60 protein-coding genes (1 of these 60 running past the window's edge) are annotated in these 57,671 nt (G+C 41.0%); 20 read left to right on the top strand and 40 right to left on the bottom strand.

What is annotated here, in order from left to right:
* The 11 genes in view from flgL to flgB are tightly spaced (at most 18 nt apart) and all read right to left on the bottom strand, a layout consistent with a single transcriptional unit that may run on beyond the window.
* On the bottom strand, positions 1–610 hold the 5' portion of the coding sequence (gene flgL / locus A9479_RS10755; protein ID WP_064663408.1) for a flagellar hook-associated protein FlgL. Its footprint begins 287 nt before the window's first position; only the first 610 of its 897 coding nucleotides appear in the window; the start codon lies at positions 608–610; the stop codon falls past the left edge of the window.
* An 11-nt stretch (positions 611–621) separates the two neighbouring features.
* Complete coding sequence (gene flgK, locus A9479_RS10750) at positions 622–1,929, bottom strand: flagellar hook-associated protein FlgK (RefSeq protein ID WP_064663407.1); 1,308 nt, start codon at positions 1,927–1,929, stop codon at positions 622–624.
* A gap of 6 nt (positions 1,930–1,935) precedes the next feature.
* On the bottom strand, positions 1,936–2,397 hold the full coding sequence (locus A9479_RS10745) for a rod-binding protein (protein WP_064663406.1): 462 nt from the start codon (positions 2,395–2,397) through the stop codon (positions 1,936–1,938).
* A gap of 11 nt (positions 2,398–2,408) precedes the next feature.
* Entirely contained in the window at positions 2,409–3,518 is a 1,110-nt protein-coding gene (locus A9479_RS10740; protein ID WP_064663405.1) for a flagellar basal body P-ring protein FlgI, read from the bottom strand.
* 18 nt (positions 3,519–3,536) lie between these two features.
* The gene (locus A9479_RS10735) at positions 3,537–4,259 is read right to left on the bottom strand and encodes a flagellar basal body L-ring protein FlgH (RefSeq protein WP_013464383.1); all 723 of its coding nucleotides are present in this window, start codon (positions 4,257–4,259) and stop codon (positions 3,537–3,539) included.
* A 2-nt stretch (positions 4,260–4,261) separates the two neighbouring features.
* Positions 4,262–5,047, bottom strand: coding sequence for a flagellar basal-body rod protein FlgG (gene flgG, locus A9479_RS10730; RefSeq protein ID WP_010391154.1), 786 nt, complete (start codon positions 5,045–5,047; stop codon positions 4,262–4,264).
* A gap of 14 nt (positions 5,048–5,061) precedes the next feature.
* Positions 5,062–5,793: a flagellar basal body rod protein FlgF gene (locus tag A9479_RS10725; RefSeq protein WP_064663404.1), complete on the bottom strand. Its 732-nt coding sequence runs from the start codon at positions 5,791–5,793 to the stop codon at positions 5,062–5,064.
* Positions 5,794–5,804: 11 nt separating this feature from the next.
* Positions 5,805–7,133 carry a flagellar hook protein FlgE gene (locus A9479_RS10720; RefSeq protein WP_064663403.1) on the bottom strand — a complete coding sequence of 443 codons (1,329 nt, stop codon included), beginning with the start codon at positions 7,131–7,133 and terminating at the stop codon, positions 5,805–5,807.
* Between the two features lie 18 nt (positions 7,134–7,151).
* Positions 7,152–7,805: a flagellar hook assembly protein FlgD gene (locus A9479_RS10715; RefSeq protein ID WP_064663402.1), complete on the bottom strand. Its 654-nt coding sequence runs from the start codon at positions 7,803–7,805 to the stop codon at positions 7,152–7,154.
* Positions 7,806–7,809: 4 nt separating this feature from the next.
* Positions 7,810–8,226: a flagellar basal body rod protein FlgC gene (gene flgC / locus A9479_RS10710; protein ID WP_010391144.1), complete on the bottom strand. Its 417-nt coding sequence runs from the start codon at positions 8,224–8,226 to the stop codon at positions 7,810–7,812.
* Complete coding sequence (gene flgB / locus A9479_RS10705) at positions 8,226–8,645, bottom strand: flagellar basal body rod protein FlgB (protein WP_016899396.1); 420 nt, start codon at positions 8,643–8,645, stop codon at positions 8,226–8,228. The genes flgC and flgB overlap by 1 nt, the downstream gene beginning before the upstream one ends.
* A gap of 59 nt (positions 8,646–8,704) precedes the next feature.
* Here flgB and flgA point away from each other — a divergent pair, with 59 nt between their 5' ends.
* The 5 genes from flgA to A9479_RS10680 all read left to right on the top strand — a co-directional run bounded on the left by flgA (position 8,705) and on the right by A9479_RS10680 (position 12,829).
* Positions 8,705–9,466, top strand: coding sequence for a flagellar basal body P-ring formation chaperone FlgA (gene flgA, locus A9479_RS10700; protein WP_064663401.1), 762 nt, complete (start codon positions 8,705–8,707; stop codon positions 9,464–9,466).
* Positions 9,467–9,559: 93 nt separating this feature from the next.
* Positions 9,560–9,850 (top strand): flagellar biosynthesis anti-sigma factor FlgM, encoded by a 291-nt coding sequence (gene flgM, locus A9479_RS10695; protein WP_064663400.1) that lies wholly within the window; start codon positions 9,560–9,562, stop codon positions 9,848–9,850.
* Positions 9,847–10,269: a flagellar export chaperone FlgN gene (gene flgN, locus A9479_RS10690; protein WP_016899393.1), complete on the top strand. Its 423-nt coding sequence runs from the start codon at positions 9,847–9,849 to the stop codon at positions 10,267–10,269. Before flgM ends, flgN begins: the two co-directional genes overlap by 4 nt.
* Before the next feature lie 507 nt (positions 10,270–10,776).
* A complete protein-coding gene (locus tag A9479_RS10685; protein WP_013464375.1) occupies positions 10,777–12,294 on the top strand; it encodes a DUF3360 family protein in 1,518 nt (505 codons plus the stop codon).
* A gap of 337 nt (positions 12,295–12,631) precedes the next feature.
* A complete protein-coding gene (locus A9479_RS10680; protein ID WP_010391132.1) occupies positions 12,632–12,829 on the top strand; it encodes a CsbD family protein in 198 nt (65 codons plus the stop codon).
* 71 nt (positions 12,830–12,900) lie between these two features.
* Here A9479_RS10680 and A9479_RS10675 read toward each other — a convergent pair whose 3' ends face one another.
* From A9479_RS10675 to metA, 6 genes are all read right to left on the bottom strand, one after another.
* The gene (locus tag A9479_RS10675; protein ID WP_016899391.1) at positions 12,901–14,049 is read right to left on the bottom strand and encodes a lipase family protein; all 1,149 of its coding nucleotides are present in this window, start codon (positions 14,047–14,049) and stop codon (positions 12,901–12,903) included.
* 32 nt (positions 14,050–14,081) lie between these two features.
* Complete coding sequence (locus A9479_RS10670) at positions 14,082–14,612, bottom strand: DUF6795 domain-containing protein (protein ID WP_016899390.1); 531 nt, start codon at positions 14,610–14,612, stop codon at positions 14,082–14,084.
* A 283-nt stretch (positions 14,613–14,895) separates the two neighbouring features.
* Positions 14,896–15,591 carry an aspartate/glutamate racemase family protein gene (locus A9479_RS10665; protein WP_064663399.1) on the bottom strand — a complete coding sequence of 232 codons (696 nt, stop codon included), beginning with the start codon at positions 15,589–15,591 and terminating at the stop codon, positions 14,896–14,898.
* Positions 15,592–16,154: 563 nt separating this feature from the next.
* Positions 16,155–18,785, bottom strand: coding sequence for a methionine synthase (metH, locus tag A9479_RS10660; RefSeq protein WP_064663398.1), 2,631 nt, complete (start codon positions 18,783–18,785; stop codon positions 16,155–16,157).
* Between the two features lie 10 nt (positions 18,786–18,795).
* Entirely contained in the window at positions 18,796–19,866 is a 1,071-nt protein-coding gene (locus A9479_RS10655; RefSeq protein WP_064663397.1) for a homocysteine S-methyltransferase family protein, read from the bottom strand.
* On the bottom strand, positions 19,856–20,803 hold the full coding sequence (gene metA, locus A9479_RS10650) for a homoserine O-succinyltransferase (protein ID WP_013464367.1): 948 nt from the start codon (positions 20,801–20,803) through the stop codon (positions 19,856–19,858). Before metA ends, A9479_RS10655 begins: the two co-directional genes overlap by 11 nt.
* A 224-nt stretch (positions 20,804–21,027) precedes the next feature.
* Between metA and ettA the strand changes: the two genes are divergently transcribed.
* From ettA to A9479_RS10630, 4 genes are all read left to right on the top strand, one after another.
* The gene (gene ettA / locus A9479_RS10645; protein ID WP_064663396.1) at positions 21,028–22,701 is read left to right on the top strand and encodes an energy-dependent translational throttle protein EttA; all 1,674 of its coding nucleotides are present in this window, start codon (positions 21,028–21,030) and stop codon (positions 22,699–22,701) included.
* A 137-nt stretch (positions 22,702–22,838) separates the two neighbouring features.
* Positions 22,839–23,201 carry a PilZ domain-containing protein gene (locus tag A9479_RS10640; RefSeq protein ID WP_013464365.1) on the top strand — a complete coding sequence of 121 codons (363 nt, stop codon included), beginning with the start codon at positions 22,839–22,841 and terminating at the stop codon, positions 23,199–23,201.
* A gap of 57 nt (positions 23,202–23,258) precedes the next feature.
* Positions 23,259–24,167: a histone deacetylase gene (locus A9479_RS10635; RefSeq protein WP_064663395.1), complete on the top strand. Its 909-nt coding sequence runs from the start codon at positions 23,259–23,261 to the stop codon at positions 24,165–24,167.
* A gap of 56 nt (positions 24,168–24,223) precedes the next feature.
* Complete coding sequence (locus A9479_RS10630) at positions 24,224–24,901, top strand: hypothetical protein (protein WP_064663394.1); 678 nt, start codon at positions 24,224–24,226, stop codon at positions 24,899–24,901.
* Positions 24,902–24,904: 3 nt separating this feature from the next.
* Here A9479_RS10630 and A9479_RS10625 read toward each other — a convergent pair whose 3' ends face one another.
* Positions 24,905–26,368, bottom strand: a complete 1,464-nt coding sequence (locus A9479_RS10625) for a PLP-dependent aminotransferase family protein (RefSeq protein WP_064663411.1) — start codon at positions 26,366–26,368, stop codon at positions 24,905–24,907.
* A 105-nt stretch (positions 26,369–26,473) separates the two neighbouring features.
* Here A9479_RS10625 and A9479_RS10620 point away from each other — a divergent pair, with 105 nt between their 5' ends.
* Together A9479_RS10620 and A9479_RS10615 are read left to right on the top strand one after the other, a co-directional pair.
* Positions 26,474–27,049, top strand: a complete 576-nt coding sequence (locus A9479_RS10620) for a GNAT family N-acetyltransferase (protein ID WP_028835477.1) — start codon at positions 26,474–26,476, stop codon at positions 27,047–27,049.
* Complete coding sequence (locus A9479_RS10615) at positions 27,049–27,636, top strand: FMN-binding negative transcriptional regulator (protein WP_064663393.1); 588 nt, start codon at positions 27,049–27,051, stop codon at positions 27,634–27,636. Before A9479_RS10620 ends, A9479_RS10615 begins: the two co-directional genes overlap by 1 nt.
* A gap of 79 nt (positions 27,637–27,715) precedes the next feature.
* On the opposite strand, the gene cyoE is transcribed toward A9479_RS10615, so the two are convergent.
* The 17 genes from cyoE to A9479_RS10530 form a co-directional block, all read right to left on the bottom strand.
* The gene (cyoE, locus tag A9479_RS10610) at positions 27,716–28,600 is read right to left on the bottom strand and encodes a heme o synthase (RefSeq protein ID WP_008111919.1); all 885 of its coding nucleotides are present in this window, start codon (positions 28,598–28,600) and stop codon (positions 27,716–27,718) included.
* Positions 28,601–28,609: 9 nt separating this feature from the next.
* Positions 28,610–28,966 carry a cytochrome o ubiquinol oxidase subunit IV gene (cyoD, locus tag A9479_RS10605; RefSeq protein ID WP_013464355.1) on the bottom strand — a complete coding sequence of 119 codons (357 nt, stop codon included), beginning with the start codon at positions 28,964–28,966 and terminating at the stop codon, positions 28,610–28,612.
* Complete coding sequence (gene cyoC / locus A9479_RS10600) at positions 28,966–29,598, bottom strand: cytochrome o ubiquinol oxidase subunit III (RefSeq protein ID WP_008111916.1); 633 nt, start codon at positions 29,596–29,598, stop codon at positions 28,966–28,968. The genes cyoD and cyoC overlap by 1 nt, the downstream gene beginning before the upstream one ends.
* On the bottom strand, positions 29,595–31,583 hold the full coding sequence (cyoB, locus tag A9479_RS10595) for a cytochrome o ubiquinol oxidase subunit I (RefSeq protein ID WP_024601893.1): 1,989 nt from the start codon (positions 31,581–31,583) through the stop codon (positions 29,595–29,597). Before cyoB ends, cyoC begins: the two co-directional genes overlap by 4 nt.
* A 2-nt stretch (positions 31,584–31,585) precedes the next feature.
* Positions 31,586–32,539 carry a ubiquinol oxidase subunit II gene (gene cyoA / locus A9479_RS10590; protein WP_058154301.1) on the bottom strand — a complete coding sequence of 318 codons (954 nt, stop codon included), beginning with the start codon at positions 32,537–32,539 and terminating at the stop codon, positions 31,586–31,588.
* Positions 32,540–32,866: 327 nt separating this feature from the next.
* Complete coding sequence (locus A9479_RS10585) at positions 32,867–33,295, bottom strand: hypothetical protein (protein ID WP_064663410.1); 429 nt, start codon at positions 33,293–33,295, stop codon at positions 32,867–32,869.
* Between the two features lie 324 nt (positions 33,296–33,619).
* The gene (gene nqrM / locus A9479_RS10580) at positions 33,620–33,832 is read right to left on the bottom strand and encodes a (Na+)-NQR maturation NqrM (protein WP_010391098.1); all 213 of its coding nucleotides are present in this window, start codon (positions 33,830–33,832) and stop codon (positions 33,620–33,622) included.
* A gap of 97 nt (positions 33,833–33,929) precedes the next feature.
* Positions 33,930–34,955: an FAD:protein FMN transferase gene (locus A9479_RS10575; protein WP_064663392.1), complete on the bottom strand. Its 1,026-nt coding sequence runs from the start codon at positions 34,953–34,955 to the stop codon at positions 33,930–33,932.
* A gap of 140 nt (positions 34,956–35,095) precedes the next feature.
* The gene (nqrF, locus tag A9479_RS10570; protein ID WP_013464349.1) at positions 35,096–36,319 is read right to left on the bottom strand and encodes an NADH:ubiquinone reductase (Na(+)-transporting) subunit F; all 1,224 of its coding nucleotides are present in this window, start codon (positions 36,317–36,319) and stop codon (positions 35,096–35,098) included.
* A 17-nt stretch (positions 36,320–36,336) separates the two neighbouring features.
* Complete coding sequence (gene nqrE, locus A9479_RS10565) at positions 36,337–36,945, bottom strand: NADH:ubiquinone reductase (Na(+)-transporting) subunit E (RefSeq protein WP_006791490.1); 609 nt, start codon at positions 36,943–36,945, stop codon at positions 36,337–36,339.
* A gap of 10 nt (positions 36,946–36,955) precedes the next feature.
* The gene (locus tag A9479_RS10560) at positions 36,956–37,588 is read right to left on the bottom strand and encodes an NADH:ubiquinone reductase (Na(+)-transporting) subunit D (RefSeq protein WP_006791491.1); all 633 of its coding nucleotides are present in this window, start codon (positions 37,586–37,588) and stop codon (positions 36,956–36,958) included.
* Positions 37,588–38,337, bottom strand: coding sequence for a Na(+)-translocating NADH-quinone reductase subunit C (locus A9479_RS10555; protein ID WP_024601889.1), 750 nt, complete (start codon positions 38,335–38,337; stop codon positions 37,588–37,590). The genes A9479_RS10560 and A9479_RS10555 overlap by 1 nt, the downstream gene beginning before the upstream one ends.
* Entirely contained in the window at positions 38,330–39,535 is a 1,206-nt protein-coding gene (locus A9479_RS10550) for an NADH:ubiquinone reductase (Na(+)-transporting) subunit B (RefSeq protein WP_008111893.1), read from the bottom strand. The genes A9479_RS10555 and A9479_RS10550 overlap by 8 nt, the downstream gene beginning before the upstream one ends.
* A gap of 1 nt (position 39,536) precedes the next feature.
* On the bottom strand, positions 39,537–40,880 hold the full coding sequence (locus tag A9479_RS10545) for a Na(+)-translocating NADH-quinone reductase subunit A (RefSeq protein ID WP_013464348.1): 1,344 nt from the start codon (positions 40,878–40,880) through the stop codon (positions 39,537–39,539).
* A gap of 354 nt (positions 40,881–41,234) precedes the next feature.
* A complete protein-coding gene (gene fabV, locus A9479_RS10540; RefSeq protein ID WP_064663391.1) occupies positions 41,235–42,428 on the bottom strand; it encodes an enoyl-ACP reductase FabV in 1,194 nt (397 codons plus the stop codon).
* A 109-nt stretch (positions 42,429–42,537) separates the two neighbouring features.
* Positions 42,538–42,849: a BolA family transcriptional regulator gene (locus A9479_RS10535; RefSeq protein ID WP_013464345.1), complete on the bottom strand. Its 312-nt coding sequence runs from the start codon at positions 42,847–42,849 to the stop codon at positions 42,538–42,540.
* A 69-nt stretch (positions 42,850–42,918) separates the two neighbouring features.
* Positions 42,919–43,518: an alpha-ketoglutarate-dependent dioxygenase AlkB gene (locus A9479_RS10530; protein WP_064663390.1), complete on the bottom strand. Its 600-nt coding sequence runs from the start codon at positions 43,516–43,518 to the stop codon at positions 42,919–42,921.
* A 43-nt stretch (positions 43,519–43,561) separates the two neighbouring features.
* On the opposite strand from A9479_RS10530, the gene A9479_RS10525 reads away from it, so the two are divergent.
* From A9479_RS10525 to A9479_RS10510, 4 genes are read left to right on the top strand one after another with little or no spacing between them, the layout of a single operon-like run.
* Positions 43,562–44,710, top strand: a complete 1,149-nt coding sequence (locus A9479_RS10525; RefSeq protein ID WP_013464343.1) for a methyltransferase — start codon at positions 43,562–43,564, stop codon at positions 44,708–44,710.
* Positions 44,711–45,271, top strand: a complete 561-nt coding sequence (locus A9479_RS10520) for a YajG family lipoprotein (protein WP_064663389.1) — start codon at positions 44,711–44,713, stop codon at positions 45,269–45,271.
* A 2-nt stretch (positions 45,272–45,273) separates the two neighbouring features.
* The gene (locus A9479_RS10515; protein WP_013464341.1) at positions 45,274–45,894 is read left to right on the top strand and encodes a peptidylprolyl isomerase; all 621 of its coding nucleotides are present in this window, start codon (positions 45,274–45,276) and stop codon (positions 45,892–45,894) included.
* A 52-nt stretch (positions 45,895–45,946) separates the two neighbouring features.
* Positions 45,947–47,326 carry an MFS transporter gene (locus tag A9479_RS10510; protein WP_016899368.1) on the top strand — a complete coding sequence of 460 codons (1,380 nt, stop codon included), beginning with the start codon at positions 45,947–45,949 and terminating at the stop codon, positions 47,324–47,326.
* 68 nt (positions 47,327–47,394) lie between these two features.
* Here the strand turns inward: A9479_RS10510 and A9479_RS10505 are convergent, their stop codons facing one another.
* On the bottom strand, positions 47,395–47,634 hold the full coding sequence (locus A9479_RS10505; RefSeq protein ID WP_008111877.1) for a helix-turn-helix domain-containing protein: 240 nt from the start codon (positions 47,632–47,634) through the stop codon (positions 47,395–47,397).
* 361 nt (positions 47,635–47,995) lie between these two features.
* Between A9479_RS10505 and A9479_RS20090 the strand changes: the two genes are divergently transcribed.
* Positions 47,996–48,184: a hypothetical protein gene (locus tag A9479_RS20090; protein WP_013464338.1), complete on the top strand. Its 189-nt coding sequence runs from the start codon at positions 47,996–47,998 to the stop codon at positions 48,182–48,184.
* A gap of 57 nt (positions 48,185–48,241) precedes the next feature.
* Here A9479_RS20090 and erpA read toward each other — a convergent pair whose 3' ends face one another.
* On the bottom strand, positions 48,242–48,580 hold the full coding sequence (gene erpA, locus A9479_RS10495; protein ID WP_002958911.1) for an iron-sulfur cluster insertion protein ErpA: 339 nt from the start codon (positions 48,578–48,580) through the stop codon (positions 48,242–48,244).
* A 238-nt stretch (positions 48,581–48,818) separates the two neighbouring features.
* Here erpA and A9479_RS10490 point away from each other — a divergent pair, with 238 nt between their 5' ends.
* From A9479_RS10490 to hemL, 4 genes are all read left to right on the top strand, one after another.
* Positions 48,819–50,501 (top strand): chloride channel protein, encoded by a 1,683-nt coding sequence (locus tag A9479_RS10490; protein WP_016899367.1) that lies wholly within the window; start codon positions 48,819–48,821, stop codon positions 50,499–50,501.
* 16 nt (positions 50,502–50,517) lie between these two features.
* Positions 50,518–50,952 (top strand): CopD family protein, encoded by a 435-nt coding sequence (locus tag A9479_RS10485; protein WP_010391077.1) that lies wholly within the window; start codon positions 50,518–50,520, stop codon positions 50,950–50,952.
* A 111-nt stretch (positions 50,953–51,063) separates the two neighbouring features.
* The gene (locus A9479_RS10480; protein WP_064663388.1) at positions 51,064–52,080 is read left to right on the top strand and encodes an aspartate carbamoyltransferase; all 1,017 of its coding nucleotides are present in this window, start codon (positions 51,064–51,066) and stop codon (positions 52,078–52,080) included.
* Between the two features lie 37 nt (positions 52,081–52,117).
* Positions 52,118–53,398 carry a glutamate-1-semialdehyde 2,1-aminomutase gene (hemL, locus tag A9479_RS10475; protein WP_024601882.1) on the top strand — a complete coding sequence of 427 codons (1,281 nt, stop codon included), beginning with the start codon at positions 52,118–52,120 and terminating at the stop codon, positions 53,396–53,398.
* A 65-nt stretch (positions 53,399–53,463) separates the two neighbouring features.
* On the opposite strand, the gene mrcB is transcribed toward hemL, so the two are convergent.
* From mrcB to A9479_RS10460, 3 genes are all read right to left on the bottom strand, one after another.
* The gene (gene mrcB, locus A9479_RS10470) at positions 53,464–55,788 is read right to left on the bottom strand and encodes a penicillin-binding protein 1B (RefSeq protein WP_064663387.1); all 2,325 of its coding nucleotides are present in this window, start codon (positions 55,786–55,788) and stop codon (positions 53,464–53,466) included.
* A gap of 138 nt (positions 55,789–55,926) precedes the next feature.
* On the bottom strand, positions 55,927–57,156 hold the full coding sequence (locus A9479_RS10465; protein ID WP_028835487.1) for an ammonium transporter: 1,230 nt from the start codon (positions 57,154–57,156) through the stop codon (positions 55,927–55,929).
* A 9-nt stretch (positions 57,157–57,165) separates the two neighbouring features.
* Positions 57,166–57,504 carry a P-II family nitrogen regulator gene (locus A9479_RS10460; protein WP_010391070.1) on the bottom strand — a complete coding sequence of 113 codons (339 nt, stop codon included), beginning with the start codon at positions 57,502–57,504 and terminating at the stop codon, positions 57,166–57,168.
* Positions 57,505–57,671: the final 167 nt, after the last annotated feature.

The raw sequence follows: 57,671 nt of genomic DNA, 5'->3' as shown, positions 1-57,671 counted from the left end.
CTGGCGGATTATTCACTTCAACAAGGTAGTCTTGCATGGCATTTAAAAAGCCCGCACCTGGGTCCAAATCATCGCCCACAATATTATTTTTTACACTTGAGTCGTCAGATACGGCGACCTCTCTGACAATATCGTCACCGGCATAAACGTAATTCCCCGTGGCATCAATTTGAAACGGTTTTTCATCGGTTTTACTACCCGAAAAATAATATTGCCCATCGCTATCGGTTGCATTCAGTAAGTCAACAATTGCCGGAAAAGCCACACTCATTTCTTGGCCTAACGCTTTAATTTCTGACTCACCCATAGAGCCATCAGCCGCGGTGGTAATTAAGCTTTGCAATGAATATATTTGATTAACTATGGCCGAAAGCTGCACTTCTTGTTGACCTAATGAAAAGTTAACCGCATCCATATTGGTTTTGTATTGCTCTAGCGATTTGATTTCTGAACCTAGATTCATGATCATCACGGTGCCAAGCGGATCATCTGAGGGCTTAAGAATGCGCTTGTTGGTCGCTAACTGAATTGACTTTTCGTTAAAGTTTTCAGTATTACTTTGAATGTTTTTAATTGAATTTAAATGAAACTGGTGACTACTAACTCTCATAACATTGCCCTTTAAAACATTTGCAGTAAAGATTTAAACATTTGATCTGCCGTGCTAATTACCTTTGCATTGGCACTATACATTTGCTGAAAATGCATTAAGTTTGCCGCCTCTTCATCAAGGTTTACCCCGCTGTAGCTATCGCGCGCTGCAATGGCGTTTTCACTCAAATTAGTGGCCGTGGTAATACTGTTTAGGTTTTGTTTACTGGTAATGGCAAGCTCACCCACTAATAACGTAAACTTATCGCCTTTTCCTGCCATTGAGGCAACAATATTTGCAATATTAGAGTTATCGCCTGGTCCTGAGGTACTACTGTTTTTAAAACCAAGTTTATCGGGGGTGATCGCAGGGTTAACCTCAATCGTCCCTAATGGGTTTAATGGATTGTAAGTAAACAGTGCTTCACCGGGGTTGTTATTTAAATCAAAGCCACTTTGCAGTGCACCGTTCATATCATCAGCAAGGTCGGCAACTAGGTCGTTTAAGGTTGCAAGGGTTGGTTTAATTACATCGTTATCAACACTGATCAAGCCACCAAATTGACCGCCGACGTTTTTATCAAGAGTAAATTCTTGTCCAATAAACTCACTTGTAACTGTAGTGCCATTTACCGAGATTGATGCGGCTTTACTACCTACCACCAGCGGAGCACCACTTAAGGTACTGATATCAATAAAGCCATTATCTCGCTCAACAATAGATACGCCAATATGCCCTGACAACTGATTTACTAGGCGTTCTCGGTTGTCTTTTAGCTCTGCGGTTGATTGGTTATTTGCTGTTGCTAACCCAATGCTACTGTTAATTTCGGCTATTTGCTTAGTTATAGAGGACACGTTAAGCGCCACGTTACTCATTTGAGCATTTAACTTTGTTGCTTGGCCTGCCAGTGCGCCATTAATTTGCGCAATATCTTGCATAAAGCCTTCGGCTGAAGATAAAAATTGCTGCCTAAAGGCGTGCGAGTCAGGCTTAGTTGCCGCAGCATTGAGAGCATCCGTTAGGCTTGCAAGGGAGTTATTTAAGTTGAGTGAGTCGGTACCAATTATTTGCTCAATAAAGCCTAGGTAAGACTGCTTGTTTTCATAATAAGTGGTATCAGAATTAGTGCGCCAAATATCATCATTTAAAAAAGCGTCAACAACACGGTCAACCGATGCAACCTCAACACCACCTAAGTACACATTTGAGGTTTTAAATTGGGCTTGCTGACGTGAATAACCCTCAACAGCTGCATTCGCCACATTTTGCCCTGACACAGTCAGCGCAATATTTGCTGCATTGAGGCCGCTTAACGCGTTATTTAACATAGACATAATTAATTACCTAATCGTAATAGCATTCAATGGCTGAGCAAAAGCTGACCCTGCATAAATATCATAGCTTTGAGTCGACTCAACTTTTTCAGCACCTTCATAATGATCATTAGCGACCAAGGTCTGGCTATTCTTAAATGTATTTTCTATCGGGGTAATTTTCTCATCAAACTGCTTAATAATCGCTTCGGCTAAACCCAGTTGATGAGTTGAGGCTAAGTGCTGCGCAGTTTGAGCATTGTGCATGTCTCTAAATTGGGCTTGCTCGTTACTATTAAAAAAACCATTGTCACCGGCCATGGTTTTGGTGGTGCTGTCCATGCTTTTTAATACCAGTTGTAAAAAAATCGCTTCAAACTGCTCTGCTGCTTGCTTTACGCCTGCTTCACTGTTGCCGGTGATGTTTTCAAGATGAGTGGGGTCTATCGCTAATGACTGAGATAATATGGGTGACGCTTCTATTTTCATGGTTATTTCCTTTAAATAACTAATAGCTCGGCTTCTAAAGCCCCAGCATTATCAAGTGCAATTAATATCGACATAAGCTCGGCTGGCGTTGCGCCAAGTGCATTAACGGCTTTAACTATTTCATCTAATGAGGTGCCTTCAGGCCACAGCAGCATATTTCTTTGTTGTTGATCTACCGTGATATCACTTGATTGTGTAGCTGTGGTTTGGCCATTTGAAAACGGCCCAGGTTGCGACACTTGCTCTTGTTCGCTAATGGTAATGGTTAAATTGCCATGATTAACCGCCGCCTGATTCACCCGTACAGTATCGTTCATTACGACAGTACCGGTGCGACTATTAAATACGATTTTAGGACGCTCAGAGCCTTGCTCTACACTAATGTCTTGTAGCATCGACATAAACGTGTTGCGACTATTGGCATCGCTTGGCGCACTGACCACTAAACGCGCCCAATTTTCAGCAGTGGCCACATCGGGTCCAAATACTTTGTTTATTGCGCGCACGACATTGCGAGCAGTTTGATAATTTGGATCTTTTAAATTAAGAATTACATCGCTTTGGCTTTCAGACATAGCCGTAACACTGCGCTCAATGATGGCGCCATTGGGAATAAGCCCCGATGTAGGCACATTGACAGTCACCGAGGAGCCACTTTTACCACTGGCATTAATACCCCCTACCACTAAGTTACCTTGTGCTAGCGCATACACTTTGCCATCAACCCCTTTTAACGGGGTCAACATTAAGCTACCACCATGTAAGCTTTTTGCATCGCCTAATGAGTTCACAGTTACATCAATGGCTTGGCCTGGGCTTCCCATTGGCGGCAACGTAGCATGTACCGCAACAGCCGCTATATTTTTTGATTTTGGTAATCGTTCTTCATCTACAGAGACACCAAATTGCTTTAGCATATTACTTAACGATTGACCGGCAAATTTCACTTGGGCTTTATCACCCGACCCCGGTAAACCTACCACTAGTCCGTAACCTACCAGTTGGTTTTCTCGCACACCTAGCACATCAACAATATCGAGTAATGGACGAGCTTTGGCGGCTACAGTTGCAGGCGCTAATAGGCTAAAAAAGCACACTAGCATTAATAGTAAATATTTCATTAAAACCTCAGTAATCCCTTAAAACGGATTTAAGAATCGGGTAAATAAAGTGGTAAACCAACCTGGGCGATTCGCATCTGCCAAAGTGCCTTTGCCGGTATAACTTATTTGTGCCTCTGCAATACGAAGCGACGAAACACGGTTACTTACATCAATATCGCCTGGGCGAACCAACCCTTCAATTTCAATGTATTCATCACCTTGGTTGAGCTTAATTTGCTTACGCCCTTTAATAACCAGCGACCCATTAGATAAAACATGATTAACCCGTACAGTAATAGCGCCACTGAGGAAGTTTTGCTGGCTGGCACTGCTTTCACCGTCAAACTTAGCACTCGAGCCTATACCCAAATTAAAATCAGCTACATTGAGTGCACCAGCTACTGGCACCGAAACATCCAAGTCGGTACTTTTATCTAAACTCGAATCGGCACTTTTACTCGATTGCGTACGCTCGTTCAGCACCACAGTTAAAATATCGCCAACCCGGTAAGCACGTTTATCTGCATACAAAGAAAACATATAGTTATCTTGAAATAAGCTACCATCTTGCTGATTCAAACCCTGTGCATAGGCATCTTGGCTTATTTCATAGTCTTGAACTGATTTTTGAGTGGTATTTTGTGGGCATTTCACTTCCCCATACACCACTTCACATTCCACCATTTGGGTTTTTGATGGAGTGTTGCTGCAACCAGCAACACCTAAAAGCAGCAAAAATAATGTTAACTTATTCATCATAATCATACGTTTTGGTTTATAAAGCGCAGCATTTCATCTGCCGCAGAGACTACTTTAGCGTTCATCTCGTAAGCGCGCTGTACGGCAATCATGCTCACCATTTCATCAACGACGCTCACGTTTGAGCCTTCAATAGTAAATTGTTGTAAGCCCCCAAAAGCATCTTCGCCAGGGATACCCTCAACAGGTTCACCGGATGCCGCTGTTTCGCGGTACAAATTGCCACCTAAGCTCTGTAAGCCTGCAGGGTTTGCAAAGTTAACCGTTAACATTTGGCCTAACTCAACCGCTTGCGCATCCTTACCTACTACCGCAGTAACGGTGCCGTCGGTGCCAATACTTACTTTAGTGGTGCCCTCTGGTAGCGCAATATTTTGTGCCAATGGTAAGCCGTTGCTGTTTACCAGTAATGACTCAGAGTTAAGCTGAAACTGACCGTTACGGGTAAATAATAACTCGCCGTCAGGGCTTTCAATTTGAAAGAAACCTTGCCCAGCAATGGCCACATCTAACTGGTTACTGGTTGTTTCAAAACTGCCTTCAGTAAATTGCTTTTGCGTGCCGTTAATACGCACACCGGTTCCCACCTGAATCCCAGATGGCAGCTGATTAAGCTCATCTACCTGCGCGCCAGGTTGTTTTTGTACTTGGTAAAATAAGTCTTCAAATACCGCTCTGTCTTTTTTAAACCCGGCAGTGCTCACGTTCGCGAGGTTATTAGATATTGTTGTCATTCTTAAATCTTGCGCTGCAAGACCGGTTTTACTCACCCATAATGCTGAATTCATGTTTGGCTTCCTGTTTATCCACGTCCACTGATGAGTTTATTACCGCTGGTTGCTAATTCGTCAGCAGACTTCATCATTTTTACATTCATCTCAAATTGGCGACTGATATTCATGGTTTTGATCATTTCAGCCACGGCATTCACATTAGAGCCTTCTAAAGCACCAGTTCTTACTGTGATTGTTTCGTCGGCTTCAAGCGGCTGTAAATCGTTAGCTCTGAGTAAGCCATCAGCACCTTTGATTAAGTTTGCATCGGTGCTGGCTAATTTAATTTGCGCATCTTCTGCAATTACACCGCCACCAATGGGGGTTAGGTTAATCATGCCGTTTGAGCCAATTTCAATATCACCAAACTCAGGAAGTTGAATATCGCCACCGTCACCTTGCACGCGTCGGCCATTAACAGTAACAAAGCCATCGGCATCAACCACTAAGTTACCCGCACGGGTATAAGCAGGCTCACCGTTGTCATCCATCACCTGTAAATAACCGCCGTTGCTCAGTGCTATATCAAGATTACGGCCAGTATCCATGATTGGCCCTGACGATAAATCAGTGGTTACTGGCGTTAGTTGCGCGTGGTAACGAGTACGAAAGCCTTCGCCTTGTACCATCATTGATTGCGCTTGCTCTAAGTCGGCTTTAAAGCCCACCGTACTAACATTTGCTAGGTTATTTGCAGCAACACGTAAGGCGGTATTATTAAGTTCAGCACCCGAGACGGCGGTATAAATTAACTTTTCCACGCTCAGCTTCCTTAGGTGTTACTAAATAAAATTTGCATCATTTCATCAGCGCTGCTGATGGTTTTTGCGTTGGCTTGGTAGTTTTGTTGAAATGACATTAAGCCAACCAGCTGTTCACTAATATCAACATTTGAGCCCATAAATGAACCCGATAGCAATTTACCCAAAGAGCCACTTTCTGGCTCGCCGTAGAGTGCAGAGCCAGACTCTTCAGTTTGATACCACACGGTATTGCTGCCTTGCTCTAAACCATCAACATTCGCAAACGAAGCAAGTACAACTTGGCCTTGTAATTTAGATTCACCGTTAGTAAATGTTGCAAATACACGGCCGTCGTCTTCAACTTTCACACCAGAGAACGCCCCTGAGGTATAGCCGTTGGCATCATTTTCGTTAACACCGAAACTTGAACCAAACTGCGTAGTGCCATCGAATTTAAGTGCGATATTTAATGCTGCAGCACCACTGGTTATTTCTGCATTACCTGGTGTTGAAGTAATAGGCACTTCTAAATCAACCGCCGTTAAATCGCCTGAAAACGGCACCATTTGGCCATCGGTATCAAAGTTAAGTGTAATGGTTCCGGCGTTAATTGAACCACCCGCACCATCATCAATAGCTTGAGAACCTGTCGTCGCACCAAGCGCTGAGAGCTGACCTTGAGTAAGGGGTTTACCATCTAAGAAAAACATCGCTTGCCATTCGTTACTACCCGTATGGTTAAAGTACTGGGTCATCACATGGCTATTACCTAATGAGTCAAACACTTCGGTAGATTGAGAAAAGTTATATTGGCTGCCATCTTTAGGATCAAATACCGCAGGAGCTGTTGGATAAGCAATCACATCGCTAGAAGAACTTAAGTTACCGTTAAAGTTAATGTTTGTACTAGCTTGCGCTTCTATGTTTGAGGCTTCAATTTTTAAATCGGTTAATACACCCGGTACAATTGTCGGATCACCACCATCAACTTGAGACACGCCAAAGCCTTGCAGTTTGCCGCCGTTGGCATTAACAATATTTAAGTCGTTATCTAACTGAAACTGGCCTGCTTGGGTGTAAGCCGTACGGCCGTTTTCTGATATGGCAAAAAAACCTTGGCCATCAATAGCAATATCCAGCGCGTTACCGGTACGCACAATTTCACCACCGGTGACAAAGTCTTCTTTAACATTGGCAACTTTTACGCCGCCGCGTTGGCTACCGTTATAAACCGCGGCAAATTCTGCAGTGTTATTTTTATAACCAGCAGTACCCGAGTTAGCAATATTATTACTGGTTACTTCTAATCCTGTTTGGGTACTTTTAAGACCACTTAATCCTATATTGAACATAGACATATTATTTATTCCTCTTATTTATGCCACTTGATTAATTTCAGTGATGCCAAAATTACCCAAACCATCGACTTGCAATAAAATATCTTCTAACGATTTACCTACAGAAACACGCTCAACCTCACCGCTTAACCAAGTATCAAGCTGCTTTGGCACCTCTGCGGTAGTGGCATACGCTCTCACTGCATACGCACCGGCTTCTTGGTTTTCAAATTCAAAACGCAGCGAACCGACTCCAGAATAAGGCAGTTGTTTTTCTTCAACTAATTCACCCTGTTGGTTATAAAGTTGCACAGTGACTGAATCTGCGCCTTCCCCTAAATTAACCATGCCTGAGACACTGCCATCTTGCTCAAGGGCAATACTGCTTGCTTGTACATCAACCGTTTTACCAACCATATTAGTGGCTTCAAGCACCGCTAAGCTGCTGACATAATCCAAGCCGTCGGCGGTGTTTTGGCGAATGCTTTGTAACGACTCAACATTAGAAAACTCCGCAAGCTGGCTCACATACTGGGTGCCATCCATAGGCTGTAATGGATTTTGATTACTAATTTGCGCAACGAGTAACTCTAAAAACATGGTCGACATTTCATCTGCAGAACTATTACCGGCAATATTCGTGGTATTTTTTGTGGCGTCTGCAGCGCTTGGAACGGCTGAATTAACTTGCATAAAATTATTGTCCTAACTTAAGAATGCTTTGCTGCATGCTATTTACACGCCCCATAACTTCAACAGATGTTTGGTAGCTACGACTTGCAGACATCATGTCTGCCATTTCTTCAAGTGCATTTACGTTGGAGTAAAATACATAACCATCGTTGTTAGCTATTGGGTTATTTGGCTCGTAGCGCTGCTCTACCGCACGGTTTGACTCAGTGATCCCCAGTACATCAACCGAGGCTGAAATTGATTGGCTGTCTTGAGTTTGTTTGTACAAAGCAGAAAATACCGGTTTAAGTGCCTTGTAAGCGTCCGCTTCTGAACCGGCTGCGGTATCGGCATTAGCTAAGTTAGATGCAATGGTATCGAGGCGAATAACTTGAGCGCGCATGGCGCTGCCGCTAGCGTCATAAATTGAATTAAAAGACATTATGATTTCCCTGAAATAACTTTATGTAAGCCATTTATTTTCATATTTAAAAAGGTCAAACTGGTTTGAAAATCCATACTGTTGCTAGCAAATTTTGCTTGCTCAATATTTAACTCAACAGTATTACCATCACTTGATGGTTGATAAGGAACGCGATATTTAAGTTCATCTGTTTGTACGCCAGCAAAATCAACCTCTCTGTTTTGCGAAAAACTGGATGAAACACTTTGCATAATTTGACGGTAATCTACATCTCGAGATTTAAACCCTGGCGTGTCAACATTAGCCAAGTTACTGGCAATGATTTCTGCTCTGTCTAACCTTAATTTCATTGAAAAAGGGTGAACACCTAACGCTTTATCAAATAGTTCCATTGTTGCCTCTAATTTTTGTTTCTTGTATGCTTTCGCGCTTCGCATACACTTTCTACCTTGTGTATAACAACCTTTATGCCAACTTTTAAAAGTATATTTTTTCAATGACTTATATAAAAAAAGAGCAAAAAACAGCCCAACATACGGAAGCTGAACTTCCCCAAGGGAAGCGTTGGTTTTTCCGCTTACTTTTAACTATTGGACTACTGCCAGCTCATGCTATGGCCACCCCCATTAATCTTGATAAAGAAATTCGGCAGTTTTTACACAGTGAAATAAATAGCTATTTGCACTCGATTAATTCGCAGAGTCAGCAGCAAAACATAGAGCTATTTATTCCTAAAGGCAGCGAAAACCTAAACTGTGATGAGTTGCAAATCGCTCGCTCACAAAATCACACGCCACCCGCAGGCAGAGTAAGTATTTCTGTATCTTGCCCATCGCCTGCTTGGCGTTTTAGAGCCAGCGCCAAAGTAAGTGTGTGGATAGACCTAGTAGCTGCCAAGCACACCTTGAACCGAGGTAAAGTGCTTAATAAGCAAGACTTAGAATACAAAAGCGTGGATTTAGGAAAGCACCGCCACCAAGGCGAAACAAGTATTGACCAGCTCGTTGGATTCACCGTTAAACGCGAGATTGATAAAGGTACGGTGATCTCCAACCGATACCTAGAAAAGCAGTATTTAATCAATAAAAATGAGCATATTTCACTGCAAATAAATACCGCTACTTTCTCAGCCAATGTTAAAGCCATTGCCCTTGAAGATGGTCAGCTTGGTGAGGTTATTAATGTAAAAAATTTATCATCAAAAAAAGTAGTTCAGGGCAGAGTAATTGCGCAAGGTGTGGCAGAGGCGGCATTTTAAAAAATGTCGAAATAAAAGTTAAGTAATGCTTGTACTTGGTCGCTGATATAAACTAAGCAATATAAATTCGATAAACGAATTAGGTAACAAACAATGAATATAAGCGCAATAACAACCACTGCGGTTGAGCAAAGCCAAAAAACAAACCAGCGTTCATCACTGGATGCAAAACCAGAGCAACAACCTGTAGCGGCTAAACAAGAGCAAGTAAATTCAGTGAGTGCATTAAGTAAATCAATAGACTCAACATTTCAAGATTTAGCTGCAAAGCCAGACGTTGATATGGATAAAGTAGCCCAAATGAAAGCGGCAATTGCCAGTGGTGAATTTAAAATTAATATTAATGAAACCGTTAACGCTATGGTTGAACTTCATAAAAAATGAAAACTGTAAAAGAGTATATTGTAAGTCTGCAACAAGACATTATTAAGCTAGACGCATTAATTGAATTACTTGAAACGCAATACGAATTGCTAAGCCAACGTAATGTGCAACTAGAAACACACAATAAAAAAATGCTTGGCTTTTTAGAAAGCTTAAACGAATCGCATAACCAGCGCGATGGCTTTTTGGTGAGTTTAGGCTTGCAAGGTGGCAAAGAAGGCTTAGCACAATTAACCGCGTTGCTGCCTGCTGATATAAACTCGCTCACTACAAAATTATTACACCAGCTTGAGCTAAAAACTAAAACCTGCAAAATAATGAATGAACGCTCAGGGCAATTACTGTCAAGCCAACGTCGGTTGTTACAGCGTTTAACTGGCGGTGAAAACAAACAAGCGTACCCAGAAATGCCTTTATAAATACGTTCCATAAAGGCTTTTCCTTGTTTAATCACTTTACGCCATATTTTTACTTTACTCCTATTATTACCTTTCAAAATCCTATCTTGAGTCCAAAAATAGTCGTTCCGCTAAAGCTTAGTATTGTTAGCTTTTGTGCAACTTTGCGGCTAATTGTATTTATAATAAGCAAATAGCGGCTAACGCCACCTTTATTAGACTAAAGAATGATTGCTGCTGAACCTGCTGATTTTATGACCTTTTTGCTATTCTGCATGGCAAGATCACACTGTGAAAACAAAAGCATAAGACATTGAATTTAAATGACTTTTAAATTTAACAAGCCAGTTACAACACATCCCTTTGCTATTTTTGTTAACACTTACAAAGCGTTAAACTGGGCTATGCACGACCTTTTGCCTAATTACAATCTGTAGCAAGCTGTTTTACCCTGCACACTCAATGTTCATTTGCTTTGTAAAAGCTGTATTTTTATTTTGAGTTAGCAACTAAGTTGCAGGAGAAGTCATGACCACCAAGCCGCTAGATGATAATTCATCTGATGCTATACCAGGAGCGGATACTCAAACCGTGTCCGATAGCTATGAAAATCTTCATAAGCCCAGCTCTGAGTTTGAAAGCCGCGACGCTTACCTAGAGCACGAACTGCAAATTATGCAGCCAAAACGCTGGCGTCCAAATTTACCATTTAGAGATTATCGCTTTGAATTTGAAGACACCATTCCTGCGATGGCCGCTACTATAGGTAAAGTAGTCATGGTTGCAGCCATTGCTGCCACGTTTGCAGGCCCTTTGGGTTTAAGTGATGGCTTTGTACTTGAAAACGTACGCTACGAACTTTTAATTGTTTCGCTATTTATTTTACTATTTTCGGGCTTTATTTTACCGACCGCTAACTTAGCGGGTACTCATGGCCCACTCATTCCATTAATTCCTATTGTGGTTGCCGCAGGCGGACACCCTATGGCCTTTGGTTTACTCATAGGTGCCTTTGGATTGATATTAGCATTTAGTAAAGGCGGCAGCCTCATGGCCAAGCTCACCAGTAAAGGGGTGTGTGGTGGCCTACTCCTCTATTTAGGCTTTGTGGGTACCATTTCACAAGTTAAAAAGCTGTTTGCATGGGCTGAAGAAATTCAAATGACCCATATTGCTTTTATCGTAATCTTAGCCACAATTTTACTTTATGCTTTATTGGAGCATTACAAAAAACGCTGGTTAGCCGTGCCACTGAGCTGTTTAATTGGTGGTTTTACTGCTTTTGCATTGGGCGCACCGTTTGAGTTTCATACCGCACCGGGCTTACCAAACATGAACCCTATGTACTGGTGGGGGGAAAACACTGGTTGGATGCTTGGTTTACCAACCGCTGAAAGCTTTGTAGTTGTACTTCCTTTTGCAGTTTTAGCGGTTGCTATGTGGTCGCCTGACTTTTTAGGCCATCAAGTATTTCAAAAAATTAGTTACCCAGAGCGTACTGAAAAAGTACAAATGAATATTGACGATACCATGCTTAGCGCATCAACAAGACAAACCTTTGGCTCGCTATTAGGCGGTGCTAACTTTGCATCATCTTGGGGCACTTACATTGTTCCTGCTGCTATTGCAAAACGCCCTATTCCTGCAGGCGCTATTTTAACTGCGTTATTTTGTATTATCGCGGGTGTTTGGGGCTATCCAATGGACTTAGCTATTTGGCAGCCAGTATTGTGTGTTGCCTTAATTGTAGGGGTGTTTATTCCACTACTTGAAGCGGGTATGGAAATGACCCGTGAAGGTAAAACCACGCAGTCGGCAGCTATTGTGGTGTTTGCCTCAAGCTTAGTAAACCCTGCATTTGGTTGGTCACTGACTATGCTTTTGGATAACTTGGGCCTTATTGGCTGTAAAGAAAGAAGTGCTGATTTATCACGAATGAGCCGCTGGATCATCCCACTTATTATGTTTGTGTTATTAACCGGTGTAATGGCATTGGTAGGTATGCTGCCAGGCATTCCTGCGCTAATGCCAAGCTTTAGACATTAATTCCTTTATTAAACACCAAAGCGAGCTTTAACAGCTCGCTTTTTTTGTACTTATAAAAAACCAGCACAGTGTCCCTGCAATAATCCCCCCTGAAGTAACAGCCCCTGAAGTCACAGTCCCTGCAATAATTACAAGCCACCCTGCAGAATTTTTATAAAGCTCGCCACCAGCTAAAAAACTTTACGCATCAAAAAACCATAAGCAGTTGATATATAAATAAAATTAAAAGTTTTATTTTCTGGTATAGCCTTTGCAACTTTATAAGTGAACGTTAAAAATCATTTTATTAGTAACGCTTTTAAAATGAAAAATCATCACTCTTAATAAGGAGCTAATTATGAATAGCGATCGTATCGAAGGAAACTGGAAAGAACTTAAAGGTAAAGCGCAACAAAAATGGGGCGATCTTACCAACGATGATTTAGATAAAATTGAAGGTAGCCGTACCGAGCTTGTTGGTAAAATACAGCAAAAATACGGTAAATCGAAAGAGGAAGCCGAGCGCGAAGTAAATGACTTTGAGAAAGGCCATTAAAATAAAGCGTGTTAACAGCTTTACTTGCTAATAAAAAACCGCCAATTGGCGGTTTTTTGTATACCTTAATTCTAGGAAGGTTTTGCTAATGCTAGCGCTTCGCCAGCAAGTGCAAAAATATTTTTAAGCATTAATTGCAAAATATGCCTAATAGAAGCGTAAGTAAAAGAAATCACCTGAAATGGATAGCCACAAAATGTCAGCATATGCCCTAAAATCCCTTTTACATCTTTAGTACAATTTTTAGAAAAATCAATGCTATCAGCTAATGCTTTAGCTATCTGATCGTATACTGTGAGAGCGTTCGAAAAATGATTTTGTATCGCATATAATTTACCAGTCTCACGTAAATGAGTAATTAAAGCTGCACCAATTTTCCGAGCCCATTTAGAGGTGCGGCTACATTCGAGTCGTCTCTCATAATCAAGCCTTACCTCTTCTTGAATTCGTTTTTCCATTCCCTTGTTAATAGCAGAATAACTTTTGAAGTTGCTAGCTGTATGCAAATATCCTGGCGTATCCTTAGTCATACTATGTGCTTTTGGAGTAATAGTGGCAGCACCGTGTAAAATATATTCTTGCTCCGTATGCATAAATGGCCACACAGGCACTAAAGGAACTGGGTCGGCTGCATGTACACAACGATAAATGCTATTATCTGTTGCGGACTCAGTTTTTACTGCAAAACTATTATAACCAACTCGCGGTGCACCAAAAGTATATAATTTTACATTCGCTCCAAAACGTTGCTTTAACCAGTTAGCAGCTAAGTTTGCTAAAGCACCACCTAAACTATGACCTACAACATGAATGTTTAATTTTTTCTTAGTGCTTTGTTTAAAATACAGCTCTAACTGATTTTTGAAAGAGTTAAATGTATGGTTGAAGCCTGCATGTACAGGTTGATTATTACTACAAGTACTTAAACCACAATGTAAGTCAGTAACAACATCACGTATTTTTGCCGTGCCACGTAAAGCTAAAACATAATCATCTTCATATGCACCCTTCTTACCTTTTGCAATACAGCCAAAATTGGTCGAGTGATTAAAAACTCGCTCAAGAATAGAACCACTTACACCTTTTATAGATTCTGATTCGAATGAAAATAAAGAGCTAATCCTTTCAAAATATGGATTAGCTCTTAAGCCTCTTTTATCAAGGCTTTCGTATGAGATAGCAGCAAAGTTAGCAGCTATTGCAGGGCTTAAAACATTCATCAATATTTCCTTATAATTTAGGTTTTGTTTTATTAATTATCATCTGTTTCAATTTCTGAAAGGTCAAAATAAGCATTTTTTTCCACTACTTCAAAATCATCAGACCAACGACAGATACTTAAAGCTTCAAATTTATAGCCTTCAGTTTTTTTATTCTCAAATTTAAAAAGAACCTTTTCATCAGTGGTATCGGCTATTAATTGCCTTAATTTTTTTGCATATTCCTCTCGGTATTTAGCGCCTGACAATCTGGAACCCCAAAGGCAATATTCTTCATGATTGTAGGATAAATAAATAGCTTGAGAAGTAAAAATCTCAGCAAGTGGGACTGCTGGTTGATTAGAACGGATATTAATTTCAGGTAGTAAGAAACTTCCGTTCTTATCGGTGTAAGTGAAATCTTCAGCACATTTGCCATCAGAAAAATTTAATACTCTGTCTATTCTCACATTAGATAAAGGCTTGCCCTTTTCACTAACTTGGCCTTTCACCTCAGGGCACAAGTGCACTTTGTAAGCACCAATATGATTACCAAACTTTTTAAGTGTCGTTAAAAATGACATAAACAAGAAGCCTTAAAAATAGGCCGTGAACATTTTGTGGAGGGTTGCTACATGATTCCCTATAAGCTTAAATATTCACATGCCTTTGTAAATAGACCTCATATGATAAACAAGCCTATATAAAATACAATAATTAAAGCTTCAGATGTATAGGTTAAAGGAAGTTAAGCCGAGCGCGAAGTAAATGACTTTGAGAAAGGCCATTAAAATAAAGCGTGTTAACAGCTTTACTTGCTAATAAAAAACCGCCAATTGGCGGTTTTTTTTGTTATCTCAAGCTTAACTATTTTGCCAGTGCTAACTTCACTGCTGCCTCGGCATGTATTTTGGTGGTGTCGTAAAGCGGAACCTGCGTATGTTGTGGCTTTACCAACAAGGCGATTTCAGTACAACCTAAAATAACGGCCTGTGCGCCTTGTGCAAATAAGCGCTCTATAATACGCACATAATCAGCTCGCGAATCGTCATCAATAATCCCTTGGCATAACTGCGAATAAATAACCTCGTGCACTCGCTTTCGCTCATTAGGCTCAGGTATTAATACCTCAATGTTATGCTTATTAGTTAAACGCTCTTTGTAAAAGTTTTGCTCCATTGTAAATTGCGTGCCCAACAACCCTACTCGCGTAATGTTATCGTGCTTTAGTTGCTCGGCGGTGGCATCGGCGATGTGCAAAATAGGAATGGTAATATTACTGGCAATCTCATCGGCCACTTTATGCATAGTGTTGGTACAAATAAGTAAAAAGTCGGCACCACCAGCCTCAACAGATTTAGCCGCCTTGGTGAGTAACTTAGCTGTTTGTTGCCAATCGCCCTGATGCTGCAGCGCTTCAATTTTTGCAAAATCGACGCTCACCATACAAATTTTGGCAGAATGTAGTCCACCCAATGAGTTTTTAACGCCTTCGTTTAAAGCTTTATAATAACTGGCTGTTGACTCCCAACTCATACCTCCGAGCATGCCAATCGTTTTCATAAAATTGCCTTGTTTAAAAGTGGTTAAGAGCAAGCCGATTACTACACAGATATGCGACAAAACAATAAGCAAAGATACCTGTAAAGCCTTGTATAGCGAACCCTCTGACTCATTCTGCCTTACTGTTTTGCTAACTATCAGATGTTGACTTAACAACGAATTTTTCGAATACACAATTTAGTGGGAAATAAATTACCAAATAAATAGCTAGGAAAAGTAAAAACTCCATATAAAAAGGTAGATCTTTTAGGTTTATTATTGAATCAGTTAAATAGCGGCTAACAAACGATGTAATGAATGCAGATAAAAATATAATGACTAAGTTTGAAGTTTTTTTATTCATGTAAATCCTTTTAAAAAAGCTAATTGCTTAACATTACCCATTATCTTAGTTAGTGCCCCCTAAAACGGGAATTTATATATTGATTAATAATTCCACTAAATAAACTCTTTGTAAACAACCTAGTTCTTAAAATAAAAAACGAGCCTAACTTGGCTCGTTTTTGTTTTACTGATAGCTGACAGCTAAAAACTGACCGCTTCAACTTTTTACCACTGCTCTTCTAATCAGGATCATACCCCAAATTAGGCGATAACCACCTTTCGGCTTCTGCGAGCGTCATATTGGTTCGCTTGGCGTAGTCTTCCACTTGGTCACGTTGTACTGCCGCTACGGCGTAGTATTTCGCTTGTGGGTGTGAAAAGTACCAACCCGAAACCGCAGCACCTGGCCACATGGCGTACGAGCTGGTGAGCTGCATACCAATGCGCTTTTCGGTATCGAGTAGTTGCCAAATTTTCTTTTTCTCGGTGTGCTCTGGGCACGCTGGGTAACCCGGTGCTGGGCGAATACCTTGGTAGTTTTCGCGGATTAGCTCATCGTTACCCAGGTTTTCATCGGGTGCATATCCCCAATACTCTTTACGCACTTGTTCGTGCAAGTATTCAGCAAAGGCCTCGGCGAGCCTATCAGCAACCGCTTTTACCATTATTTTATTATAGTCATCTTGCTGTGCGTCGAACGCATTAGCGAGATCGTCTTCTTCTAAACCGCCTGTTACCGCAAACGCACCAAAGTAATCGGGGGTGCCTTTTGGCGCAATGTAATCGGCTAGGCAGTAGTTAGCAAAGTCGGTTTTTTCGGTTTGCTGGCGTAAATGACATGAGGTAGTTAATAGCTCTTTTCGCGTTTCGTCGGTGTAAATTTCTATATCATCGCCCACACGGTTTGCTGGGAATAAACCAATAACACCTAATGGTTGCAAAGTGCCTGACTTTTCAAGCTCATCGAGCATATCGTTGGCATCTTTAAACAAGCTTTGTGCTTGTTCGCCCACTACTTGGTCGGTCAATATGCGCGGATATTTACCGGCGATTGACCAGGTCATAAAGTACGGCGTCCAGTCTATGTATTTACGTAAAGTCGCGATTGATACATTTTTAAACTCAGTCACGCCCAACTTTTTAGGCACGGGTGGTGTGTAGTTATCCCAATCGAGCTTTGCAGCATTATCGCGGGCGCGCTGTATGGTTACTGGTTTTGAGCGCGGCTTTTTGCGTGCTTGTTGTTCGCGTACTTTGTCGTACTCGGCGGTAGTTTTAGCTAAAAATTCTGCTTTGTGATCTTTAGAAAGTAAATTAGACACCACACCCACCGCGCGGCTGGCGTTATTTACATACACCACGCCTTTGTCGTACTGCGGCTCTATTTTTACTGCGGTATGCGCTTTTGAGGTGGTTGCCCCACCAATCATGAGTGGTAGCTCAAAGCCTCGGCGTTTCATTTCTTTGGCAACGTGTACCATTTCATCAAGCGATGGGGTAATTAAGCCCGAAAGGCCTATAATATCGGCTTTTTCGTCAATCGCGGTTTGCAGTATTTTATCTGCTGGCACCATTACGCCAAGGTCGATTACTTCGTAGTTATTACATTGTAGTACTACGCCAACAATGTTTTTACCTATGTCATGCACGTCACCTTTTACGGTAGCCATAACAATTTTACCGTTGGTGGCGCCTTCCTCTTTTTCGGCTTCAATGAATGGGTCAAGGTAGGCTACGGCTCGCTTCATCACACGAGCCGATTTAACCACTTGGGGTAAAAACATTTTACCGGCACCAAATAAATCCCCAACCACGTTCATGCCATCCATAAGTGGCCCTTCAATGACGTGAATAGGTTTATCGGCGCTAGCACGGCACTCTTCTGTGTCTTCATCTATAAAGGTGGTAATGCCTTTTACAAGGGCATGCTCTAGGCGTTTTTCAACCGGCCAAGTGCGCCATTCTAAATCTTCTACCCGCTCAGCTTGTGCCATGCCTGAATATTTAGGCGCAAGTTCAACAAGGCGCTCGCCCGCGCCGGGGTCGGTGTTAAGAATTACATCTTCTACAGCTTTACGAAGTTCTTCAGGGATGTCGTCGTAAACCGCAAGTTGCCCTGCGTTTACTATGCCCATATCCATACCCGCTTTTATAGCATGGTATAAAAACACCGAGTGAATCGCTTCACGTACTGGGTTATTACCTCTAAACGAGAACGATACGTTTGATACCCCACCCGACACTTTACAGTGCGGTAAGTTTTGCTTAATACGGCGGGTGCCTTCAATAAATTCTACGGCGTAGTTGTCGTGCTCTTCTATGCCGGTGGCAACGGCAAATATGTTGGGGTCGAATATAATATCTTCTGGCGGGAAGCCAATTTCATCAACCAAAATACGGTAGCTGCGCTCACAAATTTCAAACTTACGGTCTGCAGTATCGGCTTGGCCGTCGGTATCAAATGCCATCACAACAGCGGCGGCGCCAAAGCGTTTTATAATTTTAGCTTGGCGAATAAACGGCTCTTCACCCTCTTTAAGGGATATTGAGTTAACAATAGCCTTGCCTTGAATACACTTTAAGCCGGCTTCTATTACTTCCCATTTAGAGGAGTCGACCATAATAGGTACTTTAGAAATATCAGGCTCTGAGGCAATTAAGTTTAAAAACTTCACCATGGCCGCTTTTGAGTCCAGCATGGCTTCGTCCATGTTGATATCAATAACTTGGGCGCCATTTTCTACTTGTTCGCGAGCTACATTAAGGGCTGTTTCGTAGTCTTCTTCCATGATCAAACGTTTAAACATGGCCGAGCCAGTTACGTTAGTACGCTCGCCGACATTGGTAAATACTGCAATATGTTGGGTCATTGGCGGCTCCTTAATTTAAGTTACAGGCTTCTAGGCCTGATAAACGCATACGCACTTCAAGCTCAGGTAATTTTCGTGGTGCTGTGCCTTCAAGCCCTTTGGCAAAGGCACGAATGTGCGCAGGCGTAGTGCCACAGCAACCGCCAACAATATTAATAAAGCCCGATTTACCCCAATCTATGATCTCTTTTGCCATATCGTCTGCTTCTAAGTCATATTCACCAAACTCATTGGGTAAGCCGGCGTTAGGGTGAACAGAGACAAAGGTTTCGCACACGCGCGATAGCTCTTCAACGTATTGGCGCAGTAAATCTGGCCCAAGGGCGCAATTTAAGCCAATTGAAAGCGGCTTAATATGGCGAATAGAGTTATAAAATGCTTCGGTGGTTTGCCCTGAAAGCGTACGGCCTGAGGCATCGGTAATAGTACCTGAAATCATCACTGGCAATGTGCGCCCTGCTTGTTCAAACGCTTCTTCTACCGCGAACGATGCCGCTTTTGCATTAAGCGTGTCGAATATGGTTTCGATTAAAATTATATCTACACCGCCCTCCATAAGCGCAAGGGTTGACTCAACATACGCAGTCACTAACTTATCAAAGGTGATATTACGATAGCCGGGGTCGTTTACATCCGGCGATAACGAACAGGTTTTAGATGTTGGCCCTAAAACACCTGCTACATAGCGCGGTTTTTCTGGGGTTTTAGCGCTAAATTCATCACATACAGCGCGAGCTAACTTAGCCGACTCTAAATTGACTTCACGGCTTATATTCGCCATGTCGTAATCTTCCATCGAAATGGTGGTCGAGTTAAAGGTGTTAGTTTCGATAATATCGGCACCAGCGGCTAAAAAGCTACGGTGTATTTGAGTTATTATTTCTGGCTTGGTTAGGCTTAATAAATCGTTGTTGCCTTTAATAAGCACATGCCAATCTTTAAAACGTTCACCACGGTAGTCTTGCTCTTCAAACTTATGCGCTTGGATCATGGTTCCCATTGCACCATCTAAAATTAAAATGCGCTGTTTGAGCGCAGCGCTCAGCTGTTCATGCTTATTGTTTTGAGAATTATTCGGCATAGTTGTTAGTCCTTACGTCTTGGCTAACTAAGTTAATATCATAGGGTGTGGTTTGGTAAACGTAATAATTTAACCAGTTTGAAAACAGTAAAAACGCGTGACTTTGCCATGTTTTAGACGGTTGCTTGCTGGCATCGTCATCAGGAAAATAGTTTTCGGGCTTTGGCGCATCGGGACTTTTTTGTAAATCGCGCTCATATTCGGCTTTTAAACTGTCGGCATCGTATTCTGGGTGGCCGGTAATAAACACTTGGCTGCCCGATTTATTTTTAAGTAAATACGCCCCGACTCGTTCAGAGCCCGCTAATACCACCAGCTCTTCACAAGCGTTTATTTTATTTATATCTATGTGGCCATAGCGTGAGTGCGGCACTAAAAAGGTATCGTCAAAGCCGCGGGTAAGTGCACCATGGGCAAAGTAGCATTGATGGGTAAACACCCCACACAGTTTATTGTCTTTTAAATCGCGCTTTAAATTATAACGGTGATATAAAGCCGCGTGGGCAGCCCAGCACGAAAACAAGGTAGAGGTTACATGCTGCTCGGCCCAATCAATAATCACTTTGAATTCTTCCCAATACGCCACTTCTTCATACTCTAAATGTGCCAAAGGCGCACCGGTAATTAATAGTGCATCGTAATTATTGTTTTTCACTTCTGAAAAGTAACGATAAAAGGTATCTAAGTGTTGCTCTGAGTTACTACTGCTACGATGCGTGTCAAGGCGCAGTAGCTCTACATTTACTTGCAGCGGAGAGTTAGCCAACAAGCGAATAAACTGTACTTCGGTTTCTACTTTATTAGGCATAAGATTAAGAATAGCCAAACGCATAGGGCGTATTTCTTGGGTTTTTGCACGCGTTTTTGGCATTACAAACACGTTTTCATGACGTAAACGTGCAATAGCTGGCAATTCATCTTCTACTGTAATTGGCATTCTTAAAGCTCCTGCTCATAAAAACCGAGAGTTAATACGCTCTCATTATGAACAGAATGCCAAAAATATCAACCTCTAGATGTATAGATGTCTAAATGAAATTTATTCACGCGGTTTGTACAAATTGAATATGTACTTTAAAACAGCCCCATTCGTTGACTGTTTCACCTGTGAGCCACTACAATACAGCATTGAAATTTTTATTATTATTGAAGGCTTCTTCCATGGTTTTACCTGATAAGTTTATATTCTCGATGAGTCGAGTATCTAAGGTTGTGCCACCAAAACGCACTATCTTAAAAGATATTTCGTTGCATTTTTTCCCAGGCGCAAAAATTGGTGTGCTAGGTCTAAATGGTTCTGGTAAATCATCATTACTACGCATTATGGCAGGTGTTGATGAAGATTTTGAAGGTGAAGCTCGCCCTCAACCAGGCACTAAAATTGGTTACTTGCCGCAAGAGCCTGTTTTGGACGAAAGCAAAACAGTTCGTGAAATTGTTGAAGAAGCTGTAGGTGAAGTAAAACATGCCCTTAACCGCCTTGACGAAGTGTATAACGAATACGCAATGGAAGGCGCTGACTTTGACGCACTGGCTAAAGAACAAGGTGAATTAGAAGCGGTTATTCAAGCGCACGATGGTCATAATATCGATAACGTATTAGAGCGTGCAGCCGATGCTCTGCGTTTACCTGAGTGGGATGCTAAAATTGAGCACCTATCGGGTGGTGAACGCCGCCGTGTTGCTATTTGTCGTTTATTACTCGAAAAACCAGATATGCTTATTCTCGATGAGCCAACTAACCACTTAGATGCTGAGTCGGTTGCCTGGTTAGAGCGCTTCTTACATGACTACGAAGGCACCGTTGTGGCAGTAACGCATGACCGTTACTTCCTTGATAATGTTGCTGGCTGGATTTTAGAGCTTGACCGTGGTGAAGGTATTCCGTGGGAAGGTAACTACTCGTCTTGGCTTGAGCAAAAAGATGCCCGCTTACAGCAAGAGCAAAAATCTGAAAAAGCACGTCAAAAATCAATTGCACAAGAACTTGAGTGGGTGCGTTCAAACCCTAAAGGTCGTCAAGCTAAGTCAAAAGCACGTATGGCACAGTTTAGCGAGCTACAACAGTCTGATTACCAAAAACGTAACGAAACCAACGAATTGTTTATTCCACCTGGCCCACGTTTAGGTGACCAAGTATTAGAAGTAAACAACTTACGTAAAAGCTTTGGCGACCGTGTTTTAATTGATGATTTAAGCTTTAGCATGCCTAAAGGCGCTATTGTGGGTATTATTGGTGCCAATGGTGCAGGTAAATCAACGCTATTCAAAATGCTAAGCGGTGAAGAGCAGCCAGATAGCGGTAATATCAGCATTGGTGAAACAGTAGAACTGGCAACTGTTGATCAGTTCCGTGGCAACATGGACGAAAGCAAAACGGTATTCCAAGAAATCTCTGATGGCCAAGATGTACTAAAAATTGGTAACTTTGAGTTCCCAAGCCGTGCTTATGTTAGCCGTTTTAACTTTAAAGGTAACGATCAACAAAAGTTTGTTAAAGACCTTTCAGGTGGTGAGCGCAACCGTTTACACCTAGCTAAGCTGTTAAAAGCAGGCGGCAACGTAGTACTACTGGATGAGCCAACCAATGACTTGGACGTTGAAACATTACGTGCCCTTGAGAATGCTATTTTAGAATTCCCTGGTTGTGTCATGTGTATCTCGCATGACCGTTGGTTCCTTGACCGTATTGCTACACACATTTTAGATTACCGTGACGAAGGCCAAATTAACTTCTTTGATGGTAACTACACTGAGTACGAAGAGTGGCTTAAAAAGACCCTTGGCGCAGAAGCTGCACAGCCTAAGCGTATTAAGTACAAAAAAATTGGCTAACAGCCAGAGTGAATAAGTTAAAAGCCCTGCATTTTATGCGGGGCTTTTTTATGCGAGCTATTTTTATCTTTGAGCAAATTGGCGTGTTGAGCATTACCAGCTATGCTTATTATAAATAACAACTTTATAAGATTATTATGCAAAACCGTCGGCAATTTTCTCGTATTATGTTCTCTACAGCAGCGCAATTGGAAACGGCTAGCTCCCAGTATGCATGTACCCTATTAGATATTTCTTTACATGGTGCACTGATCACTAAAAGCGATGCCTTTACAGGCAACAAAAATGACGAAGCAATATTACGTTTTACCTTGCCACAAAGCGATATTGAAATAAAAATGCCGGTGGTTATTCGTCACATAGAAGAAAACCATATTGGTCTTAAATGTCATAACATTGATATAGACAGCATTACGCATTTAAAGCGCTTGGTTGAACTAAACCTTGCTGATGAAACATTATTACACCGTGAGCTTGAAACGCTTATTTACCAAACATAAATAGACGCACTGCGTGAAGTTGATTACCATAACCAAAAATAATTAAACGACGCAGATATGAGTTTAAATCCCAATCTACCTTTAGTTTATCATCCTAATTACTCGTTTAGTTTTGATCCCAAACACCGCTTTGTAATGAGTAAATTTGCGCAGCTATACCAGCATGTTAAAACCCTTGGGCTTGCTGGCAGCAATATCATAGAGCCACCACATGGTCGTGTTGAAGAGTTAGAAATAGTGCACTGTGAAAACTACATTCACGATTTATGGCATAATCGCCTAGATGAAAAAGCCATGCGCCGTATTGGCTTACCCTGGTCGCAAGCACTAATGAACCGCACATTTACCGCCCCATTAGGGACACTGCAAACTGCGCGTTTAGCGCTTAAAAGTGGTCTTGCGTGCCATTTAGCGGGCGGCACTCACCATGCCCACAGTGATTTTGGCTCGGGTTTTTGTATGGTGAACGATTTAGCTTTTACCGCACAGACGTTAATTCAAAACCGTGAAGTGACTAACGTACTGATTTTTGATTTAGATGTTCACCAAGGTGATGGCACGGCAGCCATTCTGGCTCATCAACCTTATGCGTTTACCTGTTCAATACACTGTGAGAAAAACTTCCCATTTAGAAAGTCCCCTAGCGATTTAGATATTGGTTTAGCTAATAATATGCAAGACGCTGAATACTTAGGTATTGTTGACGATACGCTGCAATTTTTATTACACGAGCTTAACCCAGATCTGGTTTTATATGATGCTGGCGTTGATATTTGGCAAGAGGATGGCTTAGGTAAACTGGATATTAGTTGGCAAGGAATAGAAAAGCGCGACCACTTAGTGCTTAAGCGTTGTCTTGCAAATAACACCCCGGTGGCCACTGTGATTGGCGGAGGTTATGACAGAGATCATCAGCGACTAGCAAAGCGCCATGGCATTGTTATTGAGCAAGCAGCCAGTTTTTAAATAAAAAATACATAAACTAAGCTACACTTTAAGCTTATAAGTAGATTGAGGTTATTATGCGGTTATTCACTTTTATATTGTTGTTTTTTAGTTTTATTGTGCCAATAAGCGCCCACGCAGACACTGAAGAGCCACCAGAACTTCCGCCATTAAACCCCAAGTATGAAGCAGAGCATGCCATGGTATTAGTTAATAAGGGTTCAAGTGTATACGCCATTAACATTCCAAGCTTTGAGCTTCCTTATGATATGCATGTTATGTACAAGGTAGATGTATCTGATATTCCATTTTTAGATTTAGTCCGTGACGCTGAGTTAGTTACAGTAAAACCCAAACCGTTTAATATTCAACGCTTAATGCGAGGCGAAGAAGTCGCGATTACCGCAGATGTGTATCTTGGAGATTTTAGACAAGGAGGTAGCTTAGTTTACAGTGATAAATTAATAGAGCTTAGCGAGCAGTTATTTACTCGTGAGCTAACTGATTTAAGCCCAGCCTCAAAATGGCAACAGTACGATATGGTTACGCTAAAAAATAACGAGCGTATTTATATTCACCAAATAACTCAGCCACCAAGCTATCATCATATAATGTTTGTTGATTTAAGTGGTGCCTGTTTACAAAAGTTTCGCACCTCAACTGAAGTGCCATCTGCTGGTGAGCTCAATTATAAATTTATAAATTGTGGCACATTGAAACCCATGTTTTATGATGCTGAAAGCTTAAGTAAATAAGCTTTATTTGAAAACGTGTTCAGCAATCAATTCAAGTCCAGTTTGCATCGCCAAAGTTGATTGCCCAGCAAATCCTAAACGTACATAACTATGTTGCTTAGGTATTAAGCTACGTTCTGAGTCTTTAAAGTAAAATTCAGGCTCAACCTGTATATACACACCTTTACTTTGCAGTACTTGCTTTAATTGGTCCACCGGTTCATTTAAATTAACCCACATAGCCATACCACCATCAGGTTTTTTATACTCAATTGGCAAACCTCGTGATTGCAATAACGTTAATGTTTTATCCATTGCTTGATAACGCTGTTTATAATGTTTGGTCATACGTTTTAAATGGCGCTCAAACGCACCTTCTTGCATAAAATGGGCAACAGCTAACTGCATAACTACATCATTTTTATGGTTCATTAACTGCTTCCATGCTAATAACTGTGCAATTACTTTAGGATCTGCGCAGATGTAACCTATTCTCGCAGCGGAAAACATAATTTTAGAAAACGTAGACAAATAAATAATAATTCCGGCAGGATCGTCAGCCGCCATAGGCTGTAAAGGCTGACAACGATAATGGAACTCGTGATCATAATCATCCTCTATAATCATTACCCCATACTCATAACATAACTGATAAATTTGCATTCGTCTGGTTGGTGACAGCGTCACTGTTGTTGGGTATTGATGCAGCGGCGTTAAATACAGTAACTTGATGGCTACACGTTTGAGCTGGGCTTTTAAGTCATCAACGCACAAACCGTATTCATCTTGTTTTATATCAACTAACTGTGCACCACACGCTGAAAATGCTTTGCGAGCAGGCGGGTAACCTAAGGTTTCGGTTGCAACATAATCGCCTTTATTAATAAAGGCTTTTGATACTAAAAAAAGCGCTTCTTGAGAGCCATTACACATAAGGATGTCGGCTGTTTTTAGGTTTCGTGCTTTGTGTAAATAATGACTAATTTGCGATTTTAAATTAGGCTCCCCAGCCACATTACCATAGTGAAATTGGCTGGTATCTAAATGATTAAACACATGACTTACGGAGCGTTTAAATTCTTTATAGGGGAAACGTGTTAAATCGGGTAAGCCTCCAGCAAAGTTATAAGCATAGTGATTTAAAGCCATTGTAGGTTCTGGTGCCGTAAGCGTGGTAGCAAATCGATACGGCTTAGGAGTCAATTCTTGAGACTGAACTGTGTTTATACTGTTTTGAATAGGCAATGTATTGGTAACGCTGTAGCCTGATCGTTCATAGGATTCCAACCACCCTTCTGCGACAAGAAGTTGTAGAGCATTCATTATCGTATGGCGGTTTAATCCGTATGCTTGTGCCATATCGCGTGCAGAGCTGAGTTTGCTACCAGCGAGAATATCCCCTTTTATAATCGACTCCCTAAGTGCATCTGCAATTTGCAGGTATTTAGCTCTACTCTGGCTAGTGAGCTTTATATTAAGTGGCTGCATAACACCTTCTAAACTGGTATAGGTAAAAATTAAATTCTGGTTGTTTTTAATAAACCAATAAAGCGTACATTTGTTATGAATAAATAGCAAAATATGGGGCTTATAATGTTCACAACGCAAATTCATCAAACCAACAAGGTTGCCTTAGAGCCACTTAAACTCAAACATCTCGAGGGTCTATATCAAGCAGGTAAACATCCACAAATTTGGCAGTGGGTATTAAGTAATTACGCACAAACTCAAGTTAAGTTGGAGCAATGGTTTACAAATAGCGCGCAGTTTAATCAAAACGAGCAAGTGGTATTTGCCATTATTGATAAACATTCACAGCAAGTTGTTGGCACAACCCGTTTATTTAGGTTAGACAGTGACAACTTAAGCGCTGAAATTGGCCATACCTTTATTAGCTTCACTGCACAGCGGACATACGTAAATACGCATGCAAAATATTTACTTCTGAGATATGCATTTAATCAGCTTAATTTAGTACGGATTAGCTTTAATACCCATGAGCACAATCAACAATCACGCAATGCAATTGCCCGTTTAGGCGCTAAGTTTGAAGGAATCGCCCAAAAAGACCGACGCCTAGAAGATGGTTCATATCGCAACACCGCAAAATTCAGCATTATTGACGAACAATGGCCAGCTATAAAGTTACGACTTGAGGAGCTATTATAATGTACCCACCCGAGCACTTTATGCAAAAAAATACCGAGCAATTGCATGCGCTTATTAATAACTTTCCATTAGCAACAATTTTTATGCCCTGCTCAAATAGTCAATTAAATAACATTTGTCATGTACCTATGTTATTCAACTCTTTAGAAAATATGTTTATTGCACATGTAGCAAAGTATAATCCACTATCAAAGCTTGATAATAAACAGGTGAATTTACTCTTTAATAGTGACAATTGCTATTTATCACCCTCCTATGCGGATAATCAAACATTGCCTAGCTGGCTTTACGCATCGGTGTTAGTGACTGCAAAAGTACATATTATTAAAGATGAGCTAAAAAAGGATCTCGTAATGCGAACCCTCACTAGTCATTTTGAGAAAACATTTGAGCCTGAGTGGAAAATTGATGAAGTGCCTGAGCAGCATCGCAATACAATGTACCAACACCTGAGTTTTATAGAGCTTACGCCAATTCACTGGCAAGGTAACTTCAAACTCAGTCAAAATAAATCAGCCACTATAAGAGATAAAATAAAACAAAGTCTGGTAGATGCTAATAAGCACTCAATAGCAGCCTTGTTTTAAGGACGAAAAAAGGCTCCTCGCAATGCTCAGAGCCTTTGGTTAACTTTGGGAATTAACTCGGTTCATTGATCAGATAAGATCAGTTTAGCGCCACTAACTGTGGCGCAATTGTTTGATAATCTACCGCCATGGCAATACTCAAAGCGGTAATATTAATAATTGAAAACGCAAACACTTGGCGTGCCCAACGGGTGGTGTCTATGTTGTAGCGATACCCTCTAAGTGCCATGAGTAACCACCAAAAACTGGTGATACAGGCAACTGCCATAAAGGCAGCACCGGTATAACCACTAATTGGCAATAGCATCACGACTAAAGCATATACTGCAATATAAAGCACAATATGGCGCTTAGCTTTGTTAACACCTTGCGCCACGGGCAATACTGGAATATTAGCGGCTTGGTAATCCTTAAAGCGAAAAATAGCAATCGCATATGAGTGCGGCATTTGCCACAAACTAAACATCACCAACAGTATTAATGCACCCATATCGAACACACCCGTAACGGCGCAATAGCCAACAACAGGTGGAACTGCGCCCGACAGACTACCAATAAAGGTACCGTAAACAGAGTTGCGTTTCATGTAGAGGCTGTACACCCCTACATAAATGACATAGCCAAAGGCGGCAAAAAATACCGCCGCTTGAGTGGTAAAGGCGATTAATAAGCCAAAGCCAATTAGCCCTAATAACACGCCATGGCTTAAAGCGGCTTTTGCAGACATTTCGCCCGTTACAGTTACACGTGAGCGAGTACGTGCCATAGCAACATCAATGTCTCTATCAATAACATTGTTTATGGCACATCCCGATGCAACAACAAGCGATAAACCAACCAAGGTAACCAACATTAACCATGGGTCTATATCACCGCGGGCGGCAAGTAAAAAACCACCGGCAACGCTGATCAAATTCCCCATAATAATACCTGGCTTAGTAACAGCTAAATAACGACGAAACATCTGAAACCTCTAATACATCATCATTGCGTTTGATTCATAAATGATCCAAACAGACAGTCCAACCACCATGACGATGATCAACGCGCTAAACAAGAAGGTAAAGGTATTCGCTTTGCCTTCATCGGTGGTGAAATTAAGGTGTAAAAAGTATTTTAAATGCACCCAAATTTGCACGATTGCAAAAGTAACGATACTCCAAAGCGTGGTGACTTTTGAAAAATCGCCCTCCATCACCATCCAAAATGGAATGGCCGTTAAAATCACTGACAAGACAAAACCAATAAGATAGGTTTTAACACTGCCGTGTGACTGATCATGATGTTGGCTTTGCATTTGCGCTAAAGCATGCGTTTCACTATGACTCATTACATTGCTCCCATTAAATAAACAACGGTAAATACACAAATCCACACAATATCTAAAAAGTGCCAAAATAAGCTTAAGCAACTTAGGCGCGTGACGGTTTGTTTACCTAAACCGCGCTTGATCACTTCTATCATCATTATGCTCATCCAGATAAGGCCTGCAGTTACATGTAAACCATGCAAACCCACTAATGAGAAAAACGATGTTAAAAAAGCACTTTGCTGTGGGCCATTGCCATGAACAATTAAATGATGGAACTCATAAATTTCCATGCCAATAAACACCGCGCCTAAACAAAAAGTGACCGCGAGCCAACCAAGCGTCAGCGCCTTTTTTTGCCCTTGAGCGGCAATCATGGCAAAACCAAAAGTGATACTACTAATAAGTAGCGCCGCAGTTTCTACGGCAACAAAATCAAGCTCAAAAATATCTTTGCCCGATACACCACCTGCGGTGTTCATATAAAGCACTGCGTAGGTTGCAAAAAATGAGGCAAATAAAAGGCAATCGGTCATTAAATAAAGCCAAAAGCCAAAGATTGTATCGCCAGAGGTATCGTGATGTTCATGCGTATGACTTACGCTATGAGGCTCTAAATTTACATGGCCTTGAGTTGCAGATAACGTACTCATGCGCTTACCTCCTTCGTATTACTGGCAATATGCGCGCCTTCTATTTGTAATATTTCATCGTTTTGCACGTAGTAATCTACATCACTGGTGTAAGCACGGTTAATAAACAGCGCAATCGCGCCAATAAAACCAAGCCCTGCTAGCCACCAAATATGCCAGATCATGGCAAAACAAAACGCCGTTAAACTCGCAGCAATAAGCACACCCGATGCGGTATTTTTTGGCATATGAATTGGGCTATAGCTAGATTTACCTTGATAAGCTAGGCCTTTTTCTTTCATGTCAGTCCATGTATCAATATCATCAACATGCGGGATTTCAGCAAAGTTATAATATTGTGGTGGTGATGACGTTGACCATTCAAGGGTGTGACCGTTCCAAGGATCGCCGGTGGTATCATCAAGCGCTTCGCGGTTTTTAAAGCTCACATAAAGCTGAATAACTTGGCAAATAATACCGAACATAATAATCACGGCGCCCACTGCAGCAATATAAAGCCAGATATTCCAATCAGGATTATTAGAGTGATTTAAGCGACGAGTCATGCCTAAAAAGCCGAGTACGTACAATGGCATAAAGGCTACGAAGAAACCGATTAACCAACACCAAAATGATGCTTTACCCCAACGCTCATCAAGCTTAAAGCCCATTGCTTTGGGGAACCAAAAAACAAAACCAGCTAAGTAACCAAAGACTGCGCCACCAATAATGGTGTTATGAAAATGAGCGATTAAAAATAAGCTGTTATGCAATACATAATCGGCACCAGGGATTGCTAGTAATACCCCCGTCATACCACCAATACTGAAGGTAACCATAAAACCAAGCGTCCACAGTACGGGCACAGTAATGCGCAAGCGACCACGGTAAATAGTAAACAACCAACTAAATAACTTAACCCCAGTAGGCACAGCTATGACCATGGTCATTACCCCAAAGAAGGCATTTACATTGGCACTTGAACCCATAGTAAAGAAGTGGTGTAACCACACAATAAAGCCAAGAATAGAAATGGCACCGCTTGCATACACCATCGATTTATAACCAAATAAACGTTTACCAGTGAAGGTCGACACTATTTCAGAGAAGATACCAAAAGCTGGTAATACTAAAATGTATACCTCTGGGTGACCCCATGCCCAAAACAGGTTGATATACATCATGGCGTTTCCGCCGGCTTCATTAGTGAAGAAGTGGAAATCTAAATAACGGTCTAGCGTTAGCATGGCAAGCACTGCGGTTAAAATTGGAAATGATGCCGCAATTAAGATATTTGCCCACGTACATGCCCATGTGAAAATTGGCATTTTCATCAGAGTCATACCAGGGGCACGCATTTTAAATACTGTCACTAGGAAGTTAACAGCGGTTAATAGCGTACCGAGCCCCGATATTTGCAAGGCCCAAATATAATAATCGACCCCCACCCCAGGGCTAAAGGTCAACTCCGACAACGGTGGGTAAGCAACCCAGCCTGTTTTAGCAAATTCACCAAATATAAGTGATAAATTTATTAAAATGGCGCCACTGGCAGTAAACCAAAAACTTAAATTATTTAAAAATGGAAAAGCCACATCACGGGCACCAATTTGCAGTGGTACAACAATATTCATTAAACCAATCATAAATGGCATCGCCATAAAGATGATCATAATAACGCCATGAGCGGTGAATATTTGGTCGTAATGCTCTGGCGGCAGATAGCCTGGCGCGCCACTGGTAGCAAGCGCTAACTGCGCACGCATCATAATGGCATCAGAAAAACCACGAAACAGCATGATTAGTGCTAATAAAATGTACATAACGCCTAAGCGCTTATGATCAACCGAGGTGATCCAGTCACGCCAAAGCACACCCCATTTTTTATATTTTGTTATTAGCCCAGCTATAATAAGCCCGACAACAGCAATCACCGCCATGGTAACCATGATAATAGGTTCATGAAACGGAATTGCATCTATAGATAATTTACCTAAAAACGACATGATTATTCCTCGCCCTGGCTGTGTGATGATGGCATTGAATGATTACCCATTGCTTGATGCTCATTACTCATCTGCTGATGTTTACCCATAGCATGATGTTTTTTATTCATATCGCCATGCGCCTGCATGTATTTCATCACTATGGTATGAAATAAACCGCCATCAACCTTGCCATAATAAGCAACTGGGTTGTTCTCACTTGCTTTTGCAAGCTCAACATAATTGGCATGAGTAAGATTATTAGCGTTAGTTTTTACCTGTTCAACCCACTGGTTGAAGTCAGCTTTTGTTGGCGTTGCGATGGCATTAAATTTCATACCAGTAAAACCCGCGCCACTGTAATTAGCCGAAAAGCCTTTAAACGTGCCTGGCTCATTAGCAATTAAATGCAGCTTAGTTTCCATGCCCGCCATTGAGTAGATTTGACTACCTAACTGAGGGATGAAAAACGAGTTCATGGTGCTTTCTGACGTGATTTTGTATTCAACCGGAACATTGGCTGGAAATACCAATTCATTCACCGTGGCAATACCTTGTTCAGGGTAAATAAATAACCATTTCCAATTAAGTGACACCACTTCAACAGTAAGATGTTCACCTTTACCTTCTATCGGTTTATAGGGGTCAAGCTCTTGCGTTGACTGCCAGGTGATCACACCTAAAATAACAACAATAACAATAGGAACCGCCCATACAACAGCCTCAATCTTATTAGAGTGAGCCCATTTTGGTGCGTAAATTTCATGGTTTTGTGTGTCTCTGTATTTCCAAGCAAAATATAAAGTCATCACAATAACGGGGATCACAACTAACAACATAAGCACAGTGGCGATGATGATCAGATTTTTCTCATCAATACCTATCTGCCCTTTTGGGTCGAGTACCCCGCCATTACAGCCTGATAAAATCAGCGCCATACTAGCTAAAGCAATATTAAAAAGGTTACGAATTAACAAGGGACTATCCTAAAACCTAAAGAGTTTTTATTAGCTGCCAAAAATATTTAGCAACGATATTTGATAAAAACCCAAGTTAATTAAGATTGAATTACAATAATGCAGAGCGAATGCAAGCATGAAGTATTGACCACTGGCTTAATAGTAAACACCTAGCAGAACCAACCCAGCTTTTTAAACACATTAATATAACGCAATAAAAATTAACTTGGGTGAGGTGTGGTTGGCTGAGAGTGTGTAAAAAACACTAAGCTACAATGAAAGTAATCGTTATTTACAGCAAGAATAAATAATTAGATACCACAGGTGTAACCTATACCCATAAAATTAATGGGTAAACAGACAACCTGTATAGCTAGGTGGAGCACGACAACCATGCGCAGCTTGCACTGGTTGCTGAACTTTAGCCTCGCTAAAAGCAAAGGCTGCTTTACGGAGGATTATTCCAGCACGACGCGCTGGAAACATGTGGAACAATAGCCAACAAAGGCCAATAAGTAACTGACACGATAAGATGGGATGAGCTAAAAATTCGGCAATTGTCAGTAATAATGGCTCTATAAAAAAGCCATCACTGACCAATGCTTCAAGCCTAAAGGCATCCTCAATAGCGCCACTAAGCAACATAACGACATTAAAAACTAATAATGTTACAGCCACACTCACGCCCTTTTTCGCTTTTTTAAAGCGCTCATGCAACACTGACTTACCTAAGGTAAGCAAAGCGCTGGTATGAAACAAAGAAAGTGAGTTCAAAAACATTAACCTATTAAAATGACTAATAACAAAATTCGGAGTACACCGTGGCAACAAAAAAGGTTGCAGCCGTAAAGCCTTATACAGTGACATGAAATACAGTCTCAACGCATTAGCACTATTTTGCCAAGCTAGTTTTGATCCGCATCAATAGAACTTTCAAAACTTACTGAAAGTTCGGGCATGAGTATAACAAAGAGAATTTTCTGTTCAAGATAAAAACACGATTATTTTATCGGCTGGTGATTTATTTATGCCGATATAAATAAAAAACCTCCCGTAGTGAGCTACGAGAGGTTTTTTGTTTAAACAGGGATACCCTATTTAAAGAATTTGGTTTTCTTTCCATACTTGCTCTTTGGCTAGACGCTTTTTGCGTTTATCACATGGATCATCGCAATCACATGCTTTGTCAATACCTACAGAGCCTAGGCCTCCGCAGCTACTCGCCATCGATTTTCTTTGTACTATCATGCCTATCGCCATTGCAGCGACAATTAAAATAAGTAAGCCAAAGGTTAGAAAAAAAAGTGACATTGCTTAGCCCCTATTGTTCAGCAATAAAATGAGCCCAAACATCATATCTGAGCTTATTGCATTATATACCCTCATGATAAGGATATAAACCTAAAGACTATAAATAAGGCTTAAACGCAGGGCTTGAATAGGTGACTAACCCCTGTGCCGATTTCGCAATTAAATACACAGGTAAATCATGCTGCTGCGCATAACGTTGTGCCTTTTCCATACCCATTACCGTTAAAGCAGTCGCTAAACCGTCCGCCGTCATTGCACTTGGGTGTAAAACAGTAACAGAGACTAAATCGTGCTTAATTGGCATGCCTGTCATCGGATCAATAAGGTGCGTATAGGTTTCACCATCCATAGTATAAAAAATTCTATAATCGCCTGAGGTGGCAATGCCATTATTACCCGGTGTTAATACGCGGTGTACTTTGCGCTCGCCCGGATTTGCATCAGGTTGTTCGATTGCTATTCGCCATGCTTGATTGTCTGGTTTTGTACCAGCAATACGCAGTTCTCCACCAATTTCAACCATGTAATCTGTAATGCCTTTACTTTGTAATAGCTCAGCAACTTTATCAATACCATAGCCTTTTGCGGTAGCCGAAAACGACAGCTCTAAATCAGCAACTGTTTTAGCTAACCCTTGCTCATTAAGGACTAGCTTATCTATACCAATGTTACTGACCATATTTGCAAGTGCTTCATCCGTTGGGCGCTTTGTTGGTTTTTTATCAGGACCAAATCCCCATAAATCGATTAGCGGTCCCATAGTCACATCGAGTGTTTTAGTTGAATCACCAATTCGTATAGATTCTGCAATAACCGCTCTAAAGTCATCACTAATCGGCATTACTTGATTAGCACCTAAACGGTTAAAGGTGTTTATTTCTGAATCTTCAATATAGGTCGACATAGACTGGTTAATATCAACTAAAACCGCATCTATTTCTGCTTGAACTGCTTGAGGATCCACTTGATCAGCGTAAAACTTGATGTGGTAAGTTGTCCCCATCGTTTTACCTTCAAGGTAAGCTTCTTCGTTGTGTTGTGAATTGCCACAACCGGTGATAAGTAACGTGGATATGATTAAAAATAAGGCTACCACGCCTTTAACTGTGCTTAATCGATTCATAATAGCCTACTTATAAAGGTTAAATAGAGTATCAACTAAAATCAGCGGTAAAGCCAAACTCAGTCAGTTGATATAAAAAAGCCTCATAACACTTAGTGCTATGAGGCTGGTATTTTAACTAAATTTATTTAGTTTGGGTATTAGCCACCGAAATCATCTAATAAGATGTTTTCTTCTTCTACACCTAAATCTTTAAGCATAGAGATAACTGCCGCATTCATCATTGGAGGACCACACATGTAGAACTCACAATCTTCAGGCGCTTCGTGGTCTTTAAGATAGTTCTCAAATAACACGTTGTGGATAAAGCCAGTGTAGCCTTCCCAGTTATCTTCTGGTTGCGGATCTGAAAGCGCTGTATGCCAAACGAAGTTATCGTTTTGCTCAGCTAGGCCGTCAAAATCTTCAACATAAAACATTTCACGCTTAGAACGCGCACCATACCAGAAACTAATTTTACGCTTAGAGTTTAAACGCTTAAGTTGGTCAAAGATATGTGAACGCATTGGTGCCATACCTGCACCACCACCTACGAATACCATTTCAGCGTCTGTGTCTTTAGCGAAGAACTCACCAAATGGACCAGAAATAGTTACTTTATCACCTTCTTTCAGTGACCAAATGTACGATGACATTTTACCACATGGTAGGCTTAGGTTTCTTGGCGGCGGCGTAGCGATACGCACGTTAAGCATAATAATGCCTTCTTCTTCTGGGTAGTTAGCCATTGAGTAAGCACGAATTGTTTCTTCGTCTACTTTTGACTCCAGGTCGAAGAAACCAAAATGGTTCCAATCGCCACGATACTCTTCAGGAATATCGAAATCAGCGTATTTAACATGGTGAGCTGGCGCTTCGATTTGGATGTAACCACCCGCACGGAACGGCACTGACTCGCCATCTGGAATTTGTAGCTTAAGTTCTTTGATGAACGTTGCTTTGTTATCGTTAGAGATAACTTCACAATCCCATTTTTTAACACCGAAAATTGACTCTTCAAGTTCAATTTCCATGTCATTTTTAACATTAACCTGACACGCTAAACGACAACCTTCACGTGCTTCACCTTTAGAGATGTGGTCAAGTTCAGTTGGCAGAATATCACCGCCACCTTCTTTAATGTGAACGCGACACTGACCACAAGAGCCACCGCCACCACATGCAGAAGATACGAAAATACCTGACTCAGATAGTGCACCTAATAGCTTACTACCTGCTGATGTTTTAATGGCTTTGTCTGGATCGCCATTAATACCGATGATGATGTCACCGCTTGCAACTAGCTTAGATTTAGCACCAATGATGATTAAAACTAGTATTACAACGATAGCGATAAAAACACCAACGCCTAAGAAAATATCCATGATTGACCTCGCTATTATTACAGTGAAATACCAGAGAATGACATAAAGCCAAGACCCATCAAGCCAACAGTGATAAAGGTAATACCTAGACCACGTAAACCATCTGGTACGTCTGAATACTTCATTTTCTCACGGATACCTGCAAGTAATGTAATTGCAAGCGCCCAACCAACACCAGCGCCAATACCATAAACAACAGACTCGCCGAAGTTATAGTTACGCTCAACCATGAAGGCTACCGCACCAAAAATTGCACAATTAACTGTGATTAGTGGTAGGAAAATACCTAATGCGTTGTACAGCGGTGGGAAGAACTTATCTAATGCCATTTCAAGAATTTGCACCAGTGCAGCAATAACACCAATGAAAGTTAAGAAACGTAAAAAGCTAAGATCCGCTTCTGGGTAACCAAGCCACTCAAGTGAACCTGGTGCTAATACCGCATGGTAAACCAAGTTATTAACCGGTACTGAAATACCTAATACAACAATAACCGCTACCCCTAGGCCAATTGATGTAGTTACTTTTTTAGACACGGCTAAGAAAGTACACATACCTAGGAAGAATGCTAACGCTAAGTTTTCAATAAAAACGGCTTTTACAAATAAACTAATATAATGTTCCACTTATCGCCCCTTACGCTTTAGCTTCTACTTGGTCTTTCTTATAAGTACGAAGTACCCAAATGAATAAACCAATAATGAAGAATGCACTCGGTGGTAAGATCAATAGACCCATAGGTTGGTACCAACCACCATTTTGTACTAATGGAATAATATCAACACCGAACAGTGAACCTTTACCGAATAACTCACGAATAAAGCCAACAGTAAGAAGCACTACAGAGTAACCTAAGCCATTACCAATACCATCAAGGAAAGACATTAATGGCGGCGACTTCATTGCATAAGCTTCAGCACGACCCATTACGATACAGTTAGTAATGATTAGACCAACGAATACAGATAACTCTTTTGCCGTAGCGTAAGAGAAAGCTTGTAGTACTTGGTCAACCACGATTACTAATGATGCAATAATCGTCATCTGTACGATGATACGTACTGATGATGGGATATGGTTACGAATAGTCGAGATAAAAAGGCTAGAGAATGCAGTTACCAAGGTCAATGCGATTGACATGATTAATGCATTTTTTAAGCTAGACGTTACCGCTAGCGCAGAACAAATACCAAGTACTTGTAATGCGATTGGGTTGTTAGCGAAAACTGGACCGAATAGGACCGCCTTCATTTCTTTAGTATCAGCCATTAGTTCAATGCTCCTTTACGTACTTTCGCAAGGAAAGGGCCAAAGCCATTTTCGCCAGTCCAAAAATCAACTGCATGGTCAACACCGTTAGACGTTAATGTAGCACCTGAAAGACCGTCGATCTTATGCTCATCACCGGCTGCAGTCCCTTTAACGATTTGGATTGGTAACTCTTTACCTTCCCACGTTGCAGTCCACTGTGGGTTTTGAATTTCACCACCTAAACCAGGTGTTTCGTTATGTTTGTAGAAAATAATGTCTTTAATAGTTTCGCCATCGCTTTCAAGCGAGATAAAACCGTACATTAAACCCCATAAACCATAACCCTGAATAGGAAGGATGATTGCATCAGTAGAGCCATCGTCTTTTTTAGAGATGTAAACAGGCGCACGCTTGGTAATACGTTGAATACCGGCGATGTCCTTAATACCATTCTCTTTTAAAGACTTGCTTAAATCAGCATCATATTTGCTTTTTTCAAAGTCGAAATCTTCTACCGGCTCAGCAAACTCACCACTTTGCATATCAACAAAGCGGGTTTCGATTTTAGCTTCAAACGTTTCTGCAACGTTATCAACTTTGCCAATACCAGCAGCAGCTAAGATATTGCTTTGAATATCTTTTGCTTTATTTGCTTTTTGCAGAGGGCGAAGTTGTACAGATGTTAGCGATACAATAACTGCACACACTAAACATAATGAGACAACAACAGCTAGCGTTTTGCCAATTGATTCGTTATTACTAGACATTACGTGCCAACCTCCGCTTGATATTAGCTTGCACTACAAAGTGATCGAATAAAGGTGCAAACAAGTTAGCAAATAAGATTGCTAGCATGATGCCCTCTGGGTATGCAGGGTTAACAACACGGATCATGATAACCATAAAGCCAATAAGCGCACCGTATGCTAATTTACCTTTATCAGTAAATGCAGCAGATACAGGGTCAGTTGCCATAAAGAACATACCGAATGCAAAACCACCTAATACCATATGCCAGTACCAAGGCATAGCAAACATAGCATTGGTTTCAGAACCAATAGTATTTAGTATTGATGAGGTTACTACCATACCTAGGAATACACCTAGCACGATACGCCAAGACGCGATGCGCACGTAAATTAGGAATAAACCACCAATAAGTACAGCTAGTGTAGACGTTTCGCCCATAGAACCTTGAATGAATCCGTAAAACGCATTCCACCAAAGCTCAATATCAGTCGCGTAATTTAACGTACCAGCAAACGCTTGACCAAGCATAGTCGCGCCAGAGAATGAATCTACGGCAGTCCATACTGTGTCACCTGAAATTTGTGCAGGGTATGCGAAGAATAAAAACGCACGACCAGCAAGCGCAGGGTTTAAGAAGTTACGACCTGTACCACCAAATATTTCTTTTGCGATAACTACACCAAAAGTAATACCTAGCGCAACTTGCCATAAAGGAATCGTTGCAGGCAGGATTAATGCAAATAATACAGAGGTTACGAAGAAACCTTCATTTACTTCATGCTTACGCACAGAAGCAAACAATACTTCCCAAAAACCACCGACAATAAAGGTTGTTGCATAAATAGGTAGGAAGAAACATGCTCCGTAGAACATTTTTGCGCCCCAACCAGCATCAACGGTTAACTCACCGCCTAATAACTGGAATAAACCTACTTGCCAAATGTTAGCTAGTTCAAAACCATTACCAAGCGCGATTGCCGCTTGATGACCAATATTGAACATACCAAAGAACATGGCAGGGAACGTCGCCATCCACACTAAAATCATCATGCGTTTTAGGTCGATGTTATCACGAACGTGAGTTGAACCTTTGTTTACGTAACCTGGCGTGTAAAAAATAGTCGCAGCGGCTTCATACAGCGCGTACCATTTCTCATGCTTACCACCTGGTTCAAAATGCGGTTCGATATCTTCTAAGAAAGTTTTTAAGCCCATTTTAGCCTTCCTTCTCGATCGTAGTTAAGCAATCGCGTAGGGCTGCGCCGTACTCGTATTTGCCAGGACAAACGAAGGTGCATAACGCTAAATCTTCTTCATCTAATTCAAGCGCACCTAATGAAATTGCACTGTCTAAATCACGAGACAATAAGTCACGTAATAAGAGCGTTGGCAAAATATCAAGTGGCATAACACGCTCATAGCTTCCAAGTGGAACCATGGCACGTTTTGAACCACCCGTAGACGTTGTCATTTTAAATAAACGACTCGGTGTAAGGTGAGACAAGAATGTACGCGTTACAGAGAATTTATCACTACCTGGTGCAATCCAGCCAAAAAATTCTTTTTCGCGACCTTCAAGTAATACAGATACTTGAACATGGTAACGACCTAAAAATGCATGAACGCCAGACGACGTAGCACCTGCAAGTACAGAACCAGAAATAACACGGTTATCACCGTCTTCTAATTCACCTGCAACTAAGTCATCAAGTGAAGCACCTAATTGTGTTTTCACTAAACGAGGATTCTTAACACGCGGACCTGCAAGCGAAATCACACGGTCTGTGTAAATTTCACCAGTAAGGAAAAGGTGACCATACGCAATAACGTCTTGGTAACCAATGTGCCAAACTTGCTTACTAGCAGATACTGGGTCAAGGTGATGGATATGAGTGCCAACAAGGCCAGCCGGATGCACGCCACCAAACTCATGTACTTCTACTTGAGCAATAGGTGAACTAGGAACTTGACTACCTGCTTGCTTACAAACAAATACTTTGCCATCGGTTAAACGTGACACAACAGCCAAACCTGCTTCAAACGCTTTCGCATTTTCAGCAATAATTACTGCAGGATCTGCAGCAAGTGGATTGGTATCGATAGCTGTCACAAAAATAGAGCTCGGATTTGCATCCAACGCCGCCACTTTACTAAATGGACGAGCACGAAGTGCTACCCATTGACCCGATTGAACTAGTACTTCTTTAGCTTTTTCACGGTCTAAGCTGTTAAGCTCAGTTTCCGAGAAAGAACCAAAGGTGATTTGCTCACTGCCGTTTACTTCAATAACAACAGATTGCAGAACACGTTTAGCACCGCGATTAATTTCTTTTACTGTACCAGAAGCTGGTGCAGTAAATAATACGCCTGGGTTCTTTTTATCTTCAAAAAGTACCTGGCCTTTTTTGACTTGGTCATCCACACGAACATGCATGGTTGGACGCATACCGATAAACTCTTCACCTAGCACAGCTACACGTTTGACGGTAGAACCATCATGAATAACTTGCTGAGGTGCGCCCTCTAAGGGTAAATCCAGACCTTTTTTTATATTGATCATACGCACTTGCACTACATTAACGGAAAGAAACTGAAAAATCGTACTAACCACGCCGCTATTTGTATTATTGCAAGCTATATAAAATGACTCGCTATAAATACCAAACAAGCAGCGCAGTAAAACTCCTCACATATTGCTTTGATTTTAACATTATTGTGGCTGACTATGCGAGTGTATTTATGAAAATTATACGAGAGAAACGTTTATTTAGTTTTGTAATTAACAATTAATAAAATACAAGCTAGACCAAAGTGGTAAATTAGCCAACAATTAGCAAATATTTTTTCAAATCAAAGCTAAAAACAAAAAAGCCGCACAAGGCGACTTTTTCAAAAATGCGCTATCAGCGACAAGTTAGTCAATCATATTGGCAATAGGTGCAACAGGATTTACATCTTGTTCATAATCAACCGCGTCAATACCAAAACCAAACAAGCGTAAAAATTCATTATGGTAACCAATATAATCGGTTAACTCATCAATTGAGTTTGTATCTACACTATCCCAAATGGCTTGAACGCGAGATTGAACGTCATCTTCCAGTTCTTTATAGTTTTGGAATAAATGCCCGCCCTCGTCAAAGCGAGGTGAATCACCGTATAAGTTCTCACTAAATAGCGCATGAATTTGCTCAATTGTGCCCTCGTAAGTGCCATCAGCCTTCATCACTTTAAATAAGGCAGAAATATAAAGTGGCATGATTGGAATTGCAGAGCTTGCTTGAGTAACAACCGCATTAAGCGATGAAACGTAGGCTTCACCATTTAAATCTTGGGTAGCAGCTTTAATAGCAGCAGTGGCACGGTCTAAATCTTCTTTGGCTTTTCCAATTGTTGCATGACCGTAAATTGGCCACGTTAGTTCTTTACCAATATAAGTGTAAGCCGTGGTTTTAAAGTTATCTGCGAGTACATCAGCGTCTTTAAGTGCGTCAATCCACATTTCCCAATCTTCGCCACCCATTACTTTAATGGTGTTGTCGATATCGTCTTGGTTTGCCGCTTCAACGGTTACTTCATCAATTTCACGCTTTGATGTATTTAAGTTTTTAGTGGTTACCGCATTACCAATTGGCTTAAGCGTTGAAGAAAACACTTCGCCGGTATTTGGATCAGTTCGACGAGGTGACGCTAAGCTGTAGATAATACAGTCAACTTTACCTAATTCAGCTTTAATGGTGTCGATTGTTTTTTGTTTAATTTCGTTAGAAAACGCATCACCATTAATATTTTTTGACCATAAACCTTCAGCTTCAGCGGCTGCTTGAAACGCCGCCGTATTATACCAACCCGCAGAACCTGTTTTACGCTCAGTGCCTTCTTTTTCAAAGAACACACCTAATGTTTTAGCGCCACCACCAAATGCAGCGGTAATGCGAGACGCTAGGCCATAACCTGTAGACGCACCAATAACTAATACATTTTTAGGTGCATTTTTTAATGCCCCTTGCTGCTTAACATAATTAATTTGTTCTTGTACATGCTCTGCACAGCCTACTGGGTGTGCATTGGTGCAGATAAATCCGCGAATTTTAGGCTTAATGACCATTGATCATCCTATATCTTTTACAATAAAAATTAGCGCTAGTTTAAAGGCTAAAACAAAAAAAACTGATCTGATCAGTTACGCTCTGCTCAAACCACCTTCTAGCTACCTGTTATCCAATTTTTGAGCCACCCATACAGTTAGGCGATTGCGGTGCCTCACCGTCGTGCTCAGTAAATTCTTCAGGGGTGTAAGTGTGCATCGCAAGCGCATGAATATGATTTGCCAACTCATCTTTTAAAATTTCGTTAATTTCACGATGACGCTGCAATAATCGCTTACCAGCAAATTCCTCACTGACTACAATCACTTTAAAGTGTGATTCAGTGCCTGCACTGTGCATATGGCTTTCGTTGATCACATTTAAATGCTTGCACGCAATCGCATCGGCTAGCTTGTTACGTATTTGTTCTTGCATTGACATAAAAACCATCCTCAAAATTCAGTTATGTCCTTACTATAACAACTGCGGCTATACCATGGCTAATGCTATTTAACTGAAACTATTATTAATATAGCGAAACGTTAAACTTATTCGAGGGTGTTTAAGCGTTGTTTGTTTGGGCAATGCATGTTGGTAATTTTGTTGGCTTTGGCCGCTCATTATTAAACAGCTACCACTTTGTAATTTAATGTTAGTAATGCTGTTACTTACTTTGTGTTTAAGTTTAAATAATCGCTCTGCGCCAAGCGATACACAGGCTATGATAGGCTCAGGCCCTAGCTGCGCCTCATCATCGCTATGCCAGCCCATACTATCGTGGCCATCACGATAATAATTAACCAAAATTGAATTAAACGGTTGCTGTAGGTGATTTTCTAAACGTGTTCGCATAGCAAGTAATACGTCTGGCCAAGGCTCTAAATCGAGTTTATGCCCAGAATAGCCGTACTCAAGATTCTCTTCGCTGATAAAACATTGCAACCTTGGTATTGGCCCCGTTTTGCCAAACACCGTTATATTTGGTTGTTGCCAATTTAAGTTTTGCTGCAAATAATAAAATAAATCGAGGCTTTTTTGCGCACTAAGCACCCTACTTTGATAAGAAAAGCCATTTGGTAACAGTTGGGGGTTGGCGTTTGGCGGTTGCATGTTAGAATTTACCTATCATTTGATTACCGATCATTAAACTATTATGACTACGCAAGCTACGCTCGGCGATAACACCTTTACTCTTGAACGCTTTCCTTTGGATCAAAAAAACCGCAGCTTACAAGCGTGGGATTCAGCAGACGAATACCTCATTGACTATGTTAATGAACACTACCCTGATTGTCGCTCATTGCTGATCTTAAACGACAGCTTTGGTGCACTTAGCTGTTACTTTAGCAAACAACAATTAACTGTTTGTTCAGTAAACGACTCATATATTAGCCATCAGGCGGCGGCTTATAACTTAGCGCAAAACAAAATCGCAACAACTGCGTTTAGCCAGCTTGATAGTTTATCGGCTCTACCTGAGCAAGTAGACCTAGTGTTGGTAAAAGTACCACGCACATTGGCTTTTTTACAGTATCAGTTATCTGAATTAAGCGAAGTGCTAGCACCTGGTACACCTGTTATTGGTGCTGCAAAAACTAAAGACGTGCATAACTCTACGATTAAAGCATTTGAAGATTTTATTGGTGAGACGAAAACAAGCCTCGCAGTAAAAAAATCACGTTTAATTATTAGCCAAGCCGCTGGCGGTTATAAAGGTGCAGATTTCCCAGTGAGCTGGCCGCTCGAAGGCACTGATTTTACAATAAGCAATCATGCCAATGTGTTTTCACGTGATTCACTTGATATTGGTGCGCGATTCTTTTTTAATTATTTGCCACAAACAAATAAAGCCAAAAATATTATTGATTTAGGCTGTGGCAATGGCGTAGTTGGTTTAATGACATTAGCGCGCTGTCCTAATGCTCATATTAGTTTTGTTGATGAGTCATATATGGCGGTTGAATCAGCTCGACTCAACATTGAGCTCAACATGGAAGACAAGTTTGAACAATGTACCTTTATAGAGAATGATTGTTTAACTGACTTTGAACGTGAAAGCGCTGATATTGTATTGTGTAATCCGCCATTTCACCAAGCACAAGCGGTTACCGACCACATAGCATGGCAAATGTTCAAGCAAGCAAAAGACACATTAAAAGAAGGTGGCGAGCTGCGTATTATTGGTAACCGCCATCTAGATTACCACGACAAACTAAACCGTATGTTTGGTAACTGTACTTTATTAGGCTCTAATAAAAAGTTTGTGGTACTCAGCGCAACTAAAAATAGTGGGACGTTATAAATGAAACTCTTAAAAGCATTATTGAGCTGTTGTACATTAGTGGTTTTTTCGGGGTGTGCCAATCAGCCTAATCAGCTTATTCTCAACCCTGTGTATAAAAGTGGTCAAATAAGCTCAATAAACAGCAGCTTAAACACCAGCGTGATTGATTTACGTGGTGACAGTGCAACCTTAAAGCTAATTGAATCGAGCAAAACCAAAACCATTGCCAGTACGGGTATTACTGAATCGGTTAAAAGTGCGCTAGACAGTGCACTGAGTCGCAATGGCGCTAGCATTTCTAATTTAGCGCAATTGCGTTTTGAGTTAGATATTCGCACGCTGCAAGCGGTAGTTACAGAAACGCTAATGAGCCATACCAGTGAAGCCAAGATTGAATTTGAAGTGCGGGTGATTCGCCCGACCAGTAATTTTAGTAAACGCTACAGCGGTAATGCTAATTTATCTGGCCCGCTTGGTCACGATAGGGCAAAAGTTGAAGGTCAGCTCAATAAGTTGACTGAGCAGTTAATTACCCGCATTGTATCTGACCCAGAATTAATTGCATTTTTAGAAGGTTAACAATGAAGCAACTTTTTTTAATCTGCGTAAGCTTATTATTTAGCGTTAGTAGCTTAGCGGCTCAAGAGGGTCGTTTTGTGCAAAAAGATAACATTTTTCCTCGGGTAGAAATTGTGACATCGTTGGGCAGCATTGTGGTTGAATTAGACCGCTCAAGAGCTCCTATTACGGTCAATAATTTTTTAACGTACGTGTCGGATAAAAGCTATCAAGGCAGTGTGTTTCATCGTGTAGAACGCGACGTAGAAAATGATCGTGACTTTGTAATTCAAGGCGGTGGTTATGATAAAGATTACGATGGCCTACATGAAAACGACCCTATTTTTAATGAAAGCGGTAACGGCTTAACAAACGATATGTATAGCATTGCGATGGCTTATCAAGACCGTGAACCACACTCAGGAACGCGTCAGTTCTTTTTTAATATGGATGATAACGATCATTTAAACCCTGGCCGTGATTGGGGATTTGCAGTGTTTGGCAGTGTGATGGAAGGCTATGAAACACTCGATAAAATCATGGCTGTAAAAACCGGATTTAATGACAAAATTGGCTACAACTTTGTACCCGAAAAACCGGTCGTTATATTAAATATTAAGGTGCTTGAGCAAGTTCCTTTATAACTTTTTTAATAAGAGCAGCCTTAGCTGCTCTTTGTATAAGCCAATGAGCCCTATGAATAGCACACTTTCTGTTAGCGAATACTTTTCTTATTTTAAAGATAAACGTTTGATTAATGTTTTTATATTTGGAATGAGCAGTGGCTTTCCGTGGGTATTAATTGGCTCAGTAATGTCGGCATGGCTTAAAGATGAAGGTTTGAGCCGCAGCATGATTGGCCTATTTGGCATTGTGTTTGGTGCCTACAGCATCAACTTTTTATGGTCACCTTTAATCGACCGCACTAAACTGCCCTTTTTATATAATTGGCTTGGTCAGCGCCGTAGTTGGATACTGTTTTGCCAAAGCTTTATTTTGCTTGGCACATTGCTACTTGCAGGACTTGATTTGAAAGCAAACCTAGCGGTTGCCGCCGCACTTTGCTTGTTAATCGCTATAGCCTCTGCCACGCAAGATATTGCAATTGACGCCTTTCGAATAGACACCCTTAGTGAAAATGAATCTCACAAAGCCACCGCGGCTGCTGCAATGGCCACCTCAGGTTGGTGGACTGGCTATGCTTTATTAGGAGCTGTGCCTTTTTACATGGCTGATATGCCAAATATTGACTGGCCACAGGTGTATTATTTTTTATCCGCGATTATGCTGTTATTAATTAGCTGTGTATTTTGGGCTAAAGAGCCACAATCAAATCGCGAAGCCGTACATGCCGAACTAGAACGTGTTTATCTTGAAAAACTCGCCGCAACTAAACAAACACCACTGACAAAAACGCTCGCATGGCTAGGCGTTACCGTGGTTGATCCGTTTAAAACCTTTTTTGCTAAAAATGGCGTTAAAACCGCGTTGGCGCTGCTGGCGTTTATTTTCTTATTTAAGATTGGTGAAGCATTTTTAGCGCGGATGTCGATTGTATTTTATAAAGAAGTTGGCTTTAGTAATACGCAAATAGCAAATTACTCAAAACTCGGCACGGGGTTAATCACCATTGTATTTGCCTTTTTGGGCAGTATTTTTAACCATAAATATGGCATTGTGAAAGGCTTATTTATTAGTGGCGTAGCCATGGCAGCATCTAACTTAATGTTTTCTTGGATTGCCTTAGCTGGTCCACAAGAGCACTTATATGCAATGGCAATTGTAGTTGATGGCTTTACCCAAGCTTGGTCTTTAGTGGCAATGGTTGCTTTTATATCTATGCTGTGTGACAGAGCGTTTAGCGCTACTCATTACGCACTACTAGCATCTCTGGGCAACTTAGGGCGTACGTTATTATCGAGTTACAGTGGCGTGGTTATTGATGATTGGCTAATGGGAAATTGGTCATTGTTCTTTGTATTAACTGCACTTATGGTTTTACCCTCATTAGTGTTTTTATTTCTAATTAGGCACAAACTATATTCACTAGAGCAAAATTATCATAAAAATACCTAATGCATCCCTGCACTAGTATTGGCTGTAGACGCTAATTTAACTTTACGATTACAGCCAAAAAGAAAGCGTTAGTCAGCTTTAATTAAGCTTAATGCTTCATACGGGTCGACTTCTAATGCATTACAGTAGCGAACAAACTCAATTACATCTAAACGACGTTCCTGATTTTCAATTTTGCCAATAAAAGAATGTGGCGTACCCAATATTTGCGCTAAGCTGCGCATGGTGTAGCCTTTTTCATGGCGTTTAGTTTTAAGCCACTTTGTTAATTTTGCATTTTCTTCCGAAGATACGGTTTTACCCATCATATACAACTCCTACTCGTTGTTTAAATATACATATAGCTAAGCGCTTAAAATCGCCAACACTGTAAACCTACAACCACTCACTAAAGCGCAGTGTAAACGCTTACAATTCAACCAATAAAAACGCTCAAATATGTATTAACACTTTATTATTGTGAAAAATGAAACCTTGCCCGTTTCACTCTTGGATACATTATATACCATTCACCGTTGATCTGAATGATTAATTAGTAATTATGCGATTAAAGTTTAACAACAAATATTTACTAACTCTGAATAAGGTTAAATATTTTATAACTTTTTTGTTTCATTTAAATATAAGCCGTTTATTATTAACTTATTATTTGCTTAAAAAGGCTAAATCATGTTTAGACTACTTTTTTTACTGCCTATTATTTTATGCTTGGGCTGGTACTTTTTTTTGCGCCATTATGCAATTCCAATCAAACAGGGTAAAAAAGGCTTTATCTATATTTTAGCTTTCTCTGCATTCGTACTTGGTTTTTTTGTGTTAATAATGCAAATAACAGAATACAGACCAACTGAGTTATGATTTTAAACACATAAAAAAACCGCTAATTAAGCGGTTTTTTTTCAAATAACGGTATCTTTACACGCTAAAACTAGCGCCACAGCCACACGTTGTTGTGGCATTAGGGTTAGAGACAAAAAAGCGTGCCCCTTCTAACCCTTCGGTGTAGTCTACTTCACCGTCAACTAAATACTGGATACTCATTGGGTCAATGACTAAGGTAACCCCGTTTTTAACAATTTCTAAATCGCCAGGATTCGCTTTTTCATCAAAAGTAAAACCGTATTGAAAACCTGAACAACCACCGCCTGTGACATAAACACGCAGTTTTAGATCTGGGTTTTCTTCTTCGTCGATTAACTGTTTAACACGCACAGCGGCTGCGTCGCTAAACTTAATGGGTAATTCTTCAGACATTTTATAACCCTCAATACCTTTATACTAATGCACCAGATTATCTAATACCTGAGTGTTTTAATCAAGTATAGTAAGCTCGCGTTTATAAGCTTTAATTAAAACAATGCGCGTTTAATCTGTTCTGTGAATCAATATACTATAAATTTAATTTAAATTAATCGGTTGTTAAAAATCTCAAGGACTTCCCTAGACTATTTTGATAAACTTGACGCCTAAAAATGCTACGGGGAAATAAAGCATGTGGCTTGAGCGACTGAGACGTCGATTAGCAAAACCAAAAACATCCGTACAATTATGCTTATTGGGCGTAAGTGCCGGATTAATTGCTGCATTTTTCATTATACTGTTTCGCCTAACCATTTTATTTTTTCAAAGCTTATTTTTAGAAACCCCTGACGACTTTACTACTCTCCCTACCCTAGAACGGGTATTAATGCCTTTGATTGCTGCACTTCTGATAGCCACATTTGCGGCTTTTACCGGCTTTAAACATTACCGCTTGGGTATCCCTTTTGTAATACACAGAATAAAACGTCATTACGGGCAAATGCCACTTTATAATACGGTTAACCAGTTTGTAGGCGGCGCGCTGGCACTGATCAGCGGTTTTTCTGTTGGCCGCGAAGGCCCCTCAGTGCATATGGGAGCAGCGGGGGCAAGCATATTAGCAAATAAACTACACTTACCCCACAACGCTATGCGTACCCTCAGTGGTTGTGGTGTTGCCGCGGGCATTGCTGCATCGTTCAACACCCCCCTGGCTGCGGTTATTTTTGTAATGGAAGTGGTGCTCAGAGAATACAAAGTGCATATTTTTGTGCCGATTATGCTCGCAGCCGTTACCGGCGCATTAGCAACACAGTTTGTATTTGGTGAGGGCTCAGAACTTGCGCTAATAACCATTGCCCCCTTAAGTGGGTGGCACTACCCCTATTTAATTTTATGCGGCATGGGATTAGGCGCGGTGGCTTATGCTTTTAATCAGAATTTAATGTTAATTATTAAAACCTTTAAACCACTTAGTATGTTTCCACGTTTAATGATTGCAGGGTGTATTGCCAGCTTAATTGCCTATGCAGTTCCACAAGCAATGGGCTCGGGTATGAGCGCTATCACTATTGCGGTTGAGTCACCTGAAAATATTCAACTACTCACCACTATTTTAATTGCTAAGTTATTAGCCACCTTATTTGCTATTGGCTTAGGTATTCCTGGTGGGTTGATAGGTCCGGTTATTGGGCTGGGCGTTTTAACCGGTACTTTAATGGCATTTTTTGCTCAATTTATTAGCCCCGGCACCGATATAGCCGGCACTTACGGGGTGCTGGGCATGGCAGGATTATTAGCGGCCACACTACACTCCCCCTTAGCGGCACTGACCACTGTGATGGAGCTGACCTCGTCACCGGAAATTATTGTGCCTGCGATGATCGTCATTACTACCGCCTACGTTACAGCTTTACAGGTATTTGGTAACCGCTCTATATTTTTACAGCAATTAGACTTTCAAGGGCTTCCCTATCATGTCTCTCCCGCCACTGAAGCCTTACAGAAAGTAGGAGTGATGGATGACATGGATGAAGACTTTAAACTGCTCTACTCCGACGATAAAGAGCAAATAAAAAACAGTCTAGATGCCATGGACAGTCAAACACCATTAATTGTATTTGATGAAGAAAATGGTTATCGCCTAGCTGAATATGACTTAAGTTTAATGTCTGATCAGGCGGTCAATATAAAATACATTAGCTTACAAGGTATTAGCAGCCAAGCCACCCTTGCAGATGCATTTGAAATTTTGAATGATAAACGAAGTGGTGCACTTTATGTATATAACTTATTAGATAATCAACAAATTATGGGATTACTAAGGTGGGATCAAATCCACCATATTTTAACCATACGTAACAGTTTACTTTAACAATAATGAGAACAATATGAGCGCATTATTAATCTACAAAACCTTGCACGTATTTTTTATGATTGCTTGGTTTGCCGGTATTTTTTACCTACCTCGACTTTTTGTTTATCACGCTATGAGTGAAGAAAAATCGTGTAACTCAATGCTAAAAGTAATGGAACGTCGGCTACTTTATTTTGTTACACCCTTTGCGGTGCTTACCGCAGTATTTGGCGTATTGACTATTGTTGAATACGGCCGAGAATGGTTTCGTTACAGCATGTGGCTGCATTACAAACTCGTGCTGGTGATTATTTTATATATTTATCATGGCTACTGTTTCAAATTGTTAGCTGATTTTAAACACGATAGAAATACCAAAAGCGATCGGTTTTATCGCATTTTCAACGAGCTACCTGTTTTAGCGCTACTCGTTATTGTCGCTTTGGCGATTATTAAGCCAAGCTTTTAGCAAAGGCTTATAAATTACGCTGCCAAGTCGCATACTAAGTTTGTATAATACGCGCGATTGCGTGCTCCTTTGTGGATTATCGCGCCTTTTTGAATAACTAGGAATAACCCCATGTTCAGTTTCCAAGGTGAAAATATACTCTCTGTTAATCAACTCGACCGAGACTGTATTGAACGCATATTTGCTGTGGCAAAAAAAATGGAGCCATACGCTAAAAAACAAAAGCGGACCAACGTGCTTGAAGGCGCTATTTTAGCAAATCTGTTTTTTGAACCCAGTACACGTACTCGTGTTAGTTTTGGCACTGCGTTTAACTTACTCGGTGGACTAGTTCGTGAAACCACCGGCATGCAAAGCTCTGCGCTTGCTAAGGGCGAATCACTTTATGATACCGCACGAGTTATTTCAGCTTATGCTGATGCTGTTGCTATGCGCCATCCTGACTCAGGCTCGGTAGCTGAATTTGCAACAGGTTGCAGCGTACCAGTAATAAACGGTGGTGACGGACCCAATGAGCACCCTACCCAAGCATTGCTTGATTTATTAACTATTGAGCGTGAACTTAACCGCTTCGATCAAAATATCGATGGTATGCATATTGCGCTAGTCGGCGATTTAAAATATGGCCGTACTGTTCACTCACTCTCTAAGTTACTGTGCCATTACAAAGACATTAAGTTTTCGATGGTTGCCCCTAATGGCTTGCAAATGCCTGACTCAATTTTATCTGCGATTGAAAATGCCGGTCATAAAATTGAACTGGTAGATAAAATGGAAGGTAACTTAGCAGCCGATATCGTTTATCAAACACGAATCCAAGAAGAGCGTTTTCCATCACAAGAAGAAGCTAATAAGTATCGTGGTGGATTTAGAATTAGCCAGTCTATTTATAATACTCATTGCAAACCTAATTCAGTATTAATGCACCCGCTTCCTCGCGATAGTCGCCTAGAGGCAAACGAACTTGATAACGACTTAAATGCTAACGACAATCTAGCGATATTCCGCCAAGTACAAAATGGCGTACTCATTCGTATGGCACTGTTTGCTTTAACCCTCGACGTAGAAAACAAAGTCGAGCAGTATGAAGTAAGCGTTCCTTGGTTTAGCCGCAAACGCGACAGCTAAGCTTTAATTTTAAAGTGATAAAACAATAGGATTTTTCATGACAATTAGCCAAGACTTATTTAAACGAGCTCAAGACTCTATTCCTGGTGGAGTAAATTCGCCAGTGCGTGCATTTAATGGTGTAGGTGGTACTCCGCTGTTTATTACTAAAGCACAGGGCGCGTTTACATTTGATGCTGATGGCAACCGTTACATCGATTATGTAGGCTCTTGGGGTCCAATGATTATGGGCCACAATCACCCTGAAATTAAACAAGCAGTGCATGACGCGGTAGAAAATGGTTTAAGCTACGGAGCGCCTACTGAAGCTGAAATTTTAATGGCTGAAAAAGTAAAAGAGCTAGTACCATCAATCGAAAAAGTACGCATGGTGAGCTCTGGTACTGAAGCAACAATGAGTGCAATTCGTTTAGCCCGTGGTTTTACTGGTCGTGACAAAATCTTAAAATTTGAAGGGTGTTACCACGGCCATGCAGACTCATTACTAGTAAAAGCCGGCTCTGGCGCATTAACTATGGGTGTACCTAACTCTCCAGGTATTCCTGAAGATTTAGCTAAGCACACACTCACCGTTTCGTTTAACAATATTGAAGAAGTGAAAGCGATTTTTGCCAAGTACGCCGATGAAATCGCGTGTATTATTGTTGAACCAGTTGCCGGTAACATGAACTGTATTCCACCAGTGCCCGGCTTTTTAGAAGGTCTGCGTGAAGTATGTGATCAGTATCAATCCGTGCTTATTTTTGATGAAGTAATGACAGGTTTTCGTGTCGCCCTTGGTGGCGCTCAAGCGTATTACAACATCAAACCAGACTTAACCTGTTTAGGTAAAGTAATTGGTGGTGGCATGCCAGTAGGCGCGTTTGGTGGTAAAACAGAAATCATGGATTACATAGCTCCTGTAGGCCCTGTTTATCAAGCGGGTACACTTTCAGGTAACCCTATTGCGATGGCAGCAGGCTTAAAATCACTTGAACTACTAAGCGCTCCTGGCGTGCATGATAAGTTAGAAGCCATTAGTAAAGCGATTTGTGAAGGCTTTGAAGCCGCAGCTAAAAAAGCAGGTATTGCCTTAACGACTAACTACGCTGGCGGTATGTATGGCTTTTTCTTCACCGATGCAGAAAAAGTAACTACTTACAAACAAGCCACTGAATGTGATTTAGAGCGCTTTAAAAAGTTCTTCCACTTAATGCTTGAAGAAGGGGTTTATTTAGCGCCTTCAGCGTTTGAAGCTGGTTTTGTGTGTGCTGCGCACACAGAGCAAGAAGTTCAAGCAACGATTGAAGCAGCAGAGCGCGCTTTTGCTAAGCTATAACGTTTAGTTTTTAAAAACGCTTACCCATAAAAAAAGCCCTTTCGGGCTTTTTTTGTTTTTACTATTTAACGAATACATTCTGGTCTTGGTTTAAACTCACTGGCTCTAAGTGGCAGTTGAATCACTTTGCCACAGCCCGGTGGTGCTTGCTTCCCAGTTTGCTCGTTTACAAATGCCCACCTAATTGAAGGCGGACGGGTATCGGCAATTGCTTGCGGGTTTAGCGGTTTTAAATAACGAATATAGGTTTCAAGCGCGCCAACACTGCCGGTTAAGCCGGTGCTTTTATTATCGTCACGGCCTATCCATGCAACCGTTACTGTATTTTGATCAAATCCAGCAAACCAGCTGTCGCGTAATTCATTACTGGTGCCTGTTTTACCTGCCAACTGGATTGACGGAAAATGTAAGTTTAAGCGCTTAGCGGTGCCATCTTTAGTTACTCGCTTCATAGCATATTTGGTCATGTACATGGCATCTTTATCAAAGCGTTGCTCGTTAATTACTTTGTGCTTATAAAGTACTTTACCAACAGAGTCGGTTAACGCAGAAATAGACGTCAGCTCTCTGTATTCACCGTCTGCTGCAATCGTAGTATAAAGCTGTGCCACTTCAAAGCTCGACATTTCAATAGCCCCTAATAATAACGATGGGTATTCATTAATATAGCCTTTAGCTCCTAATCCCCTGAGCGTGTTAGCCACTTTATCCACGCCTACATCAAGCCCTAAGTTAACTGCCGGTATATTAATACTGTGGCTAAATGCTTTATAAAGAGGCATGGCACCACGGTATTGATGATCAAAGTTTTCTGGCTGCCATACGTTACCCTCCTCGTTGGTGACTTGAACAGGCGAGTCATCAAGTAACGTCGCTAAGTTATAATGAGGAAGCTGCAGTGCACTTAAATACACTGCAGGTTTAACTAATGAGCCAATATTTCGTTTGGTATCGAGCACGCGGTTAAATCCTGAGTAGCGTACATCACGTCCAGCGACTAACGCTGATACACCGGCTTTTTCAACATTAACGGAGATCATCGCCGCTTCTAACTCTTTGGTATTTGGACGTCTTTCTAAATAAGGTAAACTGGCCTGAATCGACTCTTCCATCGCGGTTTGTTTTTGTAAATCAAAGTAGGTAAATACACGCACACCCGCATCCAATACGTCTTGATCGGGTAGTAGCTGTTTAAGCTCGCGATTAACCAACTCTAAGTAACCTGGATAAGACTTTTGCAAGCTGGCTTTCATTGGTGCAATATCAATTGCGCGCTTTAACGAGGCTCTATACTCTTTAGTAGAAATAAGTTTGTTATCGACCATTAAACGCAGCACTAGGTCACGACGATCCATCGCACGTTCTTTGTAACGTCTAGGATTGTAATAAGATGGGCCTTTAACCATAGCCACCAGCAAGGCAATTTGGTCGTACTCGAGTTCATCAACAGGTTTGGCAAAGTAAAACTCGGCGGCCAGCCCCATTCCATGTACTCCTTGGTTGTATGACTGACCTAAGTACACTTCGTTTAAATAGGCTTCGAGAATCTGATCTTTTGAGTAACGGTAATCAAGAATAAGCGCAATAAAGGCTTCATTAATTTTACGCACTAACGAACGCTCACGGGTGAGGTAAATATTTTTAGCCAGCTGCTGGGTTAATGTACTCCCCCCTTGCACGGTGCGCCCTGCGCGAATATTGGTATACAAAGCGCGTAAAATTGAAAATACCGATACACCATGATGATCATAAAAATCGCGGTCTTCAACTACTAATAAGGTATTTTTAAGCATGTCAGGAAATTTATCTAATGGTACAAACTCTCTATCTTGTTTTGAGTCATTACCAATACGGGCTATTTGTACAGGCTCTAATCTGGCAGTGTTTAAGCGACGGCCAAACTTATCTTTAATACTGGCTACCTTCTCTCCAGAGAAACGCAACTCAATAACATGAGCGCTCTCTAAACCATCATAAAATTCAAAGTCACGACGAAAAATCTTAATACTATTGGCTGTTTTAATATACTGCCCAGTCCGGCTTAAGCGATTAACTGGCGTGTAGTTTAAGCGCTTAAGCTCCCATAATACTTCTTGCTCTGATAAAAACTGGCCTGGAAAAAACGTCATTGAGCGAGCATACACTTGTGCCGGAAGTTGCCATTTATTACCTTCAAACTGGCGAGTTATTTTTGCATCAAGGTAAATAAAATAAAGTGCAATGGCGATAAACGTCGCCAGACTCAGTTTCCAAAAAATAGAAAACAACGTTTTAAAAAGTGGCCGTTTTGTGGTACTTGAAGTTTTTTTAGTCGCACTTTTTCGCGCAGATGACTTAGTAGCGCGCTTAGTCGAGGGTTTACTGGTCGATGTTTTCTTTTTTTCAGCCATTTAAGTGTAATATATTCCGAAGGTTAATTTAACGCGAGGAGCTTATCACATTACTCTAGCACCTGAAAAATTAACCTCCCCTGAAATCAAAAAAGCCCTAACAGAGTCGGGCTTTGATTGAACACACAATACTTTTAATTAATTACTTCTAACTGATACAAACTCTGGATAAGCATCAATACCACAATCGTGTTGATCCATACCGTTTAACTCTTCTTCTTCGGTAACACGAATACCCATGGTTTGCTTGAGGATTGCCCATACAATGAATGAAGCAATAAACACAAAACCAATAATACATAGTAGGCCAATCAACTGATTAACAATGCTAGCCTCAGCATTAGTAACAGGTACTAGCACGACACCTAGGATGCCACACACACCATGAACAGAAATAGCACCCACGGGATCATCTATCTTCGCTTTGTCCAGTGCGACAATACTAAGTATCACTAATGAGCCACCTAGTAAGCCAAATAAACACGCCATTAGTGGTGATGGTGATAATGGGTCTGCAGTAATAACCACTAAGCCTGCAAGTGCACCATTAAGTACCATGGTTAAATCAGCTTTGCCCCATAACAGTTTACATAAGAACAAGGCTGAAATTGCGCCCATAGCTGCAGCAGCGTTGGTATTAAGTAATATTTGACCTACCGCTGTTGCGTTTTCTTTATCTGAAATTAATAACTGTGATCCGCCGTTAAAGCCAAACCAACCCATCCATAAAATGAATGTGCCTAATGTAGCAAGCGGCAAATTTGAACCTGGAATTGGGTAAATTTCACCATTTTTACCATATTTACCTTTACGTGCACCCAGTAGAATTACACCCGCAAGCGCTGCAGCCGCACCCGTTGCATGGACAATGGCAGAGCCTGCAAAATCAACAAAGCCTAATTCAGATAAGAAGCCGCCACCCCATGTCCAGTAACCTTCAATTGGGTAAATTAATCCTGTAAGTACTACTGTAAACACTAAGAAAGCCCATAACTTCATACGCTCTGCTACGGCGCCAGATACAATAGACATGGCCGTTGCAACAAACACTACTTGGAAGAAAAAGTCAGATTCTAGTGAATGATTAGCATCTGCCGCTTGGCTACCTATTAGCCCACCAAACGAAGGAATAACGCCGCCTTCAACATTATCTACGTACATAATGTTGTAGCCTATCAACAAAAACATAGTACACGCGATAGAATAAAGCGCGATATTTTTAGTTAGAATTTCTGTGGTATTTTTAGAGCGCACTAAACCCGCTTCTAACATTGCAAAACCGGCTGCCATCCACATGACTAAGATACCAGACATTAAAAAGTAAAACGTATCGAGCGAAAATTTCAGCTCTATAATTGTATTTTCCATGTTGCCCCCTTAAATTGCATCATCATCAAGCTCGCCAGTACGAATACGGACGATTTGGTCTAGGTCGTAAACAAAAATTTTGCCGTCACCAATTTTGCCCGTTCCAGCGACTTTGGTAATGGTTTCTACAACGCGTTGGCAATTTTCACTACGAGTAGCAATTTCAAGTTTAATTTTAGGTATAAAGTCAACCTGATATTCAGCACCACGGTATAACTCAGTATGCCCTCTTTGACGTCCAAATCCCTTAACGTCAACCACTGTCATTCCTTCGATGCCTAAATCAGCGAGTGCTTCACGCACATCATCTAGTTTGAATGGCTTTATTATTGCACTGATCATTTTCACAAAGGCCCCCTTAGGACGCTAGCTTGTTATTGTATTTCCTCTATACAATCCAACCTTTGTGCCATTTTTTAATTAATAATAAAAACATGAACTTAAAAAAATAAATAATATATAAAACAAAAAGGCGCACCATTTAGGTGCGCTTTTTTTATGCAAAATGCAGGATT

The organism is Pseudoalteromonas sp. MQS005 (assembly GCF_001661605.1).
Taxonomy (GTDB): domain Bacteria; phylum Pseudomonadota; class Gammaproteobacteria; order Enterobacterales; family Alteromonadaceae; genus Pseudoalteromonas; species Pseudoalteromonas tetraodonis.
The sequence above is the reverse complement of the archived record's forward strand: the minus strand, read 5'-3'. Positions and strand labels throughout refer to the sequence as shown.

Bases quoted from the DNA above. Each gene is read 5' to 3' on its own strand.
- flgK (WP_064663407.1), bottom strand. From the start codon at position 1,929: ATGTCTATGTTAAATAACGCGTTAAGCGGCCTCAATGCAGCAAATATT.
- A9479_RS10745 (WP_064663406.1), bottom strand. From the start codon at position 2,397: ATGAAAATAGAAGCGTCACCCATATTATCTCAGTCATTAGCGATAGAC.
- A9479_RS10740 (WP_064663405.1), bottom strand. From the start codon at position 3,518: ATGAAATATTTACTATTAATGCTAGTGTGCTTTTTTAGCCTATTAGCG.
- A9479_RS10735 (WP_013464383.1), bottom strand. From the start codon at position 4,259: ATGATGAATAAGTTAACATTATTTTTGCTGCTTTTAGGTGTTGCTGGT.
- flgG (WP_010391154.1), bottom strand. From the start codon at position 5,047: ATGAATTCAGCATTATGGGTGAGTAAAACCGGTCTTGCAGCGCAAGAT.
- A9479_RS10720 (WP_064663403.1), bottom strand. From the start codon at position 7,133: ATGTCTATGTTCAATATAGGATTAAGTGGTCTTAAAAGTACCCAAACA.
- A9479_RS10715 (WP_064663402.1), bottom strand. From the start codon at position 7,805: ATGCAAGTTAATTCAGCCGTTCCAAGCGCTGCAGACGCCACAAAAAAT.
- flgC (WP_010391144.1), bottom strand. From the start codon at position 8,226: ATGTCTTTTAATTCAATTTATGACGCTAGCGGCAGCGCCATGCGCGCT.
- flgB (WP_016899396.1), bottom strand. From the start codon at position 8,645: ATGCGAAGCGCGAAAGCATACAAGAAACAAAAATTAGAGGCAACAATG.
- flgA (WP_064663401.1), top strand. From the start codon at position 8,705: ATGACTTATATAAAAAAAGAGCAAAAAACAGCCCAACATACGGAAGCT.
- flgM (WP_064663400.1), top strand. From the start codon at position 9,560: ATGAATATAAGCGCAATAACAACCACTGCGGTTGAGCAAAGCCAAAAA.
- flgN (WP_016899393.1), top strand. From the start codon at position 9,847: ATGAAAACTGTAAAAGAGTATATTGTAAGTCTGCAACAAGACATTATT.
- A9479_RS10685 (WP_013464375.1), top strand. From the start codon at position 10,777: ATGACCACCAAGCCGCTAGATGATAATTCATCTGATGCTATACCAGGA.
- A9479_RS10680 (WP_010391132.1), top strand. From the start codon at position 12,632: ATGAATAGCGATCGTATCGAAGGAAACTGGAAAGAACTTAAAGGTAAA.
- A9479_RS10675 (WP_016899391.1), bottom strand. From the start codon at position 14,049: ATGAATGTTTTAAGCCCTGCAATAGCTGCTAACTTTGCTGCTATCTCA.
- A9479_RS10670 (WP_016899390.1), bottom strand. From the start codon at position 14,612: ATGTCATTTTTAACGACACTTAAAAAGTTTGGTAATCATATTGGTGCT.
- A9479_RS10665 (WP_064663399.1), bottom strand. From the start codon at position 15,591: ATGAAAACGATTGGCATGCTCGGAGGTATGAGTTGGGAGTCAACAGCC.
- metH (WP_064663398.1), bottom strand. From the start codon at position 18,785: ATGACCCAACATATTGCAGTATTTACCAATGTCGGCGAGCGTACTAAC.
- A9479_RS10655 (WP_064663397.1), bottom strand. From the start codon at position 19,866: ATGCCGAATAATTCTCAAAACAATAAGCATGAACAGCTGAGCGCTGCG.
- metA (WP_013464367.1), bottom strand. From the start codon at position 20,803: ATGCCAATTACAGTAGAAGATGAATTGCCAGCTATTGCACGTTTACGT.
- ettA (WP_064663396.1), top strand. From the start codon at position 21,028: ATGGTTTTACCTGATAAGTTTATATTCTCGATGAGTCGAGTATCTAAG.
- A9479_RS10640 (WP_013464365.1), top strand. From the start codon at position 22,839: ATGCAAAACCGTCGGCAATTTTCTCGTATTATGTTCTCTACAGCAGCG.
- A9479_RS10635 (WP_064663395.1), top strand. From the start codon at position 23,259: ATGAGTTTAAATCCCAATCTACCTTTAGTTTATCATCCTAATTACTCG.
- A9479_RS10630 (WP_064663394.1), top strand. From the start codon at position 24,224: ATGCGGTTATTCACTTTTATATTGTTGTTTTTTAGTTTTATTGTGCCA.
- A9479_RS10625 (WP_064663411.1), bottom strand. From the start codon at position 26,368: ATGCAGCCACTTAATATAAAGCTCACTAGCCAGAGTAGAGCTAAATAC.
- A9479_RS10620 (WP_028835477.1), top strand. From the start codon at position 26,474: ATGTTCACAACGCAAATTCATCAAACCAACAAGGTTGCCTTAGAGCCA.
- A9479_RS10615 (WP_064663393.1), top strand. From the start codon at position 27,049: ATGTACCCACCCGAGCACTTTATGCAAAAAAATACCGAGCAATTGCAT.
- cyoE (WP_008111919.1), bottom strand. From the start codon at position 28,600: ATGTTTCGTCGTTATTTAGCTGTTACTAAGCCAGGTATTATTATGGGG.
- cyoD (WP_013464355.1), bottom strand. From the start codon at position 28,966: ATGAGTCATAGTGAAACGCATGCTTTAGCGCAAATGCAAAGCCAACAT.
- cyoC (WP_008111916.1), bottom strand. From the start codon at position 29,598: ATGAGTACGTTATCTGCAACTCAAGGCCATGTAAATTTAGAGCCTCAT.
- cyoB (WP_024601893.1), bottom strand. From the start codon at position 31,583: ATGTCGTTTTTAGGTAAATTATCTATAGATGCAATTCCGTTTCATGAA.
- nqrM (WP_010391098.1), bottom strand. From the start codon at position 33,832: ATGTCACTTTTTTTTCTAACCTTTGGCTTACTTATTTTAATTGTCGCT.
- A9479_RS10575 (WP_064663392.1), bottom strand. From the start codon at position 34,955: ATGAATCGATTAAGCACAGTTAAAGGCGTGGTAGCCTTATTTTTAATC.
- nqrF (WP_013464349.1), bottom strand. From the start codon at position 36,319: ATGGATATTTTCTTAGGCGTTGGTGTTTTTATCGCTATCGTTGTAATA.
- A9479_RS10560 (WP_006791491.1), bottom strand. From the start codon at position 37,588: ATGGCTGATACTAAAGAAATGAAGGCGGTCCTATTCGGTCCAGTTTTC.
- A9479_RS10555 (WP_024601889.1), bottom strand. From the start codon at position 38,337: ATGTCTAGTAATAACGAATCAATTGGCAAAACGCTAGCTGTTGTTGTC.
- A9479_RS10550 (WP_008111893.1), bottom strand. From the start codon at position 39,535: ATGGGCTTAAAAACTTTCTTAGAAGATATCGAACCGCATTTTGAACCA.
- A9479_RS10545 (WP_013464348.1), bottom strand. From the start codon at position 40,880: ATGATCAATATAAAAAAAGGTCTGGATTTACCCTTAGAGGGCGCACCT.
- fabV (WP_064663391.1), bottom strand. From the start codon at position 42,428: ATGGTCATTAAGCCTAAAATTCGCGGATTTATCTGCACCAATGCACAC.
- A9479_RS10535 (WP_013464345.1), bottom strand. From the start codon at position 42,849: ATGTCAATGCAAGAACAAATACGTAACAAGCTAGCCGATGCGATTGCG.
- A9479_RS10530 (WP_064663390.1), bottom strand. From the start codon at position 43,518: ATGCAACCGCCAAACGCCAACCCCCAACTGTTACCAAATGGCTTTTCT.
- A9479_RS10525 (WP_013464343.1), top strand. From the start codon at position 43,562: ATGACTACGCAAGCTACGCTCGGCGATAACACCTTTACTCTTGAACGC.
- A9479_RS10520 (WP_064663389.1), top strand. From the start codon at position 44,711: ATGAAACTCTTAAAAGCATTATTGAGCTGTTGTACATTAGTGGTTTTT.
- A9479_RS10515 (WP_013464341.1), top strand. From the start codon at position 45,274: ATGAAGCAACTTTTTTTAATCTGCGTAAGCTTATTATTTAGCGTTAGT.
- A9479_RS10510 (WP_016899368.1), top strand. From the start codon at position 45,947: ATGAATAGCACACTTTCTGTTAGCGAATACTTTTCTTATTTTAAAGAT.
- A9479_RS10505 (WP_008111877.1), bottom strand. From the start codon at position 47,634: ATGATGGGTAAAACCGTATCTTCGGAAGAAAATGCAAAATTAACAAAG.
- A9479_RS20090 (WP_013464338.1), top strand. From the start codon at position 47,996: ATGTTTAGACTACTTTTTTTACTGCCTATTATTTTATGCTTGGGCTGG.
- erpA (WP_002958911.1), bottom strand. From the start codon at position 48,580: ATGTCTGAAGAATTACCCATTAAGTTTAGCGACGCAGCCGCTGTGCGT.
- A9479_RS10490 (WP_016899367.1), top strand. From the start codon at position 48,819: ATGTGGCTTGAGCGACTGAGACGTCGATTAGCAAAACCAAAAACATCC.
- A9479_RS10485 (WP_010391077.1), top strand. From the start codon at position 50,518: ATGAGCGCATTATTAATCTACAAAACCTTGCACGTATTTTTTATGATT.
- A9479_RS10480 (WP_064663388.1), top strand. From the start codon at position 51,064: ATGTTCAGTTTCCAAGGTGAAAATATACTCTCTGTTAATCAACTCGAC.
- hemL (WP_024601882.1), top strand. From the start codon at position 52,118: ATGACAATTAGCCAAGACTTATTTAAACGAGCTCAAGACTCTATTCCT.
- mrcB (WP_064663387.1), bottom strand. From the start codon at position 55,788: ATGGCTGAAAAAAAGAAAACATCGACCAGTAAACCCTCGACTAAGCGC.
- A9479_RS10465 (WP_028835487.1), bottom strand. From the start codon at position 57,156: ATGGAAAATACAATTATAGAGCTGAAATTTTCGCTCGATACGTTTTAC.